Origin of the sequence: Azoarcus taiwanensis, assembly GCF_012910885.1 — a bacterium.
GTDB lineage: Bacteria > Pseudomonadota > Gammaproteobacteria > Burkholderiales > Rhodocyclaceae > Azoarcus_F > Azoarcus_F taiwanensis.
Genome location: NZ_WTVM01000016.1, coordinates 1 through 44,731, shown reverse-complemented (window position 1 = coordinate 44,731; position 44,731 = coordinate 1). Strand labels below are relative to the sequence as shown.

At 63.6% G+C, this 44,731-nt stretch carries 46 protein-coding genes; 14 read left to right on the top strand and 32 right to left on the bottom strand.

What is annotated here, in order from left to right:
* Positions 1 to 199 (top strand): hypothetical protein (locus tag GPA21_RS20600; RefSeq protein ID WP_211163343.1); only part of this gene is annotated, 199 nt, incomplete at its 5' end.
* A 93-nt stretch (positions 200 to 292) separates the two neighbouring features.
* Here the strand turns inward: GPA21_RS20600 and dnaB are convergent.
* From dnaB to hrpA, 6 genes are all read right to left on the bottom strand, one after another.
* The gene (gene dnaB, locus GPA21_RS04355) at positions 293 to 1,699 is read right to left on the bottom strand and encodes a replicative DNA helicase (protein ID WP_168986986.1); all 1,407 of its coding nucleotides are present in this window, start codon (positions 1,697 to 1,699) and stop codon (positions 293 to 295) included.
* A 147-nt stretch (positions 1,700 to 1,846) separates the two neighbouring features.
* Positions 1,847 to 2,299: a 50S ribosomal protein L9 gene (rplI, locus tag GPA21_RS04350; RefSeq protein WP_168986985.1), complete on the bottom strand. Its 453-nt coding sequence runs from the start codon at positions 2,297 to 2,299 to the stop codon at positions 1,847 to 1,849.
* A gap of 12 nt (positions 2,300 to 2,311) precedes the next feature.
* Positions 2,312 to 2,584, bottom strand: a complete 273-nt coding sequence (gene rpsR / locus GPA21_RS04345; protein WP_168986984.1) for a 30S ribosomal protein S18 — start codon at positions 2,582 to 2,584, stop codon at positions 2,312 to 2,314.
* Positions 2,544 to 2,873, bottom strand: a complete 330-nt coding sequence (priB, locus tag GPA21_RS04340; RefSeq protein ID WP_246261760.1) for a primosomal replication protein N — start codon at positions 2,871 to 2,873, stop codon at positions 2,544 to 2,546. The genes rpsR and priB overlap by 41 nt, the downstream gene beginning before the upstream one ends.
* Before the next feature lie 31 nt (positions 2,874 to 2,904).
* The gene (gene rpsF / locus GPA21_RS04335; RefSeq protein ID WP_168986983.1) at positions 2,905 to 3,300 is read right to left on the bottom strand and encodes a 30S ribosomal protein S6; all 396 of its coding nucleotides are present in this window, start codon (positions 3,298 to 3,300) and stop codon (positions 2,905 to 2,907) included.
* Positions 3,301 to 3,434: 134 nt separating this feature from the next.
* Positions 3,435 to 7,415 carry an ATP-dependent RNA helicase HrpA gene (gene hrpA, locus GPA21_RS04330; RefSeq protein ID WP_168986993.1) on the bottom strand — a complete coding sequence of 1,327 codons (3,981 nt, stop codon included), beginning with the start codon at positions 7,413 to 7,415 and terminating at the stop codon, positions 3,435 to 3,437.
* Positions 7,416 to 7,661: 246 nt separating this feature from the next.
* Between hrpA and GPA21_RS04325 the strand changes: the two genes are divergently transcribed.
* The 4 genes from GPA21_RS04325 to GPA21_RS04315 all read left to right on the top strand — a co-directional run bounded on the left by GPA21_RS04325 (position 7,662) and on the right by GPA21_RS04315 (position 11,235).
* Entirely contained in the window at positions 7,662 to 8,318 is a 657-nt protein-coding gene (locus GPA21_RS04325) for a ubiquinone biosynthesis protein COQ9 (RefSeq protein ID WP_168986982.1), read from the top strand.
* A 6-nt stretch (positions 8,319 to 8,324) separates the two neighbouring features.
* On the top strand, positions 8,325 to 9,362 hold the full coding sequence (locus tag GPA21_RS04320) for a metal-dependent hydrolase (protein ID WP_168986981.1): 1,038 nt from the start codon (positions 8,325 to 8,327) through the stop codon (positions 9,360 to 9,362).
* A 98-nt stretch (positions 9,363 to 9,460) separates the two neighbouring features.
* Entirely contained in the window at positions 9,461 to 9,958 is a 498-nt protein-coding gene (locus GPA21_RS20840) for a DNA-deoxyinosine glycosylase (protein WP_246261759.1), read from the top strand.
* On the top strand, positions 9,955 to 11,235 hold the full coding sequence (locus GPA21_RS04315; protein WP_339379814.1) for a TIGR03862 family flavoprotein: 1,281 nt from the start codon (positions 9,955 to 9,957) through the stop codon (positions 11,233 to 11,235). Before GPA21_RS20840 ends, GPA21_RS04315 begins: the two co-directional genes overlap by 4 nt.
* Before the next feature lie 10 nt (positions 11,236 to 11,245).
* Here GPA21_RS04315 and crcB read toward each other — a convergent pair whose 3' ends face one another.
* Positions 11,246 to 11,641 carry a fluoride efflux transporter CrcB gene (crcB, locus tag GPA21_RS04310; protein ID WP_246261758.1) on the bottom strand — a complete coding sequence of 132 codons (396 nt, stop codon included), beginning with the start codon at positions 11,639 to 11,641 and terminating at the stop codon, positions 11,246 to 11,248.
* 316 nt (positions 11,642 to 11,957) lie between these two features.
* Between crcB and GPA21_RS04305 the strand changes: the two genes are divergently transcribed.
* Complete coding sequence (locus tag GPA21_RS04305) at positions 11,958 to 13,691, top strand: glutamine--tRNA ligase/YqeY domain fusion protein (RefSeq protein WP_168986980.1); 1,734 nt, start codon at positions 11,958 to 11,960, stop codon at positions 13,689 to 13,691.
* 89 nt (positions 13,692 to 13,780) lie between these two features.
* Here GPA21_RS04305 and mnhG read toward each other — a convergent pair whose 3' ends face one another.
* The 18 genes from mnhG to GPA21_RS04220 all read right to left on the bottom strand — a co-directional run bounded on the left by mnhG (position 13,781) and on the right by GPA21_RS04220 (position 31,310).
* Entirely contained in the window at positions 13,781 to 14,158 is a 378-nt protein-coding gene (gene mnhG / locus GPA21_RS04300) for a monovalent cation/H(+) antiporter subunit G (protein WP_168986979.1), read from the bottom strand.
* Positions 14,155 to 14,484 (bottom strand): MrpF/PhaF family protein, encoded by a 330-nt coding sequence (locus GPA21_RS04295; protein WP_168986978.1) that lies wholly within the window; start codon positions 14,482 to 14,484, stop codon positions 14,155 to 14,157. The genes mnhG and GPA21_RS04295 overlap by 4 nt, the downstream gene beginning before the upstream one ends.
* A 61-nt stretch (positions 14,485 to 14,545) precedes the next feature.
* Positions 14,546 to 15,049 (bottom strand): Na+/H+ antiporter subunit E, encoded by a 504-nt coding sequence (locus GPA21_RS04290; RefSeq protein WP_168986977.1) that lies wholly within the window; start codon positions 15,047 to 15,049, stop codon positions 14,546 to 14,548.
* A 1-nt stretch (position 15,050) separates the two neighbouring features.
* Positions 15,051 to 16,544 carry a proton-conducting transporter transmembrane domain-containing protein gene (locus GPA21_RS04285; RefSeq protein WP_168986976.1) on the bottom strand — a complete coding sequence of 498 codons (1,494 nt, stop codon included), beginning with the start codon at positions 16,542 to 16,544 and terminating at the stop codon, positions 15,051 to 15,053.
* Positions 16,541 to 16,969: a sodium:proton antiporter gene (locus GPA21_RS04280; protein ID WP_168986975.1), complete on the bottom strand. Its 429-nt coding sequence runs from the start codon at positions 16,967 to 16,969 to the stop codon at positions 16,541 to 16,543. Before GPA21_RS04280 ends, GPA21_RS04285 begins: the two co-directional genes overlap by 4 nt.
* A 60-nt stretch (positions 16,970 to 17,029) precedes the next feature.
* A complete protein-coding gene (gene mbhE / locus GPA21_RS04275) occupies positions 17,030 to 19,753 on the bottom strand; it encodes a hydrogen gas-evolving membrane-bound hydrogenase subunit E (protein WP_168986974.1) in 2,724 nt (907 codons plus the stop codon).
* Between the two features lie 300 nt (positions 19,754 to 20,053).
* Positions 20,054 to 21,196, bottom strand: coding sequence for a pseudouridine synthase (locus GPA21_RS04270; protein WP_168986973.1), 1,143 nt, complete (start codon positions 21,194 to 21,196; stop codon positions 20,054 to 20,056).
* Between the two features lie 14 nt (positions 21,197 to 21,210).
* Positions 21,211 to 21,615, bottom strand: coding sequence for a Na+/H+ antiporter subunit G (locus tag GPA21_RS04265; RefSeq protein ID WP_168986972.1), 405 nt, complete (start codon positions 21,613 to 21,615; stop codon positions 21,211 to 21,213).
* Positions 21,616 to 21,624: 9 nt separating this feature from the next.
* A complete protein-coding gene (locus GPA21_RS04260; RefSeq protein WP_168986971.1) occupies positions 21,625 to 21,894 on the bottom strand; it encodes a K+/H+ antiporter subunit F in 270 nt (89 codons plus the stop codon).
* Positions 21,891 to 22,409 (bottom strand): Na+/H+ antiporter subunit E, encoded by a 519-nt coding sequence (locus tag GPA21_RS04255; protein WP_168986970.1) that lies wholly within the window; start codon positions 22,407 to 22,409, stop codon positions 21,891 to 21,893. The genes GPA21_RS04260 and GPA21_RS04255 overlap by 4 nt, the downstream gene beginning before the upstream one ends.
* Entirely contained in the window at positions 22,409 to 23,746 is a 1,338-nt protein-coding gene (locus GPA21_RS04250) for a monovalent cation/H+ antiporter subunit D (protein ID WP_281355904.1), read from the bottom strand. The genes GPA21_RS04255 and GPA21_RS04250 overlap by 1 nt, the downstream gene beginning before the upstream one ends.
* A gap of 3 nt (positions 23,747 to 23,749) precedes the next feature.
* Positions 23,750 to 23,929, bottom strand: a complete 180-nt coding sequence (locus tag GPA21_RS20835; RefSeq protein WP_246261757.1) for a hypothetical protein — start codon at positions 23,927 to 23,929, stop codon at positions 23,750 to 23,752.
* Entirely contained in the window at positions 23,926 to 24,279 is a 354-nt protein-coding gene (locus tag GPA21_RS04245) for a Na+/H+ antiporter subunit C (RefSeq protein ID WP_246261756.1), read from the bottom strand. Before GPA21_RS04245 ends, GPA21_RS20835 begins: the two co-directional genes overlap by 4 nt.
* 1 nt (position 24,280) lies before the next feature.
* A complete protein-coding gene (locus GPA21_RS04240) occupies positions 24,281 to 27,136 on the bottom strand; it encodes a monovalent cation/H+ antiporter subunit A (RefSeq protein WP_168986969.1) in 2,856 nt (951 codons plus the stop codon).
* A 364-nt stretch (positions 27,137 to 27,500) separates the two neighbouring features.
* On the bottom strand, positions 27,501 to 27,983 hold the full coding sequence (locus tag GPA21_RS04235; RefSeq protein ID WP_168986968.1) for a LutC/YkgG family protein: 483 nt from the start codon (positions 27,981 to 27,983) through the stop codon (positions 27,501 to 27,503).
* 207 nt (positions 27,984 to 28,190) lie between these two features.
* Positions 28,191 to 29,135: a D-2-hydroxyacid dehydrogenase gene (locus tag GPA21_RS04230; RefSeq protein WP_211163415.1), complete on the bottom strand. Its 945-nt coding sequence runs from the start codon at positions 29,133 to 29,135 to the stop codon at positions 28,191 to 28,193.
* 5 nt (positions 29,136 to 29,140) lie between these two features.
* Positions 29,141 to 30,580 carry a LutB/LldF family L-lactate oxidation iron-sulfur protein gene (locus GPA21_RS04225; RefSeq protein WP_168986967.1) on the bottom strand — a complete coding sequence of 480 codons (1,440 nt, stop codon included), beginning with the start codon at positions 30,578 to 30,580 and terminating at the stop codon, positions 29,141 to 29,143.
* 1 nt (position 30,581) lies between these two features.
* Complete coding sequence (locus GPA21_RS04220; protein WP_168986966.1) at positions 30,582 to 31,310, bottom strand: (Fe-S)-binding protein; 729 nt, start codon at positions 31,308 to 31,310, stop codon at positions 30,582 to 30,584.
* 142 nt (positions 31,311 to 31,452) lie between these two features.
* Here GPA21_RS04220 and GPA21_RS04215 point away from each other — a divergent pair, with 142 nt between their 5' ends.
* Complete coding sequence (locus GPA21_RS04215) at positions 31,453 to 32,184, top strand: IclR family transcriptional regulator (protein ID WP_168986988.1); 732 nt, start codon at positions 31,453 to 31,455, stop codon at positions 32,182 to 32,184.
* Between the two features lie 251 nt (positions 32,185 to 32,435).
* On the opposite strand, the gene pbpG is transcribed toward GPA21_RS04215, so the two are convergent.
* The 3 genes from pbpG to GPA21_RS04200 all read right to left on the bottom strand — a co-directional run bounded on the left by pbpG (position 32,436) and on the right by GPA21_RS04200 (position 36,996).
* Entirely contained in the window at positions 32,436 to 33,350 is a 915-nt protein-coding gene (gene pbpG / locus GPA21_RS04210) for a D-alanyl-D-alanine endopeptidase (RefSeq protein ID WP_168986965.1), read from the bottom strand.
* Between the two features lie 142 nt (positions 33,351 to 33,492).
* Positions 33,493 to 34,623 (bottom strand): patatin-like phospholipase family protein, encoded by a 1,131-nt coding sequence (locus tag GPA21_RS04205; protein WP_168986964.1) that lies wholly within the window; start codon positions 34,621 to 34,623, stop codon positions 33,493 to 33,495.
* Positions 34,624 to 34,701: 78 nt separating this feature from the next.
* The gene (locus GPA21_RS04200) at positions 34,702 to 36,996 is read right to left on the bottom strand and encodes an NADP-dependent malic enzyme (protein ID WP_168986963.1); all 2,295 of its coding nucleotides are present in this window, start codon (positions 36,994 to 36,996) and stop codon (positions 34,702 to 34,704) included.
* 414 nt (positions 36,997 to 37,410) lie between these two features.
* Between GPA21_RS04200 and GPA21_RS04195 the strand changes: the two genes are divergently transcribed.
* On the top strand, positions 37,411 to 39,258 hold the full coding sequence (locus GPA21_RS04195; protein WP_168986962.1) for a phosphoenolpyruvate carboxykinase (GTP): 1,848 nt from the start codon (positions 37,411 to 37,413) through the stop codon (positions 39,256 to 39,258).
* A 65-nt stretch (positions 39,259 to 39,323) separates the two neighbouring features.
* The gene (locus GPA21_RS04190) at positions 39,324 to 40,478 is read left to right on the top strand and encodes a pyridoxal phosphate-dependent aminotransferase (protein WP_168986961.1); all 1,155 of its coding nucleotides are present in this window, start codon (positions 39,324 to 39,326) and stop codon (positions 40,476 to 40,478) included.
* 68 nt (positions 40,479 to 40,546) lie between these two features.
* On the opposite strand, the gene GPA21_RS04185 is transcribed toward GPA21_RS04190, so the two are convergent.
* Positions 40,547 to 41,311, bottom strand: coding sequence for a transglycosylase SLT domain-containing protein (locus GPA21_RS04185; protein ID WP_168986960.1), 765 nt, complete (start codon positions 41,309 to 41,311; stop codon positions 40,547 to 40,549).
* A 415-nt stretch (positions 41,312 to 41,726) separates the two neighbouring features.
* Positions 41,727 to 42,272 (bottom strand): 1,6-anhydro-N-acetylmuramyl-L-alanine amidase AmpD, encoded by a 546-nt coding sequence (ampD, locus tag GPA21_RS04180; protein ID WP_168986987.1) that lies wholly within the window; start codon positions 42,270 to 42,272, stop codon positions 41,727 to 41,729.
* Between the two features lie 131 nt (positions 42,273 to 42,403).
* Between ampD and GPA21_RS04175 the strand changes: the two genes are divergently transcribed.
* The gene (locus tag GPA21_RS04175; RefSeq protein ID WP_168986959.1) at positions 42,404 to 42,649 is read left to right on the top strand and encodes a hypothetical protein; all 246 of its coding nucleotides are present in this window, start codon (positions 42,404 to 42,406) and stop codon (positions 42,647 to 42,649) included.
* On the opposite strand, the gene GPA21_RS20830 is transcribed toward GPA21_RS04175, so the two are convergent.
* Together GPA21_RS20830 and GPA21_RS20825 are read right to left on the bottom strand one after the other, a co-directional pair.
* Complete coding sequence (locus GPA21_RS20830; RefSeq protein WP_339379815.1) at positions 42,582 to 43,085, bottom strand: Uma2 family endonuclease; 504 nt, start codon at positions 43,083 to 43,085, stop codon at positions 42,582 to 42,584. The two genes, GPA21_RS04175 and GPA21_RS20830, sit on opposite strands and share 68 nt — an antisense overlap.
* A 20-nt stretch (positions 43,086 to 43,105) precedes the next feature.
* Complete coding sequence (locus tag GPA21_RS20825; protein ID WP_246261752.1) at positions 43,106 to 43,246, bottom strand: hypothetical protein; 141 nt, start codon at positions 43,244 to 43,246, stop codon at positions 43,106 to 43,108.
* A gap of 145 nt (positions 43,247 to 43,391) precedes the next feature.
* Between GPA21_RS20825 and GPA21_RS04165 the strand changes: the two genes are divergently transcribed.
* The 4 genes from GPA21_RS04165 to GPA21_RS04150 form a co-directional block, all read left to right on the top strand.
* Complete coding sequence (locus GPA21_RS04165) at positions 43,392 to 43,634, top strand: AbrB/MazE/SpoVT family DNA-binding domain-containing protein (protein WP_168986958.1); 243 nt, start codon at positions 43,392 to 43,394, stop codon at positions 43,632 to 43,634.
* Positions 43,634 to 43,975: an endoribonuclease MazF gene (mazF, locus tag GPA21_RS04160; protein WP_168986957.1), complete on the top strand. Its 342-nt coding sequence runs from the start codon at positions 43,634 to 43,636 to the stop codon at positions 43,973 to 43,975. Before GPA21_RS04165 ends, mazF begins: the two co-directional genes overlap by 1 nt.
* Before the next feature lie 166 nt (positions 43,976 to 44,141).
* The gene (locus tag GPA21_RS04155) at positions 44,142 to 44,426 is read left to right on the top strand and encodes a nucleotidyltransferase family protein (RefSeq protein WP_168986956.1); all 285 of its coding nucleotides are present in this window, start codon (positions 44,142 to 44,144) and stop codon (positions 44,424 to 44,426) included.
* A 10-nt stretch (positions 44,427 to 44,436) separates the two neighbouring features.
* The coding region (locus GPA21_RS04150; RefSeq protein ID WP_168986955.1) for a HepT-like ribonuclease domain-containing protein at positions 44,437 to 44,731 on the top strand (295 nt) is incomplete at its 3' end.

The window sequence follows — 44,731 nt, the reverse complement described above, 5'->3', positions numbered from 1 at the left end:
AATACCGAGCACCCACATCTTATCGGTTGTTCAAATTTTTAAAGAACCGCTGACCAAGCAGCGAAGAAGCGGAATTATGAAGAAGACCAAACAACTCGTCAACCCCCAGAAGCACTCAAATCCAAACGCGCTTCACTTCCCCCTCCAACCCCGACAGCCACAAAAACAACCCGCCGCCGAAGCAAGCCGCGCATTATAAACAGAACCAAAAAACCGTCAACAACTATCGACGGCAATCATCCTGGCGCTGGATTCGATTCACCGCAAGGCGCTCGGCGAGCGGAAGGACCACTCAATAAGGCTGACCGAAACCGCCTGCGGCGAAGTTCTCGAAACGGGTGCACTCGCCGATGAAGGTCATGCGGACCATGCCGGTGGGGCCATTACGATGCTTGCCGATGATGAGTTCAGCCGAACCCTTGTCGGGCGAATCCGGGTTGTAGACCTCATCCCGATAGATGAACATGATGATGTCCGCGTCCTGTTCAATGGCGCCGGACTCTCGCAGGTCGGACATCACCGGGCGCTTGTTCGGGCGCTGCTCGAGGCTCCGGTTGAGCTGGGACAGGGCGATGATCGGCACATGCAGCTCCTTGGCCAGCGACTTGACCGAGCGCGAAATCTCGGAGAGCTCGGATGCCCGGTTGTCGCCCTCACGGCTGCTGGTCATCAGCTGCAGGTAGTCGATAACGATGAGCCCGAGCTTCCCGCACTGGCGCGATAGCCGCCGAGCGCGAGCGCGAAGGTCGATGGGGTTCAGACCAGGCGTCTCGTCGATGAACAGCGGCGCGTCGTAGAGCTTACCCATCGCCGCGGTAAGGCGCTGCCAGTCCTCATCTCCCAGTCGCCCGGTTCTCAGCTTCTGCTGATCGATACGACCGAGCGAGGAGATGAAACGCATCGCCAGCTGAGTGCCTGGCATTTCCATCGAGAAGATCGCGACCGGCAGGCGGCAATCAACGGCGACATGTTCGGCGATGTTCAGCGCGAGCGTGGTCTTGCCCATGGCAGGACGACCCGCGAGGATGATCATGTCTGAAGGCTGAAGCCCTGAGGTCTTCTCGTCGAGATCGACCAAGCCGGTCGGCACGCCGGTCACGTCATGCGGGTTGTCGCGGTCGTACAGCTCCTGGACGCGATCGACTACCTGCTTAAGGATGGGCTGAATGGACACGAAGCCGCTCGCATGGCGCGCCCCGGCCTCGGCAATTTCGAAAACCCTGGCCTCGGCCTCGTCGAGCAAGGCCTTGGCATCCCGCCCGGAAGGATTGAGTGCGCTGGCTGCGATCTCGTCACCGACGGCGACCATCTTTCTTAGAATCGCCCGCTCACGAACGATCTCGGCATAACGGCGGATGTTGGCCGCCGAGGGCGTGCTGTTGGCAATCTCGGCAAGATACGCGAGACCGCCGGCCTGCTCGGCTTCATTATGCTTTTCAAGCGACTCGAAGACGGTTACGACATCGGCCGGTTTGCCGGCATCGATCAGCCGCGCGATGTGCTGGTAGATCCGGCGATGGTCATCCCGGTAGAAATCGGCATCGCCAACCAGGTCGGCAATACGCTCCCAGGCTGCGTTGTCCAGCAAGATGCCGCCAATCAGCGACTGTTCCGCCTCGATGGAATGCGGCGGCAAGCGGATCGCTGCGACTTCACTGTCGAAAGGGGGCGGTCGATTGCTACGAGGAGAGGAAGCCATGGGAATGAGTTCGGTAAGTGAGGGCAGATTCTAACAGTCGCTCGGCACGGACATCACTACCGCACACCACCGGCAGCCTGACCCCAAAGCCGTAGACAAAAAAAACGGGCTGCAGCGCAGCCCGTTTCTCCGAATGCCTGCGGCTGGTTACTGCTGGTCGCCAAGCACCGACACGGTGATGTTGGTCACCACGTCCGAATGCAGCGCAACCGGAACCTCGACGTCGCCGACCTGCTTGATCGGGCCGTCAGGCAGGCGCAGGGCGCTTCGCTCGACGCTGAAGCCGAGGGCTTCGAGCGCTTCGGCGATGTCGGCACTGCCGACCGAGCCGAACAGACGACCGTCGATGCCAGCCTTGCGGGTGATCTGAACCATCAAGCCTTCGAGCTTGCCGGCCATCTCCTGGGCTTCGCCCAGCTTCTCGGCCTGAACGCGCTCAAGGTCCGCGCGACGGGCTTCGAACTCGGCCTTGTTGGCTTCGGTGGCACGCTTGGCCTTGCCCTGCGGGATCAGGAAGTTGCGAGCGTAGCCGTCGCGCACCTTGACGATGTCGCCGAGCGAACCGAGGTTGACGACTTTTTCGAGCAGAATGATTTGCATGGCCGTCTCTCCTTACTTGTGCAGATCGGTGTAGGGCAGCAGGGCCAGGAAGCGGGCACGCTTGACCGCGGTGGAGAGCTGGCGCTGATAGCCGGCCTTGGTGCCGGTGATACGCGCCGGCATCACCTTGCCAGTCTCGGTGATGAAATCCTTCAGCAGGTCGACGTCCTTGTAGTCCACTTCCTCGATCTTCTCGGCGGTGAAGCGGCAGAACTTGCGACGCTTGAACAGACCGCGACCACGGTCATCCTTTTTCTTGAACTTGGACTTGGGTTTGAAAGCCATTTTCGGTTCCTTCCAGAAATTCTATTTCGCTCAGATGCAATACCGGTTTGCGACTGCGCAGGCTCTTTGCTGCCAGAAAACCCACCACTCTGACCGATGCCCCCGGGGGGGCGGCTGCCAGCAGCGCTGCGAGTTCTCCGACCGCCACGGCATCGAGTTCGACCGACACCTCTCTTTCGAGCCCCGCTTCGACCTGCCGTGAGACATGGTGGAGCGTTGCGGCTGCGACCGGCACGCCGGCTGGCGTCCTGCGCAGAGGTTCGACGGTTTCGAGCCGTGCTTGGAGCAACAGTCGGTTCAGACCGGCGCCCGAGGCGGGATCAGGCAGATTCGGCCTCTTTGGACTCTTCGCCGTCGTCAGCGCCGTCGGACGAGCCGGTGGTCAGCGAACGGGCCTTCTCTTCCTTCATCATCGGCGACGCGACGGTCACGGCTGCCTTCTTCTTGACCACGAGGTGGCGCAGGATGGCATCGTTGAACTTGAAGGTGTGCTCGAGTTCGGCCAGCGTCTCGTTGTCGCACTCGATGTTCATCAGAACATAGTGGGCCTTGTGGATCTTCTGGATCGGGTAGGCCAGCTGGCGGCGGCCCCAGTCCTCAAGACGGTGGATCTGGCCGTTACGGCCGGTGACGAGGCCCTTGTAGCGCTCGACCATCGCCGGCACCTGCTCGGACTGATCAGGGTGGACGATGAACACGATTTCGTAGTGTCGCATGCAGACTCCTTGTGGTTGATGACAGCCCCCCGGCATGCGAATGTTCCGGTGGAGCAAGGGAAAGCGCGGGAGTTTAGCATAGTTCAGCGCTGAAAACACTGCTCTTTCAATCGACTGCATGGATCACGGATTGCTCAGCGCGGCCGGGCCTCCCAAACCTTCTGCAAGCGCTTGACACTGACCGGCATCGGCGTCTTCAGCTCCTGGGCAAAGAGGCCCACCCGCAACTCCTCCAGCAACCAGCGGAAGGCCTCCAACTCCGGATCGGCGACACCTGCCTTGAGGCGAGCAATACGTTCCCGCTCGAAGGGACGTGCAAGCGATTGCCACTGGCCCATCAGCTCCGCATCTCTCGCCGGATTGTTGCGCAGCTTGTCGATGCGCACCGACACCGCCTTGAGATAGCGGGGAAAATGCGCCAGACGCTCCCACGGGAAGGCGACCAGAAACGACTTCGGCAGCAGTGCATCAAGCTGAGCGGCGAGGTCGGTCGCCACATCGGGATACCCTTTGAGCCCACCGATACGCTTGCTGACACTCGCGTGCTCGCTCAGGACTTGCCCGACCAGACGCATGAATTCCTGCGCGACCAGACTCAGCCGGGCTCTCGATTCGCCGCAGCGCCGCTCGAAAGCCGCAGCGTCGTTCGGAAGCGGCTCTACGAGACATACGCGGTCGATCGTCGCGGCCACGAGTTGGGCCTTGAGTTCGGCTTCGGTGCCAAACTGGATGAAGGCCAGCGCCAGATCCCGCATCCCCGGCAATCGCTCGATGGCACGGACCTGCTCGCGAAGACAAAGGGCGAACAGTCTCGCAAGGCCTTTGCGATGCACCCGGCTCGCTTCCTCCGGGGTGTCGAAGGGTCTCATCGAGACACTGTCGCCATCATCGTGAAGCGCGGGAAAGCCGATCACTTCACGACCCGCGACCTTGAGTTCGAGCAGCTCCGGCAGCTCACCGAAGGTCCAGGCGGTGAAACCTGCCAGCGCCCCCGTTGGGGCGGTGACGCCCGTTGGCTGACCACCCTTGGGCTGATTACGGCCTTCGCCGGGGGCCGGCTCGGCCGCGGCCTGCTCATCGACAATGCGGGCCGCGCGAAAACGCTCGGTCACCTGCCGCCCATGTCGCGCCCGCAACTCGGCGAGATTTCGCGATTGCCCCAGCACCCGGCCGTGCTCGTCAACAACCCGGAAGTTCATGAAGAAATGAGGCCGCAGGTTCTCCGGGCGGAAGGATTCGAGCGGCAGCTTCAGCGACACCCGTTCCTCCACGAAGCGCTGCAGCGCAACCAGCAACGAAACCGATACATCCACTTCGCCCGCCTCAACGCCTGAGACGAATGCAGCCGCACTGTCGGCAACCGGCTGCAGACGGTGACGATGCTTTTGCGGCACGGTCTTGAGCAGAGCGGCGACCTTCTCGGCGAGCAGCCCCGGCACCAACCACTCGCATCGTTCGATCGGGATCTGGTTGAGCATTGCTAGCGGCACGGTGAGCGTCACGCCGTCGTCGGCCTCGCCCGGTGCATGTACATAGGCGAGCTTGAGCTTCTGCCCGAAGACTTCGAAATGCGCAGGAAAGCGCTCGGTGGTGATACCCTCGGCCTCGTGCCGCATCAGCTGTTCACGCGTCAGGTGGAGCAGCTTCGGGTCCGCCCGCTCGGCCTCGCGGCGCCATTTCTCAAAACCCGCGACGTCGAGCACCTCGGGGGCAATCCTCGCATCGTAGAAGGCCTCGATCAACGCCTCGTCCACCAGCACGTCAGGCCGGCGCGACTTGTGCTCCAGCCGCTCGATCTCGGCGATGAGTTTCTGGTTGTGGCGCAGAAAGGCCATGCCTCGCGCCACCCCTTCCGCGATCTCACCCTGGACCAGCCCTTCGCGGATGAACAGCGTGCGACAAAGCGGGGCATCGATCTCACGGTAGCCGACGCCGCGCCGCGCATAGAGCACCAGGCCATGGAGAGTGCCACGTTCCCATGCCCGCACTGCACCCGAACTCTTGGACCAGTGCGGCTCATAGACCTGACGCTTGACCAAGTGTGCGCCCACCTCCTCGATCCACTCCGGCTCGACGCGCGCCACGCAGCGGCCGAACAGGCGTGACGTCTCGACCAGTTCGGCGCACATCACCCACTTGCCCGCCTTGCGCGCCAGAGCAGAGCCCGGATGCGGCCAGAAACGGATGCCACGCGCGCCGTTGTACCCGCCGCTCAGCTGCCCCCGACCACCCTGTGCCTCTTCGACGCGGCAACCAACGTTGCCGAGCAGGCCGGCGAGCAAGGCCTTGTGGATCGCCTCGTAAGCGGCCGGCACCTGGTTCTCCTTCCAGCCATGCTCGGCACACAGCGTAGCGAGCTGGCCATGCACATCACGCCACTCGCGCATGCGCAGCCACGACAAATGATGCTGCTTGCACCATGTCTTCTGTTTGGAGCCGGATTCGTGGCGAATCACCTCGTCCCAGCTCTTCCACAGGTTGCGGTACCACAGGAACTCGGAATGCTGATCCTGCTCACCCCCGCGAAAACGCGCATGCGCCTGATCGGCCGCACCCGGCGACTCCTGCGGACGCACCCTGGGATCCTGCACCGACAGCGCCGAGGCGATGACCAGCATCTCGGCCAGGCAGCCTCGATCCCGGCCGGCCAGCAGCATGCGGCCGATGCGCGGATCGAGCGGCAGGCGCGCGAGCTCCTTGCCGAGCGGGGTAAGTTCGCGCGCCTCGTCTTCGCCGACCGCGCCGAGTTCGATCAGCAACTGGTAGCCGTCGGCGATCGCACGTGAGTTCGGCGCATCGATGAAGGGGAAATCCTCCACCGAACCGAGTCGCAAGGCCTTCATGCGCAAGATCACGCCGGCAAGTGAGGATCTCAGCACCTCCGGATCGGTGTGCGCGGCGCGGCGCTCGAACTCGGTCTCGTCGTAGAGGCGGATGCAGACCCCATCCATGACCCGCCCGCAACGACCGGCGCGCTGCTTGGCGGCAGATTGCGCGATGTTCTCGACCTGCAACTGCTCGACCTTGTTTCGCACCGAATAGCGCTTGACCCGCGCCAGCCCCGAATCGATGACGTAGCGGATACCGGGCACAGTCAGCGAGGTTTCGGCCACGTTGGTCGCCAGCACCACCCGGCGCCCCTGCCCTGGCGAGAAGATGCGCGCCTGCTCCTGCGCCGACTGGCGCGCGAACAACGGCAGGATCTCGGTGCCGGCGGCGTGGCGGGACTTGCGCAGCGCCTCGGCGGCTTCGCGGATCTCGCGCTCGCCCGGCAGGAACACAAGTGCGTCGCCGGGCCCGCAGGCCTGGACTTCGTCGACCGCGTCGACGATCGCCTCGTACAGATCCTTGTCCCGTGCGCGCTTGCCCTCGCGGGTCTGGGTGGATGCGTCGTCCTCGTCGCCGACCGGGCGATACCGCACTTCGATCGGATACAGGCGGCCGGACACCTCGATGACCGGCGCCGGCCTGCCATCGACCTCGAAGTGCCGTGCAAAACGTTCGGCGTCCAGTGTCGCCGAGGTGACGATGACCTTCAGATCCGGCCTTCGCGGCAGGAGCGTCTTGAGATAGCCGAGCAGAAAGTCGATGTTCAGGCTGCGCTCGTGCGCCTCGTCGACGATAAGCGTGTCGTACGCGGCAAGCCATGGGTCAGCCTGGGTTTCGGCCAACAGAATGCCGTCGGTCATCAGCTTGACGTAGCTCGCCTCACTGACGCGGTCGGTAAAGCGGATCTTGTATCCGACGGTCTGCCCCAGTTCGCTACCCAACTCCTGCGCGATCCGGCTGGCGGTAGCCCGTGCTGCGAGCCGTCGCGGCTGGGTGTGACCAATGAGCCCGGCAACACCACGACCAAGCTCGAGGCAGATCTTGGGTAATTGCGTGGTCTTGCCCGAACCGGTCTCGCCGCAGACGATCACCACCTGATGGGCCGCAATCGCCGCGGCGATTTCATCCCGACGCGCCGAAACCGGTAGTTCGGGCGGAAAGTCCGGAACAGGCAAGCCACCGCGCCGCTGCGCCAGACGCTCGCGGGAGCGCAGCAGCAGGGCGTCCAGCGCCTGTTGCAAGCGTGCGCGACGCTCACCACCAGTCCGCGCCAGATCGCGACTCATGCGTGCGAGACGCGGCCGGTCGGCACTCAGGCAGTCGGAGAAATCGGGCCGCGCAGCGCGCGCCTCGGCAGTGGGTCGTGGCTTTCCAGTAGTCAAGAGCTCGGTCGCTGGTTGCGCATCCGGCGCTGGCCGGAGGATTCGTCAGGAACGGGATTATCCTGGAAACCGCAGTTGGACGTGCATCAAATGCCACTACTGGCCCTGCATCCGGTAGCATGAACAACGTCTCTCCCTCCGGAGGCCACGATGAACACGCCCGCCACCGATCGCGAACACATCGTCGATGCCGCCCTTGCGCTCGCAGCCGATAGCCACTGGGAAAACTTGCGACTGTATGACGTCGCCGCGAATCTCGGTATCTCCCTCAACGATATCCGCCGGCATTTCCGCGAGAAGGAAGACCTCGTCGAGGCCTGGTTCGACCGCGCCGATGCCGCGATGCTGGCAGTACCCGAGACGCCAGGGTTTCACGAACTCACCAGCACTGAACGAATCCACAAGCTCATCATGGCCTGGCTGGATGCGCTTGCGCCGTATCGTCTCGTGACCCGGCAAATGATTGTGAACAAGCTCGAACCCGGGCATCTTCATGTGCAGATCCCCGGCCTGCTGCGCGTCAGCCGCACCGTGCAGTGGGTCCGCGAGGCTGCCGGCCGCAACGCGACATTCGTGCGCCGGGCACTCGAGGAAACCGCACTCACCTCGATCTACCTCGCGACCTTCGCCCACTGGATGGCGGACGACTCCGTCGGCGGCCAGAAAACCCGCCGCTTCCTCGAGTTGCGGTTGCGTGATGCAGAGCGGCTGGACCACCTGGTCTTCCGCAAGCGAGGGAGGAGCGAGATGCCACCGCCTACCGAAACGCCTCGGGATGAGGTCGCACCGGCGACCGGCAAACCTTGACCCACCATGGACCCACTGACGCATGCGCTCAGCGGTGCGGTGGCAGCACGCGCGGCACTTCGAGACCGCACCTCCGCTAACGCGCTGCCGATTCGCGCTCAGCTCTGGGCGTGTTTTGCGGCGGCCGCGTTTCCGGACATCGACATCGTATTGCGGGTGTTCGGCACCCTGGCCTACCTGAACTGGCATCAGGGCATCACCCATTCGCTGATCATGTTGCCCCTGTGGGCGTGGCTGCTCGCGCAGCTCTTCGCCCGCTTCTACGGCAGGCCGAATCTCTGGCGTCGGTTTCTGCCGGCGGTCACCCTGGGCCTCTCCGCCCACATCATCGGCGACTTCATCACCGTCTACGGCACGATGCTCTTCGCGCCGCTGTCGAACACACGCTTCAGCCTCCCGCTGGTCTTTGTGGTGGATCCAGCGGTCACGCTGTTGCTGGCGGTCGGCCTGACGCTTTCGCTCAGGGCCTCGAGCGGCGGCAGAGCGATCGCGATCGCAAGCCTGCTCCTCGTCGGCGCCTACCTCATGTTGAACGTCGCCATTCGTGAGAATGCGATCGATATCGCCGAACGACGTGCCGACACTCTTGGCTGGCACGAAGCGCGGATCACCGCACTGCCACAGCCCTTTTCGCCCTGGCATCGGACCCTGATGCTGCGGCATGAGGACGATTACGAAGTGGCGCAGCTCAGGCTCATCACCCTGCCCTCACCCACCGCCCGGCTGCGGGCAGCGCTGGGCATGGACTACGCGGCTGACACCGAGACCTCGTGGCAGCGCCAACCGGCCTTTGGCAACACGTCGGACGAAGTCGCATTCGCACGTCAGGCGTGGTCGCAACCGGTCTTCACCCCCTTCCGTCGCTTCGCCCGCCTGCCGTTCCTGCATGAGATCGAGACTGCCGAAGCACGGCGATGCGCCTGGTTCGCCGATCAGCGTTTTGTTGTGCCCGGCCTGCCACCGTCTTTCCGCTTCGGCGCCTGCGAACACAGCGACGGTCACTGGACGATCGAACGCCAACGCGGGCTGTTCATCATCGACTGAAACCTCTTGCGCGACAGCACGGTGGATCGCCGGAAGCGAAATTGCTTGGGGCATGTGCTGCGATCTTTGGCAAAATGGAGGTTTTTTGCGTCCTCCGAATGACCCGCCTGCAAGGCTTTCCGCCAGTCGCGCTCGACACCGCGCATACGCTGATTCTTGGCAGCATGCCGGGTGTCGCGTCGCTGTCCGCAAGTGAATACTACGCCCACCCGCGCAACGCATTCTGGCGGCTGATCGGCGAGTTGCTCGGCTTCGACGCCAGCCTGCCTTATGAGCAGCGGCTTGCAAGGCTGACGAGCGCGGGATACGCATTGTGGGACGTGCTGGGCGCTTGCCGGCGCAACGGCAGTCTCGACACCGCGATCGAAGCCGAGTCCCTCGAGGTCAATCCGATCGCGGACTTCCTGGCAGAGCATCCGCTCATCGACCGTGTCTTCTTCAACGGCAGCACCGCCGAGAACCTGTTCCGCAGGCACGTCATGCCGACTCTGCGCAACCGCGAGCTCACCTGCCGGCGCCTGCCCTCGACCAGCCCGGCCCATGCATCGCTGACACTCGCGCAAAAAACCCATGCCTGGCGGGAGATCCTGCGGTGAGAAACAGGCGCGTCGCGGTCATCGGTGCCGGCCCGGCTGGCCTGATGGCCGCCGAACAACTCGCGGCGGCCGGGCATCAGGTAGATGTGTTCGACGCGATGCCATCGGTCGCGCGCAAGCTGCTGATCGCAGGCGTCGGCGGCCTCAACCTGACGCACTCGGAGCCCCAGGCGGACTTCATCTCGCGCTATGGCGAAGCCGCGGCCTGGATGGCAGGACACCTCGCCGAGTTCGGCGCCGACACCTTGCGCGCCTGGGCTGCCGAACTTGGTGTCGACACCTTCGTAGGCAGCTCCGGCCGCGTCTTCCCGGTCGACATGAAAGCAGCGCCGCTGTTGCGTGCGTGGTTGCACCGTCTGCGCGCGACAGGCGTGCGCATCCACACCCGCCACCGCTGGCTCGGTTGGGGCGACAACTGCGCCACGCCCGCGCAAGGCCTGCGCTTCAAGGGACCCGAAGGAGAGACGACAGTGTCGGCCGATGTCGTGGTACTCGCGCTCGGTGGCGGCAGCTGGTCACGACTGGGGTCGGACGGTGCCTGGGTGCCCTGGCTGCAGGCTCGCGGTATCTGCGTGTCGCCGCTGCGACCCGCCAACTGCGGCTTCGAGGTTTCGCTGCCGACAGGCGACGGCTTCGGCTGGGGCGCTTACTTCGCCAACCGCTTCGCGGGGCATCCTCTCAAGAACATCGCACTGAGTGTCACTGATGCCCGCGGCGTCCGCCATGAACGGCTGGGCGAGTGCATCGTCACCATCTCCGGGCTGGAAGGCGGCCTGATCTATGCCCTCTCGAAACCCATTCGCGATGCCATCGAAGCCAACGGCCCGGTTGAAGTCCACGTTGACCTGACGCCGAACCGGTCACTCGAAACACTTCGCAAGGCCTTGTCCCGACCACGTGGCAAGCGCTCGCTCGCCAGCCACTTGCAGAGCAAGGCAGGCATCACCGACGTCAAGGCCGGATTGCTTCGTGAAGTCTTGCCGAAAGCCGTATTCGACGACATGAACGCCCTTGCCGGCGCGATCAAATCCCTTCCGCTGCTCCTCGCGCGGCCGCGTCCACTCGAGGAAGCGATCAGCTCGGCTGGCGGCGTACGGCTTGACGCACTCGACCCGAGCATGATGCTGCAATCCCTGCCGGGCGTTTTCTGCTGCGGCGAGATGCTCGACTGGGAAGCGCCGACCGGCGGTTATCTGCTGACCGGCTGCTTCGCCACGGGTCGGGCAGCCGGACTCGGTGCAGCCCAATGGTTGGCGAAACTCGGCGCCAAGGACTGACCCGGTCAATTCAGCCCCGCAGGGAGTTGAAGATCGCGAACCCCACCCAAGCCATGAAAAGGCAGCCGACCACGTGCGCAACGGCATGCACGGCCAGCCAGCCCCACTCACCCCTCTGCAGCAAATGGAGCCCTTCGGCCGAAAACGTCGAGAACGTCGTCAGGCCGCCCAGCAATCCCGTCGTCAGCAACAGCTTGAGCGCCGGCGCCATGGAAGGCACCGCCTGAACCCAGCCCAACACCATCCCCATCAGCAAACCCCCGGTGAGATTGGCAACCAGGGTGCCCAAGGGTATCCAGACGAACAGGGGGTTGAGCAGCAAGCCCAGCCCCCAGCGAGCCCAGGCGCCGACTGCAGCACCCGCACCGACTGCTGCAAAAGCTGTCCAGCCCAGCCCGGCGGTCATGCTGGCCGTCCGCTTGCGGAAAGCCGCCTGGCACACGAGTCATCCGCTACAACCTGCGCGACGCGTGCGGACACGCCTTTGCCCGCAGCCCGTATGTCATCGATGATGGATTTGTCGCTCATGCCCACCGCAATCCCGAAAGAAGGAATATCCCGCAGTCTAACCGAGCCGCGGCCGCGAACTCCACCATGCAGCACCCTGGAACCTGCTCTCATCCGCGATGGCGGGCACCGGCGCGAATGAGAACAGAGCCTGGCGCCACCCTGATAGAATGGCGGGTTAATCAACACACCATGCCATTCGACCGAGGCCATCCGTGTCCGAAAACGCCAAGCCCGACACTACGCCGGCAGCGCCGAGCAATTTCATCCGCAGCATCATTGAAGAGGACAACCGCAGCGGCAAATGGGACGGTCGGGTGGAAACCCGCTTCCCGCCGGAGCCGAACGGTTACCTGCACTACGGCCATGCCAAGTCGATCTGCCTGAACTTCGGGCTCGCCGAGGCCTATGGGGGCATCTGCCACCTGCGTTTCGACGACACCAACCCGGAAAAGGAAGAGCAGGAGTACGTCGACGGCATCATCGAAGCGGTCAGCTGGCTTGGCTTCGACTGGGGCCGGCACTTGTACTTCGCCTCGGACTACTTCGAAACCATGTACCAGTGCGCGGTCGGACTGATTCAGGCGGGCAAGGCCTATGTCGACTCCCTGCCGCCCGACGAGATGCGGCGCCTGCGCGGCACGCTCACCGAGCCCGGCACCGACAGTCCCTTCCGCAACCGCAGCACCGAAGAAAACCTCGATCTCTTCCACCGCATGCGCGAGGGCGAGTTTGCCGAGGGCGCACATGTGTTGCGTGCGAAAGTCGACATGGCGAGCCCCAACATCAACCTGCGCGACCCGGTCATCTACCGGATCCGCAGGGTTGCCCATCACCGCTCGGGCGACCGCTGGTGCGTCTATCCCCTTTACACCTTCGCCCATCCAATCGAAGACGCGATCGAGAACATCACCCACTCGATCTGCACGCTCGAATTCGAGGATCAGCGCCCGTTCTACGACTGGCTGCTGGAGACGCTGGCGGACATCGGCATGTTCGCGCGCCCGCTGCCTCAACAGATCGAGTTCGCAAGGCTCAACCTCACCTACATGGTGTTGTCCAAGCGCAAGCTGATCCAACTCGTCGATGAGGGTCATGTCGCCGGCTGGGACGACCCGCGCCTGCCGACCCTGGTCGGCGCGCGACGCCGCGGCTTCACGCCGGAAGGCTTCCGACTCTTCGCCGAGCGCATTGGGGTATCCAAGGCCGACTCGTGGATCGACTTCGGCGTGCTCGAGGAATGCATGCGCGAGCACCTCAACGACAGCGCCGAGCGGCGCGTCGCGGTGCTCGAACCGCTCAAGCTCGTCATCACCAACTACCCGGTCGGTCAGCACGAAGACTGCGAAGCCCCCAACCATCCGCTGAAGCCGGAACTGGGCAAACGGGCCATGCCCTTCGGACGTGAGCTGTGGATCGAACGTGAGGACTTCATGGAGGAGCCGATCAAGGGTTTCCGCCGCCTCTTCCCGGGCAACAGGGTACGTCTGCGCTATGGCTACGTGGTTGAATGCACCGGCTGCGAGAAGGACGCCGAAGGCAACATCACCGCGGTGCTCGCCGAGTACCTGCCGGACTCAAAGAGCGGCACTCCGGGCGCAGACAACTACAAGGTCAAGGGCAATCTGCACTGGGTATCGGTGACCGACGGGTACAAGGCACAAATCCGCCTCTACGATCGACTCTTCTCCTACCCCTACCCCGGCGCGCGGCGTGAGGGTGATGCAGAGGAACTGGAGCGAAGCTTCCTCGACGACCTCAACCCGGATTCGGTACAGACCATCGAGGCGTGGCTGGAGCCATCGCTCAGGTACGTCCGGCCGGAAGCCCGCTTCCAGTTCGAACGCCACGGCTATTTCGTAGCCGACCGGGTGGACTCAAGCGAGGGCGCACCAGTGTTCAACCGTACCGTGACCCTGAAGGACTCCTGGGCCAAGCTGAAGGCCTGAGCAGGCGCCCACCGCCCCCCAGCCTCCCCCATCGATGGTGAGGAACCGCGCTCAAGAGCCCTGTTTCTGGCGCTTGAGATCGGGTCACATCAGACTCGGGGGGGCTCCTGCCCGGATTGGGCCTGGGCATCAGCCGTGCGTTCGTCATCGAACACGTTGCCAAGCTTGCCCACCACCGGCTTCACATCGGCCAGGTAGGCCGCCCGGCTGACCGCATGGGCTGCAAGCGGCGCGGTAACCAGCACTGCCATCAAGGCAAAGATCGCCTCCATCGCCGCGGCGCCCGACGAGGCAGCCGCCAGGCCAGCCAGCACCAGCACCGCACCAAGCGCACCCGCCTTGCTCGCCGCGTGCATTCGGCTGTAGCAGTCAGGCAGCCGCAGCACACCGATCGCGCCCAAAAGGCAGAACGCACCACCGGCCAGCACCAGCAAGGAAGCCAGCCACGGCAAAAGGGATCCGTTCATTGTCCCGCCTCCTCTTCTCCTTCAACCCGGGCGCGCTCCCGCCGATTCTGCTCCGACTTCCGGAACAGTGGCGCGAAGGCGACTGTGCCGAGGAACGCCACCAACGACAACACGACGGCCACATCGAGAAACACGATCTGGCCGCTTATCATCGCACCCAGTGCCACCGCAGCAACGCCAACCAGTGTCAGGGCATCGATCGCGACGACACGGTCCGGGCCCGTCGGCCCCTTGAACAATCGCACCACGATGATCAGGCCGCTGATCGCAAGCATGACGACCACGACGGGTATCACCCAGAAGGCGCCGGCCAGTTCAATGCTCATCGCAGTTTCTCCTCGCCAAGCGAGAGTTCATCGAGACACAGGCTCAAAACCTTCTCCTTCATTACGCCACCTCATCGGCCTCAGCCGCAGCGAGACGCTCCGGATGCATCCAGTCGAGCAGGCGACGCTCGAGTTCGCGGATGCCACGCTCGACCTCCTCCACCGATGTCGCGTTGAGCGCGTGAATCGCCATCTCACCGCTGTCCGGGTCGTAGTCGAGCGCCATCGTGCCCGGCGTCAGCGTCAGCAGCAGGCCGATCAGCGTGGCCACGCCTTCACGTTTGTCCTCCAGACGCATGGTGATCACCGCCGGGGATGGTGTCACCTTACTCGCAACCACGATACGCGCGACGTCCAGGCTGGCCTTGACGATCTCTGCTGCGAACCAGGCGACAAAACCGATGCCGAGTTCCAGTCGCTTGAGATAGCTTCCGGTGCGGATCAGGCGGGCACCGAGCTTCAACACCAGATACACGAGCACGAACGCCCCGACGATGCCCATCGGGTCGAGCGCGTTCGCGAAGGCGGCGATGCCTACCGCAAGCAGGATGTGGATGCCGAGCATGTCATCGTCCTCCCGGGTGGGTGATCGCCTGGAAATAGACCACCGGGTCGGCCAGCTGGCCGGCTGCGGCAATCGCGTACTCCATCACCGGTCCGGCACCAATACCGATCAACACCGTCATGGCCGCCAGACCCGAAATCGCCCACCAGCCCCAGCGCATCTCGTCGTCGATGCGAATCGCCTTTTCACCCTGTGGGTGCGCCTTCAGGAAGGTCTCGTTCCAGATCTTGCTCATCGACAACAGCGTGAAGATGCCTGTCAGCAGGGCGACGCCTGCCGCCCACCAGAAACCGTCTGCCAGGCTTGCCTTGACCAGCACGAACTTGGCCCAGAAACCCGACAGTGGCGGAATACCCGCGAGCGACAGCGCCGGAATCGCGAACAGGATCGCCAGCCATGGCGCCTTGGCATAAAGCCCGCCCATCGCAGCGAGGCGCTCCGACCCCGTCATGCGCGCAGCAATGCCGCCGATGAAGAACAGGTTCGCCTTCACCACGATATGGTGAATCAGGTAGAACACCGCACCGGCGATCGCCAGCGGGCTGGCCAGCGCCAGCCCAAGAATCATGTAACCGACCTGACTGACGATGTGAAAGGACAGGATGCGCCGCACCTCATTTTGTGCGGCCGCACCGAGTACCCCGACCAGCATGGTCGCGCATGCGACCCACAGCAACACCTCGTGGGCCTGACCGTACTCCGGCCACACCAGGGTGACGATGCGGATCATCGCGTACACGCCGACCTTGGTCAGCAAGCCCGCGAACAAGGCCGAAACCGGTGTCCAGGCTACATGGTAGGAAGCCGGAAGCCAGCCGAACACCGGGAACAGTGCAGCCTTGATCGCGAACGAGACGAGCATCATCACGACCGCCAGCGTCGCAGCGGGCGGCGCCTCGCCGGCGCGGAAAATCAGCCCCAGCTCCCCCATGTTCAAGGTGCCGGTGGAGCTGTAGATCAGCCCGGCCGACAGCAGGAAGACCAGAGTCGCAAGCAGGTTAAGCACGACGTAGGTCATCGTGCCCGAAAGACGCCGCCGCCCGCCCCCAAGTGCGATCAACGCGAAGGAGCCGATCAGCAATACCTCGAACCAGACATACAGGTTGAAGACGTCGCCGGTGATGAAGGCACCACACACCCCCGCGAGCAACCCATGGAGGAAGATGTGGAAGTTGCGCAGCACATCCGGATTACCTTCACGCACCAGCCCATACAAGGCGGCAGCCAGGCCGATGATGCCGGTAATCGCAACCATCGCGGCCGACAGACGATCGATGATGACAGTGATGCCGTAGGGCGCTTCCCAACCGCCCAGCTGGACCGCCAGCACCACATCCGCGTTTGCAAGCGCGACCAGTCGGATGCCCACCAGAGTCAGCAGCGCCGCCCCGACCAGACTCACGACCTTCACCTGCTGGTGATAGGGGCGCAACATGATGCCGATCAGCAAGGTGATCAGCGGAATGAAGACGGGAGCGACCGCCAGCGCCTTCATTGCCGAACCTCCTCGGCATCATGGTGATGGTCGGCGTCATCCTGGTGTATCTGCAATCCGACCTCCTCGATATCCGGTGCCGGCTCTTCGGTGATTTCGGTGACACGATCGGTGGTGGTCACCCCATGACTCTCGCGCACGCTCTTCAGCACCGCCAGTGCGAAGGCGAACAGTCCGAAGCCGATCACGATCGCGGTCAGCACCAGCGCCTGAGGCAAGGCGTTGGCGGGATCCGCCGGCACCGTGGTCGCAGTCACAAAGGCCGCCTCGCTGCCGGCGAAACGACCTGACGCGAGAACACCAAGGTTGATCGCGTTGCCAAGAATCGCGACGCCGAGCACCACGCGAATAAGATTGCGGTCGAGCAACAACCACATGCCGATACCGGCCAGTCCTCCCGCAGTCAGGGCAGCAAGCCACTCCATGTCAGATCTCCTGCGAAGGTGCGTACGAGGGCACACCCGATTTCGAGCGAACGGACACCATCACACTGGCCTCCCCGCAAGTCTCTGCATCATGTTCATCATCGAGCCGAAAACGGTCAGGAACACACCGACGTCGAACAGCAAGGGCGTCCCCAGCGGCAAGCCCAGCGGGAAGAACCACAGGCCCTTCAGGAAGTCGTGGCCACCGAGCAAGCCGATCACTCCAGCCAGGACCGCACAACCGATGCCGGCGCCGACGAGCAGGGTTGGACGCACCCACATCAGCGCCCGCGCCTGATAGTTGCCGAACGTGAGTACCACGAGAATGAAGCCCACCGCCGCCACCAGGCCACCGATAAAGCCGCCGCCGGGCAGGTTGTGGCCTCGCCACAGCAACACCAGCGAAACCAGCACCAGCAGCCCGGCAAGCGGGCGGATCGCCTGACGCAACAGCACCGAACCAAACTCCGGTTCGCCCTTGCGCGTCATCTCCGCCAGCTGCCCCCCGCCCAGCAGACTGGCCGCAGCAAGGCCCGCCAGCGCGACGACGACGATCTCACCCAGCGTATCAAAGGCGCGGAAATCGACCAGAATGACGTTAACCACGTTGCCGCCCTTGCCGCCCGGATAGCTGTTCTGCACATACCAGTCCGCTATGTTTCCGGCCAGCGGCACATTCGCCACGACCAGCAGGGCGCCGGCCACCGCCAGCCCGAACAGGACCGAGATCAGGATGTGCGCCGCACGCGAGATCGCCCCCTCGTCGGCCACACGCGGAATCGCGGGCATGCTGCGCAGCACGAAGGCGAGGAACACCACCGTCAGTGTTTCGACCATCAGCTGCGTGGTCGCTACATCTGGGGCATTCGCGGCGAGAAAGAACAGCGCCAGGCCAAGGCCACTTGCACCGAGGGCGGCAACCAGAGCGAGACGTCCGCGCATGACCGCCGCCGCACTCGCACCGGCCAGCGCGAGAATGCTGCCGATCACCGCGGGCGTGTTCAGCGCAGCGTAATCACCGCCGGTAAACAAAGCCGGCCCGCCGATGGCCAGCGAAATGAACACCACCGAGCTGAGCACCAGGCTGAGCAAGGTCAGGTGCAGCCGGAGCGAACCATGCTGAAAGGCACTCGCGGTCAGGGCGGCGAACTCGAATACGCGCTTCAGGAAGCGATCCCAGATCAGGTCTCCGCTCACGCCCCAGAACACGCGCCAGCGCGCAATCTGCAAGCGCACCTGATGGCGGAAGCGATAGAAGAAGACGCCCAGCGCCACGGTGATCAGGCTGGTGATCAAGGCCGGCGTGATGCCACCCCACAGATAGAGCTTCACATCCACATCGCCGCGTGCGACCGACTGCACCGCGGCATTCACCAGCCAGGTCTCCGGCCAGTGATGCCAGGCGCCCAGCAGGAAGCCTGCCACGGCGAGCAACATCGGCCCCAGCCACATCGGCACCGAGACTTCGTGCGGTTCGCGCGGATAGTGCCCCTGCGGACCCAGGAAGGTGCGGATGAATACAAGACCCGCCGCGGCAAGCAGAAGGGCATTGGTAACGATCATCGCGATGGTGACGATCCAGCCGGTGATCCCCATCTGAATCAAGCCGGCGTACGCGAACTCCTTGGCAATGAAACCGAAGAATGGAGGTAGACCAGCGTTCGAAAAGGCCGCAAGGCCAACCGCGGCACCGGTCAACGGCATGATCTTGAGCAAGCCACCGAGGCGCGACAGCTCACGGGTGCCGGTGGAGTGATCGACCGCACCGACCGCCATGAACAGGGCACCCTTGTACAGCGAATGCGCCAACAGGTAGAGCACGAAGGCCTGCAGGCCATAGGTCGTGTTTGTGCCGATCAGCATGGTCAGCTGGCCGAGCACGGTCACCGTGGTGTAGGCCAGCAGACGCTTGAGGTCAGTCTGGCGGATCGCCAGCACCGCGCCGACCACGGCCGTGGTCGCACCGAAGGCAATCAGGATGTCGCTCCATCCCTGCTCCCCGCCCATCACCGGGTTGAGGCGCGCAAGCAGATACACACCCGCTTTCACCATCGTCGCCGAGTGCAGGTAGGCGGACACCGGCGTCGGCGCGTTCATTGCGTTCGGCAGCCACAAATGGAAGGGCACCTGAGCCGACTTGGTGAAGCAGCCGATGAGCACCAGCACCATGATGCCGAAGTACAGCGCGCTCGCTTCGACTGCGTCGATGTCGATCTCGGAAAAGCGCCAGCCTTCGCCCGCAATGCCGAGCAGCACCAGGCCGGCAAGCAGGGCCAGGCCGCCGCCGCCAGTGATCAGCAAGGCCTGCAGCGCCGCCCGGCGCGACACAGCCTTCTCGTGCTGAAAACTGATCAGCAGGAAGGATGCAACACTGGTGAGTTCCCAGAACACGAACATCGCGATGAGATCGTCGGCCAGCACCAGACCGAGCATCGCCATCATGAAGATCAGCAAATAGGCGTAAAAGCGGCCGAGATGATGGTGGTCCGAAAGATAGGCGCCGGCATACAGGACGATAAGCGCGCCGATGCCACTGATCAGCAGCGCGAAGAGCAACGACAGACCATCGAGACGGAACGCGACGTCGATGCCGAGCGCCGGCACCCACGCAAGAGTCGCAGTGACCACTTCGCCGCGCGCGATGACCGGGATCTGCATCACGAACCAGATGAAGGCCATCAGCGGTACCGCGGCCAGCAACCAGCCTGCACGATCGTCGAAACGACGAGCCAGCGGGGGTGCGAGCAGCGCGGCGAACGCGATGGCAAAGACCGCCGTCAGCATATGTCCGCCTCCCGACCAATCGACAGGTTCATTCGCTTACCTCCCTCGATCATCGCCGCTCCGCTTCCCTCGGAACGACACGACAATGCGAACCCCGGGGTTCGCCGCAACAAAGCAAAATGGGACCTTGGACGCCGGCCCCCGCTCGCGAGCAGAATCCGACCCAAAGAAACCGCACGAGGTTCCCGCGACCCATTCAGCGCCGCGGGGGGCCACTTAGACTGCACGACCGCGGGCCGTCATCGAATTAGGGTGAACCCTGATGGGATCTCGAAACAGAGCAATCGCACCAGGGCTTCGTCAGAAGCTCTCATCGCCCCGCAAGAAGCGCCACTCCCCCAGCGGCAGGTCACCGAGCTTGACTCTGCCGATGCGCACCCGCTTGAGTCCGGTCACGCGCAGTCCCACCAACTCGCACATGCGGCGAATCTGCCGTTTGCGCCCTTCTCTAAGCACGAATCGCAATTGATCCTCGTTCAGGCGCTCGACTTTCGCCGGACGCAGCTTGCGACCATCCAGTTCGAGCCCGTGGTTGAGCAATGCGAGCCCTTCGGCATCGAGTTCGCCCTCGACGCGTACCAGGTACTCCTTTTCGACCTTGGAGTCATCCCCGATCAGAGCCCGCGCGATGCGCCCGTCCTGGGTCAGCACCAGCAGGCCGGTGGAATCAATGTCGAGCCGCCCCGCAGGGGCGAGGCCACGCAGATGCGAACGATGAAAACGCTGCGCCTGGTCCCGGTCGAACTGGTTGTCCGGTCCGATCAACACCACCGCGGGCTCGTGACCGTCCTCGGCCTGACCAGATACATAGCCGACCGGTTTGTGAAGCAAAATGGTCACCCTTTCGGCCTGACGCCGCGCGGCTTCCGGCGCGAGCTCGATCCCGACGTCGGGCGACACGCGGACACCCAGCTCGCTGACACGGCGACCATCGACGAACACCCAGCCCCGCTCAATGATCCAGTCGGCCTCGCGCCGCGAACACAGCCCACGCTCGGCCATGAGTTTCGAAAGCCTGACACCGCGCGGATCCTCACCCACATCGGTTCTAACCGGCTTCTGCGGGCGCTCCGGGCGCTCCGGGCGCGGCTCTGTGTGGCGTGGTGCAGCGAAGCGCTTGTCGCTGGCTGCGCGCTGCGCCCGATCCGTTCCGGGCGCACGCTGGTCGCGCGGGCGTTGTTCGGAATCGGGGGCTCCAGTCTCAGTCGTCCTTGTCCCGCGCGCTTCGGCAGCCTTATCGCCATTCGGACCATCATCGGCCGTGCGCTCGCCCCGCACCGGCTTCAAGCCGCCCGGCCGAAAGCGGGTTCGTAGCCCTTGGCGTCGGCCGGACTCGGCATTGTCATCGCGTGGGCTGGCTGCTCTCAGCGTCTTGCGCGGTTTCTCGTTTGCATCGGTTACCTGCTCATCCGAGTTCTTGCCGGATGTCTTGTTGTCGCTCATGGCTTCACTCCTGATCAGGACCGGCGAACCGCGTCACGTCGGCCTTCGCCGACTTGATCGCCCGGCCCCGGGTCATAGGTACTCCAGCCATAACGGCGTCCCGTCGGAGACAGCTCACCCTTGTGTTCCGGGTGGCGATGCAACCAGGCCTTGGCAATGAAGTGCGCCGATACCGGCGCCGTAATGAATAGGAACAGCGTAATCAACACTTCATGGATCGACAGCTCGCCCTCGGCGCCGAGAAAGAACAGCATGGAACCCAACAGCACACCACCCAATCCGAGCGTCGTCGCTTTGGTGGGGGCGTGCAGCCGGGTCATCAGGTCTGGCAGCTTGACCAGGCCGACCGATCCGACGAGCACAAAGACGCCACCGAGCACGATCAGCAGCGACACGATGAATTCGAGGACAAAGGACATGCCACTACCTCACTCGATGACGTCGCCACGCAGCACGAAGCGGCAATAGGCGACCGTGGAGATGAAACCGAACATCGCAAACAGCAGCGCGGACTCGAAGAACACCGTGGTGCGCTGCTGGATGCCGAACAGGATGATCAGCGCGATCGAGTTGATGACCATGGTGTCGATCGCCAGTACGCGATCCATCAGCGACGGCCCCGACAGCAGGCGCCACAGATTGAGTACCAGCGCCACCGACACCGCGAAGAAACCGAACATCACCGCATAATCGATCATTGGAAGATCTCCTTGAGGCGCGTCTCGTAGCGCGACTTCATCTGCATCACCGCCTCTTCGGCATCCGGTGCGTCCAGGCAATGCACCAGCAGGCTGCGGCCGTCGGCCGAAAGGTCGCTGCTGACGGTGCCCGGGGTCATCGTGATCGTACCGGCGAGCACGGTGATCGCCTCGGGCGAGTCGAGCTCCAGCGGCACCGTGACCCAACGGGTATGCAACTGGTCCGCACGGCGGAAGAGAATCAGGCGTGCGACATGGATGTTCGCGACTATCACATCCCACGCGACCAGCAGCATGAAGGCGAGCGCCTTGCCATAGGCCCGGATTGGCGGCCGCTCCGGCCAGAAGTTGCTGGTGATGATGGGGATCACGATACCGAGGAAGAGCCCCATCACCAACCCACCCATCGTGAAACTGTTGAGCAGCAGCATCCACAGCACTACCAGCACGATCGTCAGCAAGGGATGTGGCAGCCAGCGCTGCAGGAAACTGCGCTCGTTCTTGTGCGTCGCCATCAGCGCATTCCCCCACTGCCGAGTACCGCATTGATGTAGCCACTCGGCGCAAAAAGCTGCATCGAGGTCTCCTCCAGATAAACGGTCACCGGGCCAGCGAACACCGTCAGCAGCACCAGCATGCCGAGCAGCATGCCGACCGACACGAAGGGCAACGCATCGCCGCCCCGCCGCTCCGCTGGCAAGACGCCCTCGACCGAGGTGCTCTTCCAGAAGAGCGTGCTCCCCCCCCGCGCGAAACCGATGATCGCAATCAGCGAAGTCGACAACACCAGCCCCCACACCCAGACCGCGACCGCGCCGTCGCGAATCGCGTCGAGGATCAGGAGTTTGCCGAGAAAGCCGGACAGCGGAGGCATGCCGGTCATCGCAATCGCGCCGACGAAAAAGACGCCGGCGATCAGGCCACCATGGATGAACCGTGGCGCGAGCGAGAAGGTGTCGGCGTGCTTGCCTCGGCGCTGGGTGACCAGATCGACGATCAGGAACAGTGCGCCTGCAGCCAGCGTGGAATGCAGGAGGTAATAAAGCGCCGCCGACATCGCCTTTGGCGAGAACATGCCGACCGCAACCAGCAGGGTACCCATCGAGCCGACCACGGCGAAGCTCACCATCTGCCCCAGGCTGCGCGCCGCGAGCACGCCGAGCATGCCGAGCACCAGCGTCACCAACGCCGCCGGCACCAGCCACTCGCCGGCCAGCGCACCGACCTCGCCGGCACCATCGCCGAACACCAGGGTGTACATGCGGATGATGGAGTACGCCCCGACCTTGGTCATGATCGCGAACAGTGCAGCCACCGGTGCCGGCGCGTTGGCGTAGGTGCCCGGCAGCCAGAACTGAACCGGTACCAGCGCTGCCTTGACCGCGAACACCAGCAGCAACAACAGCGCGCCGGTGTGCAGCAGGGCGCGATCACCCGCTGCCACCTCGGGGACACGCAAGGCCAGATCCGCCATGTTGAGCGTGCCGGTGACGCTATAGATCAGGCCAACCGCAATCAGGAACACGCTGGAGCCGACGAGGTTCATCACCACGTACTGCACCCCGGCCCGCACCCGCAACGCACCACCGCCGTGCACCATCAAGCCATAGGAGGCAATGAGCAGGATCTCGAAGAACACGAAGAGGTTGAACAGGTCACCAGTGAGGAAGGCGCCGTTGATGCCCAGTAGCTGAAACTGGAACAGCGGATGGAAGTGACGCCCACGCTTGTCCCAGCCGTTGATCGCGTAGAGCAACACGAAGAGCCCGAGCACCGCCGTGAGCACCAGCATCAGTGCGGCGAGGCGATCAAGCACCAGGACGATACCGAACGGTGCCGGCCAGTTGCCCAGCGCCTAGGTCACCACCGATCCGTCGACGACCGACCCCATCAGGATCAGGCCGAGGACCAGCATCAGCACCGCCGACGCCACAGAGAAAACACGCGCCAGCACGATATCGTGGCGCACCGCGAGCGCGATCAGCGGGGCGACCAGCGCCGGCAGCAGCAGCGGCAGGATGATCCAGTGGTTCATTGCTCGCCCTCCGAACCCGGCTGCTCGATATCGACATGGTCGTTGCCGCTCTCCAGCCAGGCGCGCAGAGCCATGACGACGATGACCGCCGTCATGCCGAAGGAGATCACGATGGCGGTGAGCACCAGTGCCTGCGGCAACGGATCCGCGTAACCCGCTGCGTCCGACCGGATCACCGGCGGCAGATTGACCGCGAGCCGCCCCATCGCGAACAGGAACACGTTGACCGCGTAGGTAATCAGGGCCAGCCCCAGCACCACCGGAAAGGTGCGCGCACGCAGCACGAGATAGATGCCGGCGGCGGTGAGCATTGCAATCGTGCTTGCGACGATGAACTCCATGCTCAGCATCTCAGCGCTCCTTGCCGCCGTCGGCGCGCAACGCCGCCGGGTCGAAATCCATTGGACGGGTATTCACCGGCAGATTCGCCAGACGCAAACCCATGTTCGACAACTGCGCCAGCGCCAGCATCACCGCGCCGACCACCGTGAGGAATACCCCGATGTCGAAAGGCATCGCACTGGTCAGTTCGAACTCGCCGACGATGGGCAGATGGAAATAGTCGAAGGCACTGGTCAGGAACGGGTAACCCATGACCATCGCAGCGATACCGGTCGCCGCGGCGATCAGCACCCCGGCCCCGATCATTGCGTGATAATCCACCCGCATCTGCTGCTGCGCCCAGCCGAAACCGCTCGCCATGTACTGCATGATCAGCGCGATCGACACCACCAGACCGGCGATGAAGCCGCCGCCCGGCATGTTGTGCCCGCGCAGGAAGATATAGACGCCGACAATCAGCGCCAGCGGCAGCATCACCCGGGTCACCACCACCATCATGATCGGATGGCGGTCGGCCGACACCGGATCGTCCGGCACCCAGCCTTCGAGGCTGCGTGCGATCCGCCCGCGCAGTGCGCCGTCGAGCAGCGCGAAGATCGCGAGCGCCGCGACACCGAGCACAATGATCTCGCCGAAAGTATCGAAGCCCCGGAAGTCGACCAGGATCACATTCACGACATTGGTGCCGCCCCCGGCCGGTTTCGCCTGTTCGAGGTAATAGCCGGACAGCGTAGCGAAATCCCGCGTCATCACCGCCCAGGCGAGTGCCCCGACTCCCAGCCCGCCGACGCCCGCCAGCAGTGCGTCGCGCAGGCGACGCCCGTTGGTGCTCTCGATCGGGCTGCTCTTGGGCAGGAAGTAGAGGGCGAGCAGGATCAGGATCACCGTTGCGACCTCCACCGAGATCTGGGTCAGCGCCAGATCCGGCGCCGACAGATAGACGAAGCCGATCGAGACGACCAGACCGACAACCCCGATGATGATGAGCGCGACGAAGCGGTAACGGTGCAACACCACGCCGAGCAGTGCGGTCGCCAGCAACATGACCCAGGGCACCATTACCGCCCACCCGACCGGCAGCGTGTCACGGCCGCCCGGCGCATGGGTCGTGCCGAAGAAGGCCGCGAACCCGAGCACCACCGCGGCACCGATCATGAACGCGAGATAGCGCTGCAGCGAACCGTTGTGCAAGCCGAGCACCAGCAAGCGGCTGGCCAAGACCACCGAATCGATGACCGCGTCGAACATCGCCTTGGCCTCGGGGTGCGGCCCGGCCTGCCACAATGCACGCACACGCGGATACAAACGCAGCAGCGTCAGGCCGACCACCACCGCGACCACCGACATCCACAGCGCCGGGGTGAATCCATGCCAGATCGACAGGTGGAAATCCGGCACCTGGGCGCCGATCACCGCGCCGGCAGCGACTCGAACCAGTGCGCCGGCAAAGGTTTCGGGGAAAAGGCCTATCAACACCACCAGTGCCACAAGCAGCGCGGGCGGCAGCCATAGACCGGCTGGCGGATCATGCGGCTTGGCGGGATAGTCGTCGCGCTTCGGACCAAAAAACACGTGCACGATGTAGCGGAAGGAATACGCCACCGAGAACACCGCGCCCAGCGTGGCCAGCACCGGCACGATCCAGCCCTGCCCGGCCCAGCTGGTTTGCGCCGCCTCCTCGAGCATCATCTCCTTGGACAGAAAGCCGTTGAGCAGCGGCATGCCGGCCATCGAGGCGGCCGCGATCATCGCCATCGTTGCAGTGATCGGCATCAGAAACAGCAGGCCACCGAGGCGCTTGACGTCGCGCGTGCCGGTCTCGTGATCGACGATGCCCGCGTTCATGAACAAGGCCGCCTTGAAGCTCGCGTGGTTGATGATGTGAAACACCCCGGCGACCGCCGCCATCGGCGTGCCAAAGCCGAACAACATGGTCACCAGACCGAGATGGCTGACCGTTGAGAAGGCCAGCAGCCCCTTGAGGTCGTCCTTGAACAGCGCGATCCAGGCGGCAATGACCATGGTCGCCAGGCCGGCGGTGGAGACCAGGTAGAACCACGCATCGGTGCCGGCGAGCACAGGCCACATCCGCGCCATCAGAAAGATGCCCGCCTTGACCATGGTTGCCGAGTGCAGATAGGCCGACACCGGCGTCGGCGCCGCCATCGCATGCGGCAGCCAGAAATGGAACGGGAACTGCGCGCTCTTGGTGAAGCAACCGCCGAGAATCAGAATCAAGGCTGGCAGATAGAGCGGCGACGCCTGGATCAGCTCGCGGTTCTGCAGGATCACCGACAGCTCGTAGGAACCCGCGATATTGCCCAGGATCAGCATGCCGGCAATCATCGACAGTCCGCCCGCTCCGGTTACCGCCAGCGCCATGCGCGCGCCCTGACGGCCTTCGGGCAGGTGGCGCCAGAATCCGATCAGCAGGAAGGACGACAGACTGGTGAGCTCCCAGAACACCAGCAACAACAGGATGTTGTCCGACATAACAATGCCCACCATCGCGCCCTGGAAGAGCAGCAGATAGGTGTAGAACGCCCCCATCGGGTCGTCCTTGGACAGATAGAAGCGGGCGTAGATGATGATGAGCAGCCCGATGCCCAGAATCAGCCCGGCGAACAGCAGCCCCAGCCCGTCGAGCATGAAGGTGACGTTCAGCCCCAGCGCCGGCAGCCACTCCCAGCCGACCTGTACCACCTCGCCGCGCAGCACCGCGGGCACATGGGTCAGCAGCAGCGCAAAGGCCAGCAGCGTGACCGAACCGGTCGCGATCGCACAGGCGCCGCGGCCGGCGCGAATCATCAGCGCAGGCAGAACTGCCCCGAGAAAGGGCAGCATGACGATCAGGGCAAGACTCATAGGTTCTTATTCCAGGCGACCGGCACGGGATTCCCGCATGGACTTGCATGCCTTGCCGCCGGGGTCGGTTGTCGATCGCGAAACGCGGCACACCTGCCAGCGGGGCCTCCCATGGCATGCCGGGTGCATTCATTTTTCAGCTCTCTGCGGAGCGCACCGTCATTAACGAGAACGCAAAACTACCCGAATTTTAGCGAAAGCGGTCGAAAATCGGCATGCGCAGTATCCGCAATACTCTGCCGGGTGACGGATCACAAATCGATTCGCGGCTTACGCCGCTCCCACAGGAAAAGGCCAGCTTCGGGGTGGGAGCGGCGTGAGCCGCGAAAGGAACACGGACGGAAATTCGGGCCAACCGACAGCTTCAAATCTCGCTCACGACAACGATATGCACTCGATAAGGTCCGTGTGCGCCGAGCACGATGCTCATCTCGATGTCGCCGGTACGAGACGGACCCGAAATGAAGTTGATCGCCCGCGGCAGTCGCGAGCCCCACTGCGCGCGCGCCATGGCCCACGCCTCCTCCATGCCCGGCACGATGCGCGAGGCCGGCACCACCGCGACATGGGTTTCCGGCAGCAGACTGGTTGCTGATGGGGTATCCGGCGCACTGGCGCACATCAAGGTACCAGTCTCGGCGATCGCGCAGATGCAGCCCGTCACCCCCACGGGGTCATCCTCACGCACCGGCCGTGACTCCAGCGCCAGCCCTGCGCCCGTCCAGTCGAGCCCGTCGAGCGCCGGCCATACCACGCCCTGCTTCGACAGTCTGCTTTCCTCGAGCCAGGCGGCAACCGCCGCAGGCACTTCCTCCATGCTACCGACAACCGCCACACTGCTCGACATGCGTTCGGAGGCTGCGATGAAACGCGTAACCAGGTCGCCCTCCAGGGGGGGCTGGGGCCGGGATGAGGCTGCGAAATCGCGACGCGCACCCGTTCAGCCGCCATGCGGACCTGCTCCACATCGCGACCCAGGCCATCGCTCACGCGCGCCATAATCGCCGCCCTGGCTGCCGCCGAACGCGAAGTGATGTCGTTCATGGCCAAGTGGTCACGCCAGCCGGTTGCGCGGTTCGCCCGCGACAAAGGCTTCGATGTTGACGATAACCTGGTCGGCCAATGCCTGCATCGCCTCGGCCGAAGCCCACGCCATGTGCGGCGTGACGATCAGGTTCGGAATGCCCGGATCGAGCAAGGGGTTGCCCTTGCGCGGCGGTTCGACCGACAGCACGTCCATTCCTGCACCACCGATCACCCCGGCACGAAGCGCGTTGGCCAGTGCCTGCTCGTCGACGATACCGCCGCGCGCAGTATTGATCAGGATCGCGTGCGCCGGCATCGTGGTCAGCTCCGCCTCGCCGATCAGGCCGCGGGTGTCGTCGTTGAGCGGACAGTGGATGGAGATCACGTCGGACTCGCGCAGTACGACATCGAACGCAGTGCGGCCCGGACGCACCTCACCGACGCCCTTGCGCTCGGCCAGCAGCACCCGCATGCCGAAAGCCTCGGCCAGGCGGGCGACGCCGGCGCCGAGCGCGCCGCCACCGACGATTCCGAGCGTCGCACCATGCAGGTCGCCCACCGGATGGTGGAAGAGGCAGAAGGTGTCCGCCTTGCCCCACAGGCCGGCGCGAACGTCGGAGACATATTCAAAGAGCTTGCGCCGCAGCGCCAGCATGAGCATCAGCGCATGCTCGGGCACGGTATTGACCGCGTAGCCGCGCACGTTCGACACCACGATGCCGCGCTCGACGCAGGCCGCGAGGTCGATATTGTCGGCACCGGTGGCGGCGACCGCGATCATCCTGAGGCCCGGCAGTCGGGCAAGCGCGTCGGCATCGACCCGCAGCTTGTTGACGATGGCGACCTCGGCACCGGCAAGGCGCTCGACCACCTCATCCTGGGTACTGACGCGATGTTCCACCCATTCGTGCGGGAAGCCCGGCGACCGGAAATCCGCCTTCACCGAGTCCCTTTCCAGCAAGACGATACGCATGATGCTCAGTTCTCCTCCTTGTTCTTTCTCATTCGCCGAGCGTAGAGCTCGCGAAAGGTCGGCCCCTGTGGTGCAGGCATGTCGCGGGTCAGCGTCCATTCCGGGGCCACACCCATGACCCTGATCCGCTCGTCGCCATCGGCAAGCCAGCGCAGATATCGATTCGCGACCCGGCTGACCAGCGCGTACAGGCGCGGCTGGCGTGCCACCCAGGCCCACGTCCGCATGGCAAGCCGCTCGCTCCACGGGCGCAAATGGCGCTCGACCTGCTGCTCGCGCAAGCCACGCAGCAGGTCCGGCAGGGGAATACGCACCGGGCAGACGACGCCGCACTGATTGCAGAGTGTCGAAGCATGCGGCAAATCGAGGGCGTTCTCTATGCCAGTGTAGAGTGAGGTGAGCACTGCTCCCATCGGGCCCGGATACACCCAGCCATAGGCATGGCCACCCACGCTCTGATACACCGGGCAATGGTTCATGCAAGCGCCACAGCGGATACAGCGCAGCATGGGCTGGAACTCGCTGCCGACCAAGCCGGCGCGGCCGTTGTCCACCAGAATGAAGTAGAGGTGATCGGGCCCGTCGGACTCCCCTTCCCGCCTCACCCCGGTAAGCAGCGACACGTAATTGGAGATGTCCTGCCCGGTGCCCGAGCGAGGCAGCAAACGCAGCAGCGTGGTGAGGTCTTCCAGCGTCGGCACCACCTTCTCGATGCCGGTAATCACCACATGCACCCGCGGCAGCGTGGTCACCATGCGGCCATTGCCCTCGTTGGTCACCAGTGCCACCGAACCGGTTTCGGCAACAATGAAATTGCCACCGGAAATACCCATGTCGGCACTCAGAAAGTGCTCGCGCAAAACCTCGCGCGCCTCGCGGGTCATGTCCGGGATGTCGGTCTTGCGCGGACGGCCGTGGGTGCGGGCGAAGAGATCTGCCACCTGGTCACGCGACTTGTGGAAGGCTGGCGCGAGAATGTGCGACGGCGGCTCGTTGTCGTCGATCTGCTGGATGTACTCACCCAGATCGGTCTCGACCGGCTGCACCCCGGCAGCTTCGAGCGCAGCGTTGAGAGCGGCCTCCTCCGACAACATGGACTTGGACTTGACCACCTTGGCAACGCCATGTCGCCGGGCGATCGCGACCACCATATCGCGAATGTCGGCACCGTCGCGGGCGTAGTACACCTGTGCGCCGGTCTCGACCGCCTTGGTCTCGAAGCTGTCGAGCCAGACATCGAGATCACTGATCACCCGGTCGCGAATCGCGGCGCCGGCGTCGCGCAGCGCTTCGAAGTCGCCGCCGAGATCCGTCACGTAGCGCCCTACCGCCGCGGCACGACCATCGACGAACTTGTCCCGCGCCTGGCGCAGGTTGACCTGCAGACGCGCGTCCGCCAGCTTCTCGCCGGCGCGCGCCTTGAAGAACATCGCCTGGGATTTCATCTCAGGCGTCCTCGCCCGCCAGCACCTCGGCCACGTGCAATACCCGGGTCCGTTCGTCACCGAGCCTGCGCAGGCGGCCCTCGATGTTCAACATGCAGCCAAGATCACCGAGCACCACTGCGTCGGCCCCGGTCGCCTGGATGTTCGCGCACTTGCGCGCCGAGATCGCGCCGGAAATCTCGCTGAACTTGACCGAGAACATGCCACCGAAACCACAACAGGCCTCGCACTCCTCCATCTCACGCAGCTCGACGCCGGGCATCCGTGCCAGCAGGCTTCGCGGCTGGGTCTTCACGCCGAGCTCACGCAAGCCCGAGCAACTGTCGTGATAGGTCACGCTGCCCCGGAAATCGCCCGGCACCTCGCTGACCCCGAGCACGGTCACCAGAAAGTCGGTGAGTTCGTAGCTGCGAGACGACAACGCCTGCACCCGGCCACGCATCCGCTCGTCGTCAGCAAAGAGCCCCGGGTAGTGGGTCCGGATCATGCCCGCGCAAGAGCCTGACGGCGCGACCAGATATTCGCAGGCTTCGAACTCGCCCAACAACTTCTCGGCCAGCGCACGAGCCGCCTTGCGGTCACCCGCGTTGAAAGCCGGCTGGCCACAACAGGTCTGCCCGTTTGGCACGACCACCTCGCAGCCGGCCGATTCGAGCAGACGCAAGGCGGCAAAGCCGATTCCAGGTCGCATGAGGTCAACCAGACATGTCACCAACAAACCCACTCGCATCTCGACGCGTACTCTCCAGGGCGTAACGCTATTTCACTAGGCGAAATCCAATGCTACGGTTAGACTTCGCGCATTCCAAACCCACTGTACCAAAGTGACCGCCCCTACCGAAGCGAAAAACCCCATCCAGGTCGTCGAGCGCATGATGAAGCTGCTCGACGTGCTGGCGCAGCACCCTGACCCGGTCCCGCTCAAGCAGATCGCGCAAGAAAGCGCGTTGCATCCGTCCACCGCACACCGCATCCTCGGTGCAATGGCGCAAAGCGGCTTCGTCGAGCGGGGCGAGGGCGGCACCTACCGCCTCGGTATCCGCCTGCTGGAACTCGGCAGCCTGGTGAAGTCGCGCATCTCGCTGCGCGAAACAGCAATGCCTTTCATGCTCAAGCTGCACGCCGAAACCGGCGAGAGCGTGAACCTCGGCATCCGCGACCGCGACGAGATCGTCTATGTGGATCGCACCTCGAGCGGGCGCTCGGCGGTGCGGGTGGTGCACATCGTCGGCGCGCGAGCGCCGCTGCACACCACCGCCTCGGGCAAGCTCTTCCTGTGCGACGACGGCATCGACAAGGTGCGCGACTACGCCCGTCGAACCGGTCTTCCGGGCTCGACCCCGACCTCGATCACCGATCTCGGCACGCTCGAAAAGGAACTGGACAAGGTTCGACGCCATGAGGTCGCTTTCGACCTAGACGAGGTGGAAACCGGGGTGCGCTGCATCGCCGCCGGCATTCGCGACGACAGCGGCGAACTGGTAGCCGGGCTGTCGCTTTCGACGCCCTCGGAGCGCTTCAATCCGGACTGGGCGCCACTGGTGCGCAGTACCGCGGCGGAAATCTCGCGCACCCTGGGCTACGTACGTCGCGACGGGCGTTGAACCCTCCGTCCTCCGTCGAACATTCGCCGCTCACCCGGCTCCCACATGCACTGGAAGCGCTCGTCCCTGCTGTAGGAGCGGTGTGAGCCGCGAACCCGCGCGGTTGATCGAGCACTCGCGCGCCCACTACCGCAGCGATTCGCCGCTCACGCGGCTCCTACATGTAATGGAGGCGCTTGTCCCTGCAAAAGGGTACAGGGCCTGGACGTTTGGCGCCAATGTGCAGGCGCCTTGAACCGCGGATCTGTGCCTCAGCTCCCGCCGCGTCGTGCCGGTGCGGCGGCCACACGATAGGCGCCGGTGGTTTCCAGCCAGTGCTTGAGCCGCTTGGCATCTGCGGTGCGGGTATAACGGCCCTCGGAATTGAGCAACACCATGATCACCGGCTCGCCCCGTACCCAGGTCTGCATCACCAGGCAGCGGCCGGCCTCGCGAATGAAGCCGGTCTTGGACAAGGACACGCTCCAGTCGGGCTCGCGCACCAGACCGTTTGAGTTGCCATATCGCAACTGACCATTGCCGACGCGCACGAAACGATGGTCCGCAGTCGAAAACTCGCGGATCAGGGGATAGGTTGAGGCGGCCTGCACCAGCTTGACGAGGTCGTGCGCGCTTGCGACATTCCGCGGATCCAGCCCGGTGCTGTCGGCAAAGCGGGTGGTCCACATGCCGAGCATGCGCGCCTTGACGTTCATCGCCTCGATGAAGGCGCGCTGGCCGCCCGGGTAATGCCGCGCCAGCGCCGAAGCGGCACGGTTCTCGGACGACATCAGCGCAATATGCAACATCTCCTCGCGGGTCAACCGCGCACCGACCGGCAACCGCGAACCGGTACCCTTGAGGCGGTCGATGTCGTCCGCGGTGATGGTCAGCACTTCCGAGAGGCTTTGGCCCGCGTCGAGGACCACCATCGCAGTCATGATCTTGGTGATCGAGGCGATCGGCATGACACGGTCGGCTGCCCGTTCGGACAGGATGTCGCCAGTGCGTTGATTGGCAACGACAAAGGCGGCCGAACCCAGCACGGGATTGCCATGACGATCGAACTGTACCTGCACCGGCGCCGACGCCTGGACCCGGTTGGACGGATTGGCGTGGGCGACACTGAAGCTGGCATGTGCAATCGCAATGCCGAGCAATGCGGTGAGAATTGAGCGGCGCTTCATCATCTACTCCACCGTGCGAAGCCTGAAAAGTGTCAACTTAATGTACGCCAATTTTCAACTAAATTAAAAAGATATCAAGCTTTCTTGAAGCGAAATCTTGCTCAGGTCAGAATTTTGTCACGATTCGGGAGCGGCAAGACACTCAAAGCCTGAGAAATACCGCAATCTCTTCACGCCGCGCCATGGCGTCCCGATAGCCAAGGTCCATCAGCGCACGAGTGTAGCCTGGTTCGAACAGCAGGTACGACAGCAGGGCCGAACCTTCACGGCGCATCGCGCCGACGCCACGCAAGACAACGCGCAACGGGCGCGGAAGGCTATCACGATGATCGCTGGCAATGGTATCGAGGCGGTGGGACGGTGAGATTACCAGCGTTTCTATCGGTCGCAAGGTGATACCCGCAGACTTGCGCTGCTCCTCCGACAGCACGGATAGCGTTCGGTTGATCCGCTCCATGCGCTCGATATCGGCGGCGAGACTGTCGAGAAATATCGACGACAGGGTATGCCCGGCGATCTGGGCCGGCGTCGGATACGCATCGCTGTACTCGCGGCCCTCCTCGGCCAATCGACCTGCTCCGATCACGAGAATGCGGTCTGCCCCCAGATGCACCGCGGGGCTCACCGGCGCGACCTGGCGCATGGAGCCGTCTCCGAAGTACTCGCGGTTGATCCGCATCGCCGGAAACACGAAGGGGATTGCGCTCGTCGCGAGCAGATGTCGCGTCGCGAGCACCGTAGGCACACCGATACGCTGCGCGCGATGCCACGGACGCAGACTGCCACAGCCCTGGTAGAAGGCAAGATTCTGCCCGGACGAGTACCCCGACGCCGAAACGCTGACCGCATGCAGGTCACCATTGCCGATAGCCTCCCCGATCCGGGGATAGTCCAGCACCCGGTCAAGCAAGGCCCGCAAGGGCGAATTGTCGAGCAGCGACCGCGGCGTTTGTCGCACCAACCAGCCTGTGGTCAATGCCGACCCCCATCGCGCGCCGGTCGCAAGCAGCGCGAGTCCGTCTGCACGATAGACGCGGTCGACATGGAAGTTGCGCCAGATCCATGTCAGCTTGCGCACAGCGGCGTTGAAGTCCTGCGAATAGACCGCCAGCGCCACCGCATTGATGCCGCCCGCCGACGTGCCGCAGAGTATCGGAAAGGGATTTCCCTTGCGTTTGCCCCTAATCGTGCGAATCGCACCGAGCACGCCGACCTGGTAGGCAGCGCGCGCGCCACCCCCGGTCAGAACCAGCGCTGCCTTGTCGCCCGCCATCTATGCGACCACTCCCCCGCATGAGTCAGGCTTCGATCATGCCATGCGGGGAGCGCGCCGCAAACCGGAAACGTCCTGTCAACCCTGATTCTGCTCCGCCTGCATGGCCTGGGCCGCCTCGACGCTCGCCAGCGCAGTCATGTTGATGACCCGGCGAACAGTGGTCGAAGGCGTCAGGATATGCACCGGCTTGGCCGCACCGAGCAGAATCGGCCCAATGGTCATGCCCTCGCCGGCGGCTGTCTTGAGCAGGTTGAACGCGATGTTGGCCGAATCCAGCGTCGGGAAGATCAGCAGATTTGCTTCGTCGCGCATCCGCGCATTCGGGAAGATACTGGTGCGAAGCTCGGCGTCAAGCGCGGCGTCGCCGTGCATCTCGCCCTCGACTTCCAGCTCCGGATGGCGGGCATGGAGAATCTGCAGCGCCTTGCGCATCTTGTCTGCGGTTGGCGACTCGGCGGTGCCGAAAGACGAATGCGATAACAGCGCGATCTTCGGTTCGATGCCGAAACGCTGCATCTCTTCGGCTGCAAGCACCGTCATCTCGACCACCTGCTCCGGCGTCGGATCGTAATTGACGTAGGTATCGGCGAGGAACAGCGTGCGCCCCGGAATGTTGAGCACGTTCACTGTGTACAGGTTGTTCACGCCCTGTCGCCGCCCGATCACGGTTTCGATGAAGCTGCGGTGCAGCGAATGCATGCCGTAAGTGCCGCAGATCAGGCCATCGCCATAGCCGAACTTGAGCAGCAGGGCGCCGATCAGCGTGGTACGACGACGGACCTCGGTCTTGGCGTAGTCGACCGACACCCCGCGCCGCTCCATGAGGCTGTGATAATGACTCCACAGTTCGCGGAAGCGCGGATCGGAATCCTGGTTGACCATCTCGAAGTCGCGATCGGCCACCATGCGCAGGCCGAAGCGCTGGATGTTGTTTTCGATGACCTCCGGCCGGCCGATCAGAATCGGCTGAGCCAGGCCTTCGTCGATCACGGTCTGCACGGCGCGCAACACCTTCTCGGACTCGCCCTCTGCGAAAATGATGCGCTTCGGGTTCTTGCGTGCGGTCGCGAACACCGGCTTCATGATCAGGCCGGAGTGCCACACCAGGTTGTTGAGTTGCCCCTTGTACGCATCCCAATCGGTAATCGGGCGGGTCGCCACACCGGAACTGATGCCGGCCTCGGCCACCGCCGGCGCGATCTTCACGATCAGGCGCGGGTCGAACGGCCGCGGGATGATGTAGTCCGGGCCGAAGCCGGAAACCTTCTCGCCGTAGGCGGAAGCGACGATATCGCTCTGCTCGGCACGAGCCAGTTCAGCGATCGCCTTGACCGCCGCGAGCTGCATCTCGTCGGTGATCGTCGTCGCCCCAACGTCCAACGCACCACGGAAGATGAACGGGAAGCACAGTACGTTGTTCACCTGGTTCGGATAGTCCGACCGGCCGGTGGCGATAATCGCGTCGTCGCGCACCGCCTTCACCTCGTCGGGCAGGATCTCCGGGCGAGGATTGGCGAGCGCCAGCACCAGCGGCTTCGCCGCCATCTTTGCGACCATGTCCTGCTTGAGCACGCCACCGGCCGACAAGCCCAGGAAAACGTCCGCGCCCTCGATAACCTCGCCCAGGGTGCGGGCGTCGGTCTGCTTCGCGTAGCGCGCCTTGATCGGGTCCATCAGCGCGGTACGACCTTCATAGACCACGCCTTCGATGTCGGTTACCCAGATATTCTCCACGGGCACGCCGAGCTTCACCAGCAGCCCCAGGCAGGCGAGCGCCGCTGCACCGGCACCCGAGGTGACCAGCTTGACCGATTTCAGATCCTTGCCCTGCAGATGCAGGCCGTTGAGCACTGCTGCGCCGACCACGATCGCGGTACCGTGCTGGTCGTCGTGAAAGACCGGGATCTTCATCCGCTCGCGAAGCTTCTGCTCGATGTAAAAGCACTCCGGTGCCTTGATGTCTTCGAGGTTGATACCGCCGAAAGTCGGCTCCAGCGCGGCGATCATGTCGATCAGCTTGTCGGCGTCCGGCTCGTCGATCTCGAGATCGAACACGTCGATGCCGGCAAACTTCTTGAACAGCACCCCCTTGCCTTCCATCACCGGCTTGGCGGCCAGCGGTCCGATGTTGCCCAGGCCGAGCACCGCAGTGCCGTTGGTGACCACGCCGATCAGGTTGGAGCGCGCGGTCAGGGTCGCGGCCTCGCCTGGGTCCTCGACGATCGCGTCGCAGGCCGCGGCGACACCCGGCGAATAGGCAAGCGAAAGATCGCGCTGGTTGGTCAGCACCTTGGTCGGTGTCACCGAGATCTTGCCCGGCTTGGGATGGCGGTGGTAGTCGAGCGCTGCCGCGCGGATCAGTTCGTCCATGTGTCTCTTCCCGTTCTCAAGTTGTGCGGTGCAGGCCACTGCCTGCAGTCTCTTCTTCTGCCTGCCGCGCCACGTCGGCTCGCTAAGCCAATTCGCATTCCGTATCGTGATACGTTAATTCAGATAGCAGAATACGCCACATGGCGCCATCTTCCAAGCCGCTTTTCCCGGACCTTCCGTTCATGGCATAATTTGCGGTTTCGGACGACTGCGGTTAACCCTAGCCAGAACCGGTTCGGCCTGCGCCCCGCGTGCGCGGCGGTACTTGCATTTAAGCACTTACCGGTTGTGAAAACACTTGGCGATTACCGCAATACGTCCGAGCGGAGCCCAAAGCTCCGCCGCGTCGAGGTGCAGCGCGTACGCACCGACATGCGACCGGTTTCGCCTTTGCAACCTGGAGAGTTCCTAGAGATGAACCAACGCGCTTCCGAGGCCGCCATGGCCGCCGCTCCCGACTACGTCCGCCACGAAGGCCTCAAGAAGTGGGTCGCGGAGATCGCCGCCCTCACCGAACCCGAGCATATCGTTTGGTGTGACGGCTCCCAGGAAGAGTACGACCACCTGTGCGCCGAGATGGTCGAATCGGGCATGCTCATCAAGCTCAATCCCGAGAAGCGCAAGAATTCCTTCCTCGCCTGGTCCGACCCGTCGGACGTGGCGCGCGTTGAAGACCGCACCTTCATTTGCTCCGAGAAGAAAGACGACGCCGGTCCGACCAATAACTGGGAAGATCCGAAGGTCATGCGCGAGACCCTGAACGGACTGTTCAAGGGTTGCATGCACGGTCGCACCATGTACGTGATCCCGTTCTCGATGGGTCCGTTGGGCAGCCCAATCGCCCACATCGGCGTCGAGATATCCGACAGCCCCTACGTCGTGGTCAACATGCGCACGATGACCCGCATGGGCCGCGGCGCACTCGACGTACTCGGTACCAACGGCGAGTTCGTGCCCTGCGTGCACAGCGTCGGCGCCCCGCTCGCCCAGGGCGAGAAGGACAGCCGCTGGCCGTGCAACCCGGACACCAAGTACATCGTCCACTATCCGGAAAGCCGCGAGATCTGGTCCTACGGCTCTGGCTACGGCGGCAACGCGCTGCTCGGCAAGAAGTGCTTCGCACTGCGCATCGCCTCCACGATGGCGCGTGACGAAGGCTGGCTGGCCGAGCACATGCTCATCCTCGGCGTCGAATCCCCCGAGGGCGAGAAAACCTACGTCGCCGCCGCCTTCCCGTCGGCCTGCGGCAAGACCAACTTTGCGATGCTGATCCCGCCCACGAGCTTCGACGGCTGGAAGATCACCACCGTGGGCGACGATATCGCCTGGATCAAGCCCGGTCCGGACGGCACCTTCCGCGCAATCAACCCCGAGTACGGCTACTTCGGCGTCGCCCCCGGCACGTCCGAGAAAACCAACTACAACGCGATGGCGACGTTGAAGGAAAACATCATCTTCACCAACGTCGCGCTCACCGATGACGGCGACGTGTGGTGGGAGGGCATGACCAAGCAGGCACCGTCCCATCTGGTGGATTGGCAGGGCAAGGACTGGACCCCGGAGATCGCGAAGGAAACCGGTCGCAAGGCTGCCCACCCCAACGCCCGCTTCACCGCCCCAGCGAGCCAATGCCCCTCGATCGACCCGGCCTGGGAAGACCCCGCCGGCGTGCCGATCTCGGCCTTCATCTTCGGCGGCCGCCGCGCCACCACCGTGCCGCTGGTGTACCAGGCCTTCAACTGGAATTTCGGCGTGTACATGGCCGCCACTCTCGGCTCCGAGACCACCGCAGCCGCCTTCGGCGCGCAAGGTGTAGTGCGTCGTGATCCGTTCGCGATGCTGCCATTCTGCGGCTACCACATGGGCGACTATTTCAACCACTGGCTGCGCATGGGCCATGTCGTTGAGCACACGCCCAAGATCTTCTGCGTCAACTGGTTCAGGATGAACGAGAAAGGCGAGTTCATCTGGCCGGGCTTCGGCGACAACATGCGAGTACTCAAATGGATCGTAGACCGCGTCAAGGGCAAGGTTAGCGCCAAGGAAACCGCGCTCGGCTGGATGCCGAACTACGTCGACCTCGACTGGACCGGGTGCGAATTCAGCCGCGAGGCTTTCGACGCGCTGATGACGGTCGACGCCGACGCCTGGCGCCAGGAGTTCAACGCCCATAAGGAATGGTTCGACAAACTGCAGGACCGCCTGCCGCGCCAGCTCGTGCTCAAGCGCGAGCTACTCGAACTCGCGGTGCACAGCGACTGATCACGCGGTCGCCCCAAGCCCGGAAAGCGCCGCCAGTCGGCGCTTTTCTTCACGGAGCAACCCTCATGCACCTCTCCCGCCGCGCTCTGGACATCCAACCCTTTCACGTCATGGAGTTGCTCCGCCGCGCCCGCGAGCTCGAGGCAGAGGGCCGCGACATCATCCACATGGAAGTCGGCGAACCGGATTTCCCGACTCCGCAACCGATCATAGACGCAGCAACCCGTTTCCTCGCTGGCGGCGACGTGCATTACACCGGGGCAATGGGCCTGCCGCAACTGCGTGAGGCAATATCGCGCTTCTACCGAGAGCGTTTCAGCGCAGAGGTGCCAGCACACCGGATCGCGATCACACCCGGCGCATCCGGCGCCCTGATGCTGGCGCTTGCCGCCACCACCGACCCGGGCGACGAGTGGCTGCTGCCGGATCCGAGCTATCCCTGCAACCGGCAGCTCATACGCGCCTTCGAAGGCATCGCCAAGCCGCTGCCGGTCGACCCCGACACCCGCTTTCAACCCACATCGGACCATGTCCGGGCCGCCTGGAGCCCGCGCACCCGCGGCCTCATGGTCGCCACGCCGTCCAACCCCACCGGCACCCTGCTGAGCCAGAGCGAACTCACGGCGCTGCGTAGCGAGGTCATCCAGCGCAAGGGGGCGCTCATCGTCGACGAGATTTACCAGGGTCTCACCTACGGTGTCGAATCGAGCACCGCGCTCAGCCACATGGACGACGTTTTCGTGGTGAACAGCTTCTCCAAATATTTCGGCATGACCGGCTGGCGCCTCGGCTGGCTGGTCGCCCCCGAAAGCCATGTCCGGGTGATCGAGAAGCTCGCCCAGCATTTCTTCATCGCCGCCTCCACCCCGGCCCAGCACGCTGCACTGGCCGCGTTCGAGCCAAGGACCCTCGACATGCTGGAAGCCCGCCGCGCAGAGTTCGCCGAGCGCCGCGCCACCCTGCTACCGGGCTTGCGCAAGCTTGGCTTTGAAGTTGCCACCGAACCCCAGGGCGCGTTCTATATCTACGCCGACGTCTCGAAACTCTGCGACGACAGCGAAACCCTCGCCCGTCGCTTCATCGAGGAAGCCGGCGTCGCCACCACACCCGGCCTCGATTTTGGCGAGCACCACCCCCGACGCTTTCTACGCATCGCCTATACGACAAGTCAGCGACGCTTGATCGAGGCAGTGGAGAGACTGGCCAGCGTTCTCGGCTGACGCAGAAACGCCCGCATGGCATCACACCTGCGGGCGTTCTCGTTCAATCACGTCAGACTCGCGGCCGATCAAGCCCCGCCGTCGGCGGTACGCGCAGCGGAAGCAAGCCGCGCCTTCATCGACAGTACGCGCTTGGTGTAGCGTGCCTCGGGATCGTTACGCGCACCGCCGTAGTATTGCAGTGCCGCCTGCAACGTCCCGTAGCGTTGCAGGCCCTCGACCAGCACCTGGGTGCCAATCTGCACGTTGAATACCGGGTCGAACAAGGCATCGTCCGGCGCATCGTCACCGATCTTGTCCATGTGCCAGCGCGGAATCACCTGCATCAGTCCCTGCGCACCGGCATGGCTTTCAGCCATTGGGTTGAAGCTCGACTCGATCGCCATCATTGCCACGATAAGCAGCGGGTCCAGCCCCGCCTCGCGTGCGGTCGCCTCGGCAGTCGCGAGCACCGGCTCGAGCGCCACGCTGGACACACGGTAGCGCTGGGCAACCCAGTCACGCACGCGCTCCATCTCGGCCGACAGCTGCAGACCATAGCCAGCACCCGACGCCTTGAGCCCGCCCCCCAGGGAGACGTTCTCAACCTCACCCACAACCGCGAAAGGCGCGACCTCCCAGCGGTCGCCGGATTCGGCCATCGGCGCTGCGGCCGCTGTCTGAACGACGAACAAGCCGGTGTCTGCAAGACTCACCGGATCCTGACGAAGATAGTCGCTACCCAGATGTGCAACCGCGGCCACACCGACAGCCACCAGGCCAATATGAGCGACACGCAGGACACCCAAACCGGTGCGGGCGGCGAGCCCGGTAATAGAAGTTGCGTCTTTCATGGTTCCTCCATCCTGATGCTGCAAGCCCGTACCCCGTCCGCCTGGGCGGAGAGTCGAGTTCCTGGAGTCCGGCCGAGCTCGAAGAAACAGAGCTCACTGCGCAGCCGGAAGGGCCTGCTTGTCAGTGGTCGTTCAGCGCTTCTGCCGCAACCAGACAGAAACACCCCGCGGTGCGAGCGGCCATGAATGAGAACCGTTGCATACGACAACGGCACCGCACCTTTGAGAGCTTGCTTCAGCAAAGTAATGCTGCAGCGCAGTATGTGCGCACTTTATTGATTTGATTGGTTTTTGTCAATCGTGAGCGTGCTTTCAAGCGGATGGAATCACGCAAATCAAAGGCAAAACGTGGCAAAACTCAGGCAGAAAGCGGGCTCTGGCGCGTTGCGTAAACGCAACGCCAACACATCCGCCCTCACGCCTTCGGCACCGGAAACCCGGCCGACGCCCAATCGAAACAAGGCCCCGGATCGGTCTTGCGCCCGGGAGCGATATCCGAATGTCCCACCACCTCGCGCACCGGATACCGAGCCCGCAATGCCTCGACAAGCGCCGCCAGCTTCCCGTACTGGACTGCCTCGAACGCCAGCGTGTCGCAGCCCTCCAACTCGATCCCAATCGAAAAGTCGTTGCACCGCTCCTGCCCGCGCCAGCAAGAAGCCCCAGCATGCCAGGCTCGTTCGTTCGCGGAAACGAACTGCACCAACTCACCATCGCGACGGATGAAGAAGTGCGCCGACACCTTCAGGCCTGCGATCTCCGCGTAATACGGGTGCTCAGCCGGGTTCAGGGAATTGGTGAACAACTGCTCCACGCCCGGCCCGCCAAAACAGTCCGGCGGCAGACTGATCGCATGCACCACCACCAGCCACGGCACACAACCGTCAGGGCGCGGGTCGCAATTAGGCGACGCCACCCGTCTCGCACCCGACCACCAGCCCGCACTCCACGCTTCACGCATTGACACACCCTTCTCCCCACTTCCGGGGCACATCCGGAGCACCCCGCCTTGATCCCCTGCATCATAATCCGGATACTTGCCGGCGAACGTTTCCGGCGACACCACGCCAATCCACCATGGGAGACAAGGTCTTGAAGCACAAGCAATCCGGGTTCATCCGCAAGGACATTATCGCCATCCTGATCGCCGGCGCCGCCCTGATCGGCCTGCTCGCCTACTTCGGTCTCAAGGGCGAACCCGTCCCCTTCTGGCCTGCCGTCCTCGTAGGCCTCGTCAACATCATCGCCGCGGCAAGACTCTTCCTGTCAGTCAAGAAAGCCCGCGCTGAAGCAGAAGCGGCCGCGCGCGCGCAATCAAAGGCCGGCGAGGGTCGTTGATCGAGCACCAATCGAACGACCGGGACGATTCAGTGGGCTCGCTCGGCATCCATGTAGATATCGTCCAGCGCAATCGCCGCATCGATTCAATCCAGGCGAACACTGCCTTGGTAATCACCTCGTGCATACCACCCGACGCATAGCAATACACCTCGACCCTGCGCTGGTCAGGGTCGACCAGCATGTACTCGCGCAAACCCGGTATCGACCGGTAAGCGAACAGCTTTTCGCGGCGGTCGATGAGCTCAGCCGAAGGCGATAGCACCTCGACGATCAGACACGGATTACGCCGGTAATAAGTTTCCCGGTCTTCCGGGTCGCATGAAAGCAGCAAGTCCAGATAGTAAAAATAGGTCTCGCCCATCTGCTCGACCCGCACTTTCATGTCTGCCATAAAAAGCTGGAAGCCTTTGCTGCGGGCGTGAGCACCGAGCACCAAACCAAAACCCGTCACAATCAGGCCGTGCCTGGCGCTCGCAACCCCATCGCCACGACTTCACCGGCCAGGTATTCGTGCTTGACCTCGGTCTGCAGTTCTCCGTCGAGATAGTCGTCGATGGTGATCAATGGCGTACGGACAGGAGGCGGCGGACTCATGGGAAACTCCTGGCAATGTCTTTGCATGGATAATAGCGAATCCGGCTACCCGCTGGCAGCTGAGATGACCAGCGTTTAGGGAGCAAAGGGACTTGCGACGCAACGCCGGCGTATCTACAATGTAGATACATCAAGGAGATGCATTATGGAAGCCGTCATTCGCAAATGGGGAAACAGCCCAGCTCTACGCCTACCCACCTCCGTTTTGAAGGAGGCAGGTTATCAACTCGAACAGAAGGTTGATCTGATCGTTTCGGGCGGCCGCATCATCATCCAGCCGTCTGAAAAAGTTGAGTACGACCTTGACGCGCTCATACGTGGCATCAATCCGGCCAATATTCACGACGAAGTGAGCTTTGGCTCCCCTGTGGGCAATGAGGCGCTCTAATGCCGCGCGCCTACGTTCCCGACACAGGCGAAGTCGTTTGGCTGGAATTCGACCCCCAGGAGGAACATGAACAAGCTGGCCACCGACCTGCGCTGGTCATCAGCCCGGCAAGCTACAACGGCAAAACCGGACTGATGGTGTGTTGCCCCTTGTCGACCAAAATCAAGGGGCACCCATTTGAAGTCGTGACCAAGCTCGATGGCGTAGATTGTGCGGTGCTTTCCGATCAAGTGAAATCGCTCGACTGGAAGGTCAGGCGCGCCAGAAAGAAAGCTGTCGTCACCGCCGATGTCCTGGTGCATGTCAGAGCCAAGGTAAAGGCGTTGTTGCAGATTTCGTGATGGGCGAAGACGACGCTGCTATCCTGCGACGCAGTCAGGCCAGGCTCATCCTAAGAAGCCAGGCCTTACCCTACGGTTCCGAGTTCGATTTCTGCTTTTATCGCTTTCCCCGAGTGAGTTGCTCGTTTGCTAAACTGGTGGCGTCGTGTTTGATGAGGTAGAACACATGCACCCAGTGATCGAATCCCATCGCGAGGCGCTACGCGCGCTGGCTCAACGCCATGGTGTGCGCTCGATCAAAGTGTTCGGCTCGATGGCGCGTGACGACGCCGACGCATCCAGCGATGTCGACCTGCTGGTCGAAACCGCTCCTGACACCTCGGGTTTCGTGCTTGGGGCATTACTGATGGACGCGCAAGACCTCCTTGGCCGCCGCGTGGATGTCGTGACCGAGAAATCGCTCCATCCCCTCTTGCGTGACCGCATCCTCGGCGAAGCGCAGCCATTGTGATTCTGGCCACATGAAGCAGAGCCCCGAAGCCAACATCGTCTACCTTGCACACATGCTGGAGTGTGCGGGCCGAATCGACGAATACGTCGGCGACGACGAGGCCCGTTTTCGCACATCCCGTCTCATTCAGGACGCCGTCGTTCGCAATCTTCAAACACTGGCGGAATCCAGTCAGCGTCTGACCGATGCAATAAGGGCGAGCGAGCCAGACGTACCTTGGCGTGCAATCGCCGGATTCAGGAATATCCTCGTACATGACTATCTGGCGATCGACGTCGATGCGGTTTGGCTGGTCGTGGATCAGG

Excerpts from the sequence above, each read along its gene's own strand:
- dnaB (WP_168986986.1), bottom strand. The coding sequence starts at position 1,699 with ATGGCTTCCTCTCCTCGTAGCAATCGACCGCCCCCTTTCGACAGTGAA.
- rplI (WP_168986985.1), bottom strand. The coding sequence starts at position 2,299 with ATGCAAATCATTCTGCTCGAAAAAGTCGTCAACCTCGGTTCGCTCGGC.
- rpsR (WP_168986984.1), bottom strand. The coding sequence starts at position 2,584 with ATGGCTTTCAAACCCAAGTCCAAGTTCAAGAAAAAGGATGACCGTGGT.
- rpsF (WP_168986983.1), bottom strand. The coding sequence starts at position 3,300 with ATGCGACACTACGAAATCGTGTTCATCGTCCACCCTGATCAGTCCGAG.
- hrpA (WP_168986993.1), bottom strand. The coding sequence starts at position 7,415 with ATGAGTCGCGATCTGGCGCGGACTGGTGGTGAGCGTCGCGCACGCTTG.
- GPA21_RS04325 (WP_168986982.1), top strand. The coding sequence starts at position 7,662 with ATGAACACGCCCGCCACCGATCGCGAACACATCGTCGATGCCGCCCTT.
- GPA21_RS04320 (WP_168986981.1), top strand. The coding sequence starts at position 8,325 with ATGGACCCACTGACGCATGCGCTCAGCGGTGCGGTGGCAGCACGCGCG.
- GPA21_RS20840 (WP_246261759.1), top strand. The coding sequence starts at position 9,461 with ATGACCCGCCTGCAAGGCTTTCCGCCAGTCGCGCTCGACACCGCGCAT.
- crcB (WP_246261758.1), bottom strand. The coding sequence starts at position 11,641 with ATGACCGCCGGGCTGGGCTGGACAGCTTTTGCAGCAGTCGGTGCGGGT.
- mnhG (WP_168986979.1), bottom strand. The coding sequence starts at position 14,158 with ATGAACGGATCCCTTTTGCCGTGGCTGGCTTCCTTGCTGGTGCTGGCC.
- GPA21_RS04295 (WP_168986978.1), bottom strand. The coding sequence starts at position 14,484 with ATGAGCATTGAACTGGCCGGCGCCTTCTGGGTGATACCCGTCGTGGTC.
- GPA21_RS04290 (WP_168986977.1), bottom strand. The coding sequence starts at position 15,049 with ATGCTCGGCATCCACATCCTGCTTGCGGTAGGCATCGCCGCCTTCGCG.
- GPA21_RS04285 (WP_168986976.1), bottom strand. The coding sequence starts at position 16,544 with ATGAAGGCGCTGGCGGTCGCTCCCGTCTTCATTCCGCTGATCACCTTG.
- GPA21_RS04280 (WP_168986975.1), bottom strand. The coding sequence starts at position 16,969 with ATGGAGTGGCTTGCTGCCCTGACTGCGGGAGGACTGGCCGGTATCGGC.
- mbhE (WP_168986974.1), bottom strand. The coding sequence starts at position 19,753 with ATGCTGACGGCGGTCTTTGCCATCGCGTTCGCCGCGCTGCTCGCACCC.
- GPA21_RS04270 (WP_168986973.1), bottom strand. The coding sequence starts at position 21,196 with ATGAGCGACAACAAGACATCCGGCAAGAACTCGGATGAGCAGGTAACC.
- GPA21_RS04265 (WP_168986972.1), bottom strand. The coding sequence starts at position 21,615 with ATGTCCTTTGTCCTCGAATTCATCGTGTCGCTGCTGATCGTGCTCGGT.
- GPA21_RS04260 (WP_168986971.1), bottom strand. The coding sequence starts at position 21,894 with ATGATCGATTATGCGGTGATGTTCGGTTTCTTCGCGGTGTCGGTGGCG.
- GPA21_RS04255 (WP_168986970.1), bottom strand. The coding sequence starts at position 22,409 with ATGGCGACGCACAAGAACGAGCGCAGTTTCCTGCAGCGCTGGCTGCCA.
- GPA21_RS20835 (WP_246261757.1), bottom strand. The coding sequence starts at position 23,929 with ATGAACCACTGGATCATCCTGCCGCTGCTGCTGCCGGCGCTGGTCGCC.
- GPA21_RS04245 (WP_246261756.1), bottom strand. The coding sequence starts at position 24,279 with ATGCTGAGCATGGAGTTCATCGTCGCAAGCACGATTGCAATGCTCACC.
- GPA21_RS04240 (WP_168986969.1), bottom strand. The coding sequence starts at position 27,136 with ATGAGTCTTGCCCTGATCGTCATGCTGCCCTTTCTCGGGGCAGTTCTG.
- GPA21_RS04235 (WP_168986968.1), bottom strand. The coding sequence starts at position 27,983 with ATGTCGAGCAGTGTGGCGGTTGTCGGTAGCATGGAGGAAGTGCCTGCG.
- GPA21_RS04230 (WP_211163415.1), bottom strand. The coding sequence starts at position 29,135 with ATGCGTATCGTCTTGCTGGAAAGGGACTCGGTGAAGGCGGATTTCCGG.
- GPA21_RS04225 (WP_168986967.1), bottom strand. The coding sequence starts at position 30,580 with ATGAAATCCCAGGCGATGTTCTTCAAGGCGCGCGCCGGCGAGAAGCTG.
- GPA21_RS04220 (WP_168986966.1), bottom strand. The coding sequence starts at position 31,310 with ATGCGAGTGGGTTTGTTGGTGACATGTCTGGTTGACCTCATGCGACCT.
- GPA21_RS04215 (WP_168986988.1), top strand. The coding sequence starts at position 31,453 with ATGATGAAGCTGCTCGACGTGCTGGCGCAGCACCCTGACCCGGTCCCG.
- pbpG (WP_168986965.1), bottom strand. The coding sequence starts at position 33,350 with ATGAAGCGCCGCTCAATTCTCACCGCATTGCTCGGCATTGCGATTGCA.
- GPA21_RS04205 (WP_168986964.1), bottom strand. The coding sequence starts at position 34,623 with ATGGCGGGCGACAAGGCAGCGCTGGTTCTGACCGGGGGTGGCGCGCGC.
- GPA21_RS04200 (WP_168986963.1), bottom strand. The coding sequence starts at position 36,996 with ATGGACGAACTGATCCGCGCGGCAGCGCTCGACTACCACCGCCATCCC.
- GPA21_RS04195 (WP_168986962.1), top strand. The coding sequence starts at position 37,411 with ATGAACCAACGCGCTTCCGAGGCCGCCATGGCCGCCGCTCCCGACTAC.
- GPA21_RS04190 (WP_168986961.1), top strand. The coding sequence starts at position 39,324 with ATGCACCTCTCCCGCCGCGCTCTGGACATCCAACCCTTTCACGTCATG.
- GPA21_RS04185 (WP_168986960.1), bottom strand. The coding sequence starts at position 41,311 with ATGAAAGACGCAACTTCTATTACCGGGCTCGCCGCCCGCACCGGTTTG.
- ampD (WP_168986987.1), bottom strand. The coding sequence starts at position 42,272 with ATGCGTGAAGCGTGGAGTGCGGGCTGGTGGTCGGGTGCGAGACGGGTG.
- GPA21_RS20825 (WP_246261752.1), bottom strand. The coding sequence starts at position 43,246 with ATGAGTCCGCCGCCTCCTGTCCGTACGCCATTGATCACCATCGACGAC.
- GPA21_RS04165 (WP_168986958.1), top strand. The coding sequence starts at position 43,392 with ATGGAAGCCGTCATTCGCAAATGGGGAAACAGCCCAGCTCTACGCCTA.
- mazF (WP_168986957.1), top strand. The coding sequence starts at position 43,634 with ATGCCGCGCGCCTACGTTCCCGACACAGGCGAAGTCGTTTGGCTGGAA.
- GPA21_RS04155 (WP_168986956.1), top strand. The coding sequence starts at position 44,142 with ATGCACCCAGTGATCGAATCCCATCGCGAGGCGCTACGCGCGCTGGCT.